51 protein-coding genes, 1 tRNA gene and 5 pseudogenes (2 of these 57 cut by a window edge) are annotated in these 55,897 nt (G+C 68.9%); 27 read left to right on the forward strand and 30 right to left on the reverse strand.

Translation table 11 applies throughout. The features are described from left to right. Positions 1–246, forward strand: partial view of an NUDIX hydrolase gene (locus EDF69_RS03775; protein ID WP_132883968.1) — the final stretch only. Its footprint begins 291 nt before the window's first position; 246 of the gene's 537 nt are visible here — the last part of the coding sequence; its start codon lies beyond the left edge, outside the window; the stop codon is at positions 244–246. 20 nt (positions 247–266) lie between these two features. Here EDF69_RS03775 and EDF69_RS03780 read toward each other — a convergent pair whose 3' ends face one another. From EDF69_RS03780 to EDF69_RS03790, 3 genes are all read right to left on the reverse strand, one after another. Continuing rightward, entirely contained in the window at positions 267–548 is a 282-nt protein-coding gene (locus EDF69_RS03780; RefSeq protein WP_132884012.1) for an NADH dehydrogenase ubiquinone Fe-S protein 4, read from the reverse strand. A gap of 41 nt (positions 549–589) precedes the next feature. Then, positions 590–3,055 carry an ATP-dependent helicase HrpB gene (hrpB, locus tag EDF69_RS03785; protein ID WP_132883969.1) on the reverse strand — a complete coding sequence of 822 codons (2,466 nt, stop codon included), beginning with the start codon at positions 3,053–3,055 and terminating at the stop codon, positions 590–592. Positions 3,056–3,295: 240 nt separating this feature from the next. Then, complete coding sequence (locus tag EDF69_RS03790) at positions 3,296–4,927, reverse strand: FAD-dependent monooxygenase (RefSeq protein WP_132883970.1); 1,632 nt, start codon at positions 4,925–4,927, stop codon at positions 3,296–3,298. 123 nt (positions 4,928–5,050) lie between these two features. Between EDF69_RS03790 and EDF69_RS03795 the strand changes: the two genes are divergently transcribed. Both EDF69_RS03795 and EDF69_RS03800 read left to right on the forward strand, forming a co-directional pair. Continuing rightward, entirely contained in the window at positions 5,051–6,142 is a 1,092-nt protein-coding gene (locus EDF69_RS03795; RefSeq protein ID WP_132883971.1) for an anhydro-N-acetylmuramic acid kinase, read from the forward strand. 212 nt (positions 6,143–6,354) lie between these two features. Further along, a complete protein-coding gene (locus EDF69_RS03800; protein ID WP_132883972.1) occupies positions 6,355–7,611 on the forward strand; it encodes a hypothetical protein in 1,257 nt (418 codons plus the stop codon). A gap of 101 nt (positions 7,612–7,712) precedes the next feature. Here EDF69_RS03800 and EDF69_RS03805 read toward each other — a convergent pair whose 3' ends face one another. After that, complete coding sequence (locus EDF69_RS03805; RefSeq protein ID WP_132883973.1) at positions 7,713–8,303, reverse strand: TetR family transcriptional regulator; 591 nt, start codon at positions 8,301–8,303, stop codon at positions 7,713–7,715. Between the two features lie 76 nt (positions 8,304–8,379). On the opposite strand from EDF69_RS03805, the gene bdcA reads away from it, so the two are divergent. The 3 genes from bdcA to EDF69_RS03820 all read left to right on the forward strand — a co-directional run bounded on the left by bdcA (position 8,380) and on the right by EDF69_RS03820 (position 13,066). Further along, entirely contained in the window at positions 8,380–9,093 is a 714-nt protein-coding gene (bdcA, locus tag EDF69_RS03810; protein WP_132883974.1) for an SDR family oxidoreductase, read from the forward strand. A gap of 147 nt (positions 9,094–9,240) precedes the next feature. Then, positions 9,241–10,233, forward strand: coding sequence for an MBL fold metallo-hydrolase (locus EDF69_RS03815; protein ID WP_132883975.1), 993 nt, complete (start codon positions 9,241–9,243; stop codon positions 10,231–10,233). 73 nt (positions 10,234–10,306) lie between these two features. Then, entirely contained in the window at positions 10,307–13,066 is a 2,760-nt protein-coding gene (locus tag EDF69_RS03820; RefSeq protein WP_132883976.1) for a TonB-dependent receptor, read from the forward strand. A gap of 67 nt (positions 13,067–13,133) precedes the next feature. Here EDF69_RS03820 and EDF69_RS03825 read toward each other — a convergent pair whose 3' ends face one another. The 4 genes from EDF69_RS03825 to EDF69_RS03840 form a co-directional block, all read right to left on the reverse strand. After that, the gene (locus tag EDF69_RS03825; RefSeq protein ID WP_132883977.1) at positions 13,134–15,119 is read right to left on the reverse strand and encodes a TonB-dependent receptor domain-containing protein; all 1,986 of its coding nucleotides are present in this window, start codon (positions 15,117–15,119) and stop codon (positions 13,134–13,136) included. Positions 15,120–15,203: 84 nt separating this feature from the next. Next, on the reverse strand, positions 15,204–16,115 hold the full coding sequence (locus EDF69_RS03830) for a LysR family transcriptional regulator (RefSeq protein WP_339537976.1): 912 nt from the start codon (positions 16,113–16,115) through the stop codon (positions 15,204–15,206). A gap of 8 nt (positions 16,116–16,123) precedes the next feature. Next, the gene (gene map, locus EDF69_RS03835; RefSeq protein ID WP_132883978.1) at positions 16,124–16,939 is read right to left on the reverse strand and encodes a type I methionyl aminopeptidase; all 816 of its coding nucleotides are present in this window, start codon (positions 16,937–16,939) and stop codon (positions 16,124–16,126) included. Position 16,940: 1 nt separating this feature from the next. After that, the gene (locus tag EDF69_RS03840) at positions 16,941–17,150 is read right to left on the reverse strand and encodes a ParD-like family protein (protein WP_132883979.1); all 210 of its coding nucleotides are present in this window, start codon (positions 17,148–17,150) and stop codon (positions 16,941–16,943) included. 116 nt (positions 17,151–17,266) lie between these two features. On the opposite strand from EDF69_RS03840, the gene EDF69_RS03845 reads away from it, so the two are divergent. Then, a complete protein-coding gene (locus tag EDF69_RS03845; RefSeq protein WP_132883980.1) occupies positions 17,267–17,806 on the forward strand; it encodes an NADPH-dependent FMN reductase in 540 nt (179 codons plus the stop codon). Between the two features lie 80 nt (positions 17,807–17,886). Next, positions 17,887–19,113: a Gfo/Idh/MocA family protein gene (locus tag EDF69_RS03850; protein ID WP_132883981.1), complete on the forward strand. Its 1,227-nt coding sequence runs from the start codon at positions 17,887–17,889 to the stop codon at positions 19,111–19,113. Positions 19,114–19,165: 52 nt separating this feature from the next. On the opposite strand, the gene EDF69_RS03855 is transcribed toward EDF69_RS03850, so the two are convergent. Both EDF69_RS03855 and EDF69_RS03860 read right to left on the reverse strand, forming a co-directional pair. Further along, positions 19,166–19,606, reverse strand: coding sequence for a hypothetical protein (locus tag EDF69_RS03855; RefSeq protein WP_132883982.1), 441 nt, complete (start codon positions 19,604–19,606; stop codon positions 19,166–19,168). A 97-nt stretch (positions 19,607–19,703) separates the two neighbouring features. After that, a complete protein-coding gene (locus tag EDF69_RS03860) occupies positions 19,704–19,877 on the reverse strand; it encodes a DUF465 domain-containing protein (protein ID WP_125961282.1) in 174 nt (57 codons plus the stop codon). 405 nt (positions 19,878–20,282) lie between these two features. On the opposite strand from EDF69_RS03860, the gene EDF69_RS03865 reads away from it, so the two are divergent. From EDF69_RS03865 to EDF69_RS03875, 3 genes are all read left to right on the forward strand, one after another. Continuing rightward, positions 20,283–20,567 carry a hypothetical protein gene (locus EDF69_RS03865; protein ID WP_132883983.1) on the forward strand — a complete coding sequence of 95 codons (285 nt, stop codon included), beginning with the start codon at positions 20,283–20,285 and terminating at the stop codon, positions 20,565–20,567. A 73-nt stretch (positions 20,568–20,640) separates the two neighbouring features. Beyond that, complete coding sequence (locus EDF69_RS03870; RefSeq protein ID WP_132883984.1) at positions 20,641–20,988, forward strand: hypothetical protein; 348 nt, start codon at positions 20,641–20,643, stop codon at positions 20,986–20,988. A gap of 153 nt (positions 20,989–21,141) precedes the next feature. Continuing rightward, complete coding sequence (locus tag EDF69_RS03875; protein WP_132883985.1) at positions 21,142–21,804, forward strand: hypothetical protein; 663 nt, start codon at positions 21,142–21,144, stop codon at positions 21,802–21,804. A gap of 28 nt (positions 21,805–21,832) precedes the next feature. On the opposite strand, the gene EDF69_RS03880 is transcribed toward EDF69_RS03875, so the two are convergent. The 5 genes from EDF69_RS03880 to argH are packed head-to-tail and all read right to left on the reverse strand — an operon-like array spanning position 21,833 to position 26,451. Further along, positions 21,833–22,792, reverse strand: coding sequence for a CorA family divalent cation transporter (locus EDF69_RS03880; RefSeq protein WP_132883986.1), 960 nt, complete (start codon positions 22,790–22,792; stop codon positions 21,833–21,835). Next, positions 22,789–23,553, reverse strand: a complete 765-nt coding sequence (locus tag EDF69_RS03885) for a precorrin-2 dehydrogenase/sirohydrochlorin ferrochelatase family protein (protein WP_132883987.1) — start codon at positions 23,551–23,553, stop codon at positions 22,789–22,791. The genes EDF69_RS03880 and EDF69_RS03885 overlap by 4 nt, the downstream gene beginning before the upstream one ends. A gap of 1 nt (position 23,554) precedes the next feature. Then, positions 23,555–24,817, reverse strand: coding sequence for a diaminopimelate decarboxylase (gene lysA, locus EDF69_RS03890; RefSeq protein WP_132883988.1), 1,263 nt, complete (start codon positions 24,815–24,817; stop codon positions 23,555–23,557). A gap of 12 nt (positions 24,818–24,829) precedes the next feature. Beyond that, positions 24,830–25,075: a hypothetical protein gene (locus tag EDF69_RS03895; RefSeq protein ID WP_132883989.1), complete on the reverse strand. Its 246-nt coding sequence runs from the start codon at positions 25,073–25,075 to the stop codon at positions 24,830–24,832. Beyond that, positions 25,072–26,451: an argininosuccinate lyase gene (argH, locus tag EDF69_RS03900; protein ID WP_132883990.1), complete on the reverse strand. Its 1,380-nt coding sequence runs from the start codon at positions 26,449–26,451 to the stop codon at positions 25,072–25,074. The genes EDF69_RS03895 and argH overlap by 4 nt, the downstream gene beginning before the upstream one ends. 148 nt (positions 26,452–26,599) lie before the next feature. On the opposite strand from argH, the gene EDF69_RS03905 reads away from it, so the two are divergent. Further along, positions 26,600–27,049, forward strand: coding sequence for a TlpA family protein disulfide reductase (locus EDF69_RS03905; protein ID WP_339537985.1), 450 nt, complete (start codon positions 26,600–26,602; stop codon positions 27,047–27,049). 274 nt (positions 27,050–27,323) lie between these two features. Beyond that, the gene (locus EDF69_RS03910) at positions 27,324–28,310 is read left to right on the forward strand and encodes an alpha/beta hydrolase (protein ID WP_239555278.1); all 987 of its coding nucleotides are present in this window, start codon (positions 27,324–27,326) and stop codon (positions 28,308–28,310) included. 76 nt (positions 28,311–28,386) lie between these two features. Here EDF69_RS03910 and gltB read toward each other — a convergent pair whose 3' ends face one another. From gltB to EDF69_RS03935, 5 genes are all read right to left on the reverse strand, one after another. Continuing rightward, positions 28,387–32,922 (reverse strand): glutamate synthase large subunit, encoded by a 4,536-nt coding sequence (gene gltB / locus EDF69_RS03915; protein WP_132883993.1) that lies wholly within the window; start codon positions 32,920–32,922, stop codon positions 28,387–28,389. Beyond that, positions 32,922–33,548 (reverse strand): DUF2059 domain-containing protein, encoded by a 627-nt coding sequence (locus tag EDF69_RS03920; protein ID WP_204991307.1) that lies wholly within the window; start codon positions 33,546–33,548, stop codon positions 32,922–32,924. Before EDF69_RS03920 ends, gltB begins: the two co-directional genes overlap by 1 nt. Continuing rightward, positions 33,548–35,029, reverse strand: coding sequence for an NAD(P)-dependent oxidoreductase (locus EDF69_RS03925; protein WP_132883995.1), 1,482 nt, complete (start codon positions 35,027–35,029; stop codon positions 33,548–33,550). The genes EDF69_RS03920 and EDF69_RS03925 overlap by 1 nt, the downstream gene beginning before the upstream one ends. Before the next feature lie 154 nt (positions 35,030–35,183). Continuing rightward, positions 35,184–35,984 carry an undecaprenyl-diphosphate phosphatase gene (locus tag EDF69_RS03930; RefSeq protein WP_132883996.1) on the reverse strand — a complete coding sequence of 267 codons (801 nt, stop codon included), beginning with the start codon at positions 35,982–35,984 and terminating at the stop codon, positions 35,184–35,186. 21 nt (positions 35,985–36,005) lie between these two features. Further along, positions 36,006–36,935 carry a complex I NDUFA9 subunit family protein gene (locus EDF69_RS03935; RefSeq protein WP_132883997.1) on the reverse strand — a complete coding sequence of 310 codons (930 nt, stop codon included), beginning with the start codon at positions 36,933–36,935 and terminating at the stop codon, positions 36,006–36,008. Between the two features lie 173 nt (positions 36,936–37,108). On the opposite strand from EDF69_RS03935, the gene EDF69_RS03940 reads away from it, so the two are divergent. Together EDF69_RS03940 and EDF69_RS03945 are read left to right on the forward strand one after the other, a co-directional pair. Continuing rightward, a tRNA-Leu gene (locus EDF69_RS03940) sits at positions 37,109–37,195 on the forward strand. 166 nt (positions 37,196–37,361) lie between these two features. Then, positions 37,362–38,591: a tyrosine-type recombinase/integrase gene (locus tag EDF69_RS03945; RefSeq protein WP_132883998.1), complete on the forward strand. Its 1,230-nt coding sequence runs from the start codon at positions 37,362–37,364 to the stop codon at positions 38,589–38,591. 9 nt (positions 38,592–38,600) lie between these two features. Here the strand turns inward: EDF69_RS03945 and EDF69_RS03950 are convergent, their stop codons facing one another. The 4 genes from EDF69_RS03950 to EDF69_RS03965 form a co-directional block, all read right to left on the reverse strand. After that, the gene (locus EDF69_RS03950; protein ID WP_132883999.1) at positions 38,601–39,749 is read right to left on the reverse strand and encodes a hypothetical protein; all 1,149 of its coding nucleotides are present in this window, start codon (positions 39,747–39,749) and stop codon (positions 38,601–38,603) included. A 121-nt stretch (positions 39,750–39,870) separates the two neighbouring features. Next, positions 39,871–40,719, reverse strand: a complete 849-nt coding sequence (locus tag EDF69_RS03955) for a trypsin-like peptidase domain-containing protein (RefSeq protein WP_165890047.1) — start codon at positions 40,717–40,719, stop codon at positions 39,871–39,873. Next, complete coding sequence (locus EDF69_RS03960) at positions 40,716–41,366, reverse strand: HdeD family acid-resistance protein (RefSeq protein ID WP_132884000.1); 651 nt, start codon at positions 41,364–41,366, stop codon at positions 40,716–40,718. The genes EDF69_RS03955 and EDF69_RS03960 overlap by 4 nt, the downstream gene beginning before the upstream one ends. Before the next feature lie 14 nt (positions 41,367–41,380). Further along, entirely contained in the window at positions 41,381–42,019 is a 639-nt protein-coding gene (locus tag EDF69_RS03965) for a Bax inhibitor-1/YccA family protein (RefSeq protein WP_132884015.1), read from the reverse strand. A 465-nt stretch (positions 42,020–42,484) separates the two neighbouring features. Here EDF69_RS03965 and EDF69_RS03970 point away from each other — a divergent pair, with 465 nt between their 5' ends. From EDF69_RS03970 to EDF69_RS03985, 4 genes are all read left to right on the forward strand, one after another. Beyond that, the gene (locus EDF69_RS03970; protein WP_132884001.1) at positions 42,485–42,958 is read left to right on the forward strand and encodes an Hsp20 family protein; all 474 of its coding nucleotides are present in this window, start codon (positions 42,485–42,487) and stop codon (positions 42,956–42,958) included. A gap of 96 nt (positions 42,959–43,054) precedes the next feature. Then, positions 43,055–43,576, forward strand: coding sequence for an Hsp20/alpha crystallin family protein (locus tag EDF69_RS03975; RefSeq protein WP_132884002.1), 522 nt, complete (start codon positions 43,055–43,057; stop codon positions 43,574–43,576). Positions 43,577–43,709: 133 nt separating this feature from the next. Then, complete coding sequence (locus tag EDF69_RS03980; RefSeq protein WP_339537996.1) at positions 43,710–44,105, forward strand: NADH dehydrogenase ubiquinone Fe-S protein 4; 396 nt, start codon at positions 43,710–43,712, stop codon at positions 44,103–44,105. Positions 44,106–44,183: 78 nt separating this feature from the next. Further along, entirely contained in the window at positions 44,184–44,837 is a 654-nt protein-coding gene (locus EDF69_RS03985; RefSeq protein ID WP_239555282.1) for a MarC family protein, read from the forward strand. A 30-nt stretch (positions 44,838–44,867) separates the two neighbouring features. Here the strand turns inward: EDF69_RS03985 and EDF69_RS03990 are convergent, their stop codons facing one another. The 4 genes from EDF69_RS03990 to EDF69_RS04005 all read right to left on the reverse strand — a co-directional run bounded on the left by EDF69_RS03990 (position 44,868) and on the right by EDF69_RS04005 (position 47,503). Beyond that, on the reverse strand, positions 44,868–45,227 hold the full coding sequence (locus EDF69_RS03990; RefSeq protein WP_132884004.1) for a hypothetical protein: 360 nt from the start codon (positions 45,225–45,227) through the stop codon (positions 44,868–44,870). Positions 45,228–45,306: 79 nt separating this feature from the next. Then, entirely contained in the window at positions 45,307–45,543 is a 237-nt protein-coding gene (locus EDF69_RS03995; RefSeq protein ID WP_096341738.1) for a hypothetical protein, read from the reverse strand. Positions 45,544–45,772: 229 nt separating this feature from the next. Continuing rightward, on the reverse strand, positions 45,773–45,964 hold the full coding sequence (locus EDF69_RS04000; RefSeq protein WP_165890048.1) for a hypothetical protein: 192 nt from the start codon (positions 45,962–45,964) through the stop codon (positions 45,773–45,775). A 378-nt stretch (positions 45,965–46,342) separates the two neighbouring features. After that, entirely contained in the window at positions 46,343–47,503 is a 1,161-nt protein-coding gene (locus EDF69_RS04005; RefSeq protein ID WP_125945570.1) for an IS110 family transposase, read from the reverse strand. A gap of 183 nt (positions 47,504–47,686) precedes the next feature. Between EDF69_RS04005 and EDF69_RS04010 the strand changes: the two genes are divergently transcribed. From EDF69_RS04010 to EDF69_RS04025, 5 genes and pseudogenes are all read left to right on the forward strand, one after another. After that, positions 47,687–48,262, forward strand: a complete 576-nt coding sequence (locus EDF69_RS04010; RefSeq protein WP_096341739.1) for an RNA polymerase sigma factor — start codon at positions 47,687–47,689, stop codon at positions 48,260–48,262. A 14-nt stretch (positions 48,263–48,276) separates the two neighbouring features. Continuing rightward, positions 48,277–49,245, forward strand: coding sequence for a FecR family protein (locus EDF69_RS04015; protein WP_165890049.1), 969 nt, complete (start codon positions 48,277–48,279; stop codon positions 49,243–49,245). 231 nt (positions 49,246–49,476) lie between these two features. Beyond that, positions 49,477–49,623: pseudogene (locus tag EDF69_RS19860) on the forward strand (STN domain-containing protein); the annotation flags it as partial. A gap of 363 nt (positions 49,624–49,986) precedes the next feature. Continuing rightward, positions 49,987–50,223: pseudogene (locus EDF69_RS19530) on the forward strand (IS110 family transposase); the annotation flags it as partial. A 204-nt stretch (positions 50,224–50,427) separates the two neighbouring features. After that, positions 50,428–50,754: pseudogene (locus EDF69_RS04025) on the forward strand (DDE-type integrase/transposase/recombinase); the annotation flags it as partial. 213 nt (positions 50,755–50,967) lie between these two features. On the opposite strand, the pseudogene EDF69_RS04030 reads toward EDF69_RS04025, so the two are convergent. Further along, positions 50,968–52,261, reverse strand: a pseudogene (locus EDF69_RS04030) (IS110 family transposase). A gap of 153 nt (positions 52,262–52,414) precedes the next feature. Here EDF69_RS04030 and EDF69_RS04035 point away from each other — a divergent pair. The 3 genes and pseudogenes from EDF69_RS04035 to istB all read left to right on the forward strand — a co-directional run. After that, positions 52,415–52,753: pseudogene (locus EDF69_RS04035) on the forward strand (integrase core domain-containing protein); the annotation flags it as partial. A gap of 301 nt (positions 52,754–53,054) precedes the next feature. Next, a complete protein-coding gene (istA, locus tag EDF69_RS04040) occupies positions 53,055–54,542 on the forward strand; it encodes an IS21 family transposase (protein ID WP_132884630.1) in 1,488 nt (495 codons plus the stop codon). 14 nt (positions 54,543–54,556) lie between these two features. Further along, entirely contained in the window at positions 54,557–55,390 is an 834-nt protein-coding gene (gene istB / locus EDF69_RS04045; RefSeq protein ID WP_204991410.1) for an IS21-like element helper ATPase IstB, read from the forward strand. Between the two features lie 88 nt (positions 55,391–55,478). Here istB and EDF69_RS04050 read toward each other — a convergent pair whose 3' ends face one another. Continuing rightward, positions 55,479–55,897, reverse strand: the 3' end of a protein-coding gene (locus tag EDF69_RS04050) for an IS110 family transposase (RefSeq protein WP_204991309.1). It continues 1,183 nt past the right edge of the window; 419 of the gene's 1,602 nt are visible here — the last part of the coding sequence; its start codon lies beyond the right edge, outside the window; the stop codon is at positions 55,479–55,481.

The following is a 55,897-nucleotide window of genomic DNA, read 5'->3' on the forward strand; positions in this document are numbered from 1 at the left end:
AAGATCGAGCCGGTGGGCAGCTTCCACTCCTCGCCGGGCATGGTCTCCGAGGGCTTCACGCTGATGCGCGCGACCGAGCTGGTGAAGACCGGCGAGGGCGGCGGCGTCGATGGCGAGGACATCACCGTCCACCGGGTGCCGCTCGCCGAGGTCGAGGCCTTCATCGCCGCCAAGCGCGCCGAGGGCTTCGCGATGGACGTGAAGCTGCTGCTGCTGCTGGGCGCCGGAATCCTGGCGGGGCGGTAAGCGCCGCCCCGACCCCAGGCTTAGCGGAAGTTGTCGGCGTAGGCCTGGAGCTTGAGCTTGCGCTCGGGCGCGGGCACGACGTGGTAGGTCAGGCCCTGCTTCTCCGCATAGGCCTGGGCTGCTTCCACGGTCGGGAAGGTCAGGCGGACCTGGTCGCGGGTGTCGCCCGAGCCGGCCCAGCCGGTCAGCGGATCCGGCTGCTTGGGCTCGGTGGACTCGAACTCCAGGACCCACATGTCGGTGCGGGCGCGGCCGGACTGGGTGGAATTCTTGGGGCGCTGGTAGATACGGGCGGACGGCACAAGCTTCTCCACGCGGGAAATGGGGTTTGTTGGCAAACGCTCTAACGCCCCTCGCGCGCCCGCGCATCCGCATTTTTGGTGCGCAACGTCGCGGAGGCAGAGGCCGGATCGTCGGGCCAGGGATGGCGGGGGTAGCGGCCGCGCATCTCTTTCGCGACCGCTGCCCAGCTGCCGGCCCAGAAGCCGGGCAGGTCGCGGGTCGTCTGGATCGGGCGGCCGGCGGGTGAGGTGAGGCTCAAGACCAGCGGCACCGCGCCGCCCGCGACGGTCGGATGACGGGCGAGGCCGAACAGCGCCTGGGGGCGCAGCTCGACGCGCGGACCGCCTTCGGCGCCATAGTCGATCGCGTGGGTGGAGCCGGCGGGGCTTTCGAAGCGGGCGGGGGCGAGGCGGCGGACCGCCTGCATCGCATCCCAGCCGGCGAGCGACTCCAGCGCTTGCGTCAGCGCGGCGGGGGCGATCGCGTCGAGGCGGCGCTTCCCCGAGAGCAGCGGCGGCAGCCATTCGTCGAGGCGGTCGAGCAGCACGGCGTCGGACAGCGGATCGTCGATGCCGCCCATCTCCGCCGCGAACCGCGCGCGGGCGCGCAGGGCGGCGGCGTCGTCGCCCCAGGGGAGGAGGGCGAGGCCGTGGGCGCGCACGCCCTCAAGGAGCGCGGCCTCGATCTCGGTTGCGGAGGCGGCGCTGTCGGGGCCGGAGCTCAGCCGCAGGGAGCCCAGCGCACGTGCGCGCACGGCGCTGATCGCGCCGGTGGCGGGATCGAAGGCGACATCGCGGCGCACGGCGATGCGCTCCCCGAACAGCGACTCGATCGTGGCGAGGTCGAGCGCGGCGGCCGAGAGGATGCGCGCACCCGAGGCGGCGCCCTGCGTCTCCGCCACCGCGAGCCATTCGGCGCTGGCGAGCGGCGAAGTCGGGTCGAGGCGAAAGCCGCGGCCGCCGACGCTCGCCCAATGCTCGCCGGTGGCGTCGCGACGGCGCGCGACGCGGTCGGGGAAGGCGAGCGCCACGCAGGTGGCGAGCGCCTGCGGGTCACGTTCAGCAGGCGGGGCGGCGGGAACGAGCTTTGCCCAGCGCTGGGCCATGCGGCGGCCGGCTTCGGCGCGCTGACCGCGCTCGCTGCGCCAGCGGCGGTGGCGCAGTTCGAGGTCGGCGTCCTGGCCGCCCAACCCGCGCTCGCCGAGCAGCACCGCGACTTCGGCGGCGACCTGGGCGAGGCCGCGCTCGCCGGCGCGCACCAGCATGTGGCCGAGGCGCGGGGGGAGCGGGAGGGAAGCGATGACGGCGCCGTGCGGCGTCGGGCGGCCGTCGGCGTCGATCGCCTCCAGCGTGGCGAGGCGCGCCTTGGCCTCGGCGATGGCGGCGGCGGGCGGCGGATCGAGCCAGCGCAGCGTCGTGGGATCGGTGACGCCCCAGCGCGCGCAGTCGAGCACCAGTGCGGAGAGGTCCGCCTCCAGGATCTCGGGCGGGTCGAAGCGCGGCAGGCCGGCGGTGGCGGCGGCCTCCCACAGGCGATAGGCGACGCCCGGCCGCTGGCGCGCGGCGCGGCCGGCGCGCTGGGTGACGGCGGCTTGGCTGGCGCGCTCGGTCACCAGCCGGGTCATGCCGGCGGCGCGATCGTAGCGCGGGCGGCGGGCGAGGCCGGAGTCGACCACGGTGCTGATGCCGTCGAGGGTGAGCGAGGTCTCGGCAATGGCGGTGGCGAGGACGAGCTTGCGGCGGCCTTCCGGATCGGGAGCGATGGCGGCACGCTGCTGGCCGGGCTCCAGGCTGCCGTGCAGGCGGTGGAGGACGATGTCGGGGCCGAGGCCCTCCAGCCGTTCGGCGGTGCGCTCGATCTCGCCGACGCCGGGGAGGAAGGCGAGGACGCCGCCGTCGGTGTCGACGAGCGCGGTGCGGATCGCGCGGGCCATGCTGTCCTCGATCCGCTGCTCGGCGGCGCGGCCGAGGTGGCGCAATTCGAGGGGGTGGCTGCGGCCTTCGCTTTCCACCACCGGTGCGTCGTCGAGCAGGCGGGCGAAGCGGGCGCCGTCGAGGGTCGCCGACATGGCGACGATGCGCAGGTCCGGGCGGAGGCCGGCCTGGGCGTCGAGCGCGAGGGCGAGGCCAAAGTCGCTGTCGAGGCTGCGTTCGTGGACTTCGTCGAACAGCACCGCCGAGATGCCGGCGAGTTCGGGATCGGCCTGGATGCGGGCGACGAAGATGCCCTCGGTCACCACCGTCACCCGCGTGTGGGCGGAGCGGCGGCTGTCCATGCGGGTGGCGTAGCCATAGGTGCGGCCGACGGGTTCGCCGGCAAGTGCTGCCATGCGTTCGGCCGCGGCGCGGGCGGCGATGCGGCGGGGCGAGAGGAGCAGGACCTCGCCCGTGCACCAGGGCTGGTCGAGGAGCGCGGGGGCGACGGCGGTGGTCTTGCCGGCGCCGGGCGGGGCGACGAGCACGGCGCTGCTGCGCGCGGCCAGGTGGCCGAGCAGGGCGGGCAGGACGGCGTGGATCGGCAGGGTCATCGCGGCGGAAGGTTAGTCGAAAGTTAGTCCAAGATGCGGGGCCGCACCGGCTGCCCGCAGGGGCAGCGTGGCGGCTCCATGCCACGGTTCGGCGGGGTAGGACAGCGGGGGAGCGGGGGAGAGGTGTACCCCGGCGGAGGCCGGGGTCCATGTGGGGTGGTTTGCTGGAGCCGCGGGCGTTCCCCGACTGGGCCGCGGCCTTCGTCGGGGTACGTAGAAAGAGCGGTGGGCGCCGGTGCCTCAGCGGGGGAGGGCGCCTAGTCTGCGGAGGACGGCGGTGCAGGCGGGGAGGTCGAGGGTTTCGGCGCGCCAGGCGAGGACGCCGTCGGGGCGGACCAGGAGCAGGGCCTGGGCGTGCTCGTCGGCGAGGCCGTAGCGGTCGAACAGGTCGGCGCGCTCCAGGCGCTCGACGGCGCCATGGGCGCCGGCCGTCATGCGGGCGAGCAGGTGGGTCGCCACGCGATCGCCGGAAAGGCGCGCGAGCGCGTCGGCGAGGGTGCCCGCCTCGACGGCCGAGAGGCGGAGACGCGAGAGGGCGAGGACGTGGAAGCGATAGCCCGCGAGCAGATCGAACAGGTCGCGGTGGCGGGTGAGCTGGGCATTGGGCGCACGCTCGCCCGGGCGCGGCGCGGGGCCGCGGGGTAGCTCCGCGACGGCGGGGTTGGGCGGATAGGCGATGTCGATCTGGGCGAAGCGGCGGAAGGCCCGGTCCTGGACGACGTCGAGCGCGGAAGCCGGGCCCACCAGCATCGGCGCGAGCGCGTCGCGCAGCCAGGCGCGCCAGCCGACCTGGCCGGCGGCGGCGTTGAAGATGCGGTCGGTGAAGCGCAGCACCTCCTGCGCGACGGGCAGGCGCTCGCTGCCATAGCTGTCGAGCAGCGCCTCCGACGCGCCGCCGCGCAGCACGGAGACGAGCTTCCAGGCGAGGTTGGCGGCATCCTGCAGGCCGGTGTTCATGCCCTGGCCGCCGGCGGGCGAATGGATGTGGGCGGCGTCGCCCGCGACGAACACCGGGCCGACGCGGTAGCGATCGACCACGCGGTGGTGGCTGCGGAAGCGCGTCAGCCATTCGGGGCGGGAGAGGGTGACGGGAAGGCAGGCCGCCTCCGCAAAGGCGGACTGGAGCTCGGCGAGGGTGAGTTCCGGCGTGGCGTGCTCGTCGGGGCGGGCGTGCAGGTCGGTCGCCATCACCCGCGACAGGCCGCTGCCGTCGAGCGGGAAATAGAGGCCGATGCGATCGGCATGGACGAAGACGCGGAAGCGGTCGTGGTCGAGCGGCCAGTCGACCGCGACGTCGCCGAGCAGGAAGTTCTGCGGATAGGGCGCGCCTTCGAACCGCAGGTCGAGCGCGTGGCGGACGATGCTGTGCGCGCCGTCCGCGCCGATCACGTAGCGGGCGTGAAGGGTGGTGACGGTGCCGGATGCCTCCTGCGCCTCCACACGGACGCCGTCGGGATCGGCGGCGAGGCCGGTCACCTCCACCTCCCGTTCCACGGTGAGCCAGGCGTCGTCGAGCGCGTCGAGCAGCACCGCCTCCGTCTCCGCCTGGGGCAGCATCAGGATGAAGCGGTACGGCGTGTCCGGCGAACTGGCATGGTCGAAATCGAGTCCGCCGACCCATTCGCCCGAGACGTGGAAGCCGATGCCGCTGTCGATCACGCCGCGCTGGAGCAGCGTGTCGGCGAGGCCGATGCTGGCGAACAGCTCCAGCGTGCGCGCGGAGACGGCGAAGGCGCGGGATTCGCGGGTCGGCTGGGCGGCGCGATCGACGATGCGGACGTCGATCCCCTGTCGTCGGAGCAGCAGCGCCGCCATGAGGCCGGTCGGCCCTGCGCCCACCACCAGCACTTCGCACCGATCGCCGTCCGACATGGTCCTGTCTCCACGCTGGCATCGCTTTGCGCGCTGTGCTTTGGATCGGGGCAACAGCGCCGTGGCCCCAAGCTATCGCGGGTCGGGCGGCGCGGCGAGCGGCGATTTGGGTGGAGAGCGGCAATGCGCGTGCTGGGATATATGAGCGGCACTTCGCTGGACGGCGTCGACGCCGCGATCCTGGAGACGGACGGCGAGGGCGTGACCGGCTTCGGCCCCGCGCTGATGCTGCCGTTCGGTGCCGAGGAGCGCCGGGTGCTGGTGCAGGCGACCGAGGATGCGATCGCGAGCGACGGCCACGGCCCGCGCCCGGCGAGCTTTGCCGAGGCGGAGCGGGTGATCCACGACGTGCATGTCCGCGCCGCGCGCGAGCTGCTGGCGCAGCCGGACGCGGGCACGATCGAGCTGGTGGGCTTCCACGGGCAGACGGTGCTCCACCGGCCCGAGCGAAAGCTGTCGATCCAGCTGGGCGATCCCGATGCGCTGGCGGTGGCGCTGGGCGTGCCGGTGGTCGCGGACCTGCGCCAGGCGGACCTGGCGGCGGGCGGGCAGGGCGCACCGCTGGCGCCGATCTATCACGCGGCGCTGGCGGAGTGGGCCGGGTGCGCGCGGCCGGTCGCGTTCCTCAACATCGGCGGGGTGGCCAATGTGACCGCGATCGCGCGCGACGGGAGTGTGGCGGCGTTCGACGTGGGGCCGGGCAACGGCCTGATCGACCAGCTGGTGCAGGCGCGTGGGATCGGCCGCTATGACGAGGGCGGGCGGCTGGCGGCGGCCGGGACGGTCGACCGCGGCGTGGTCGAGCGGCTGATGGCGAGCCCGTATTTCACCCGCACCGGCGCCAAGTCGCTCGACCGCTACGACTTTCCGCTAGATGCCGTGGCGGGGCTGTCGGACGCGGATGCGGCGGCGACGCTGACGGCGTTCACGGTCGCCGCGGTGGTGGCGTGCCGGGCGCAGCTGGGCGAGGCGGCGGCGGACTGGCACTGGATCGTGTGCGGCGGCGGCCGGCACAATCCGGTGATGATGGCGATGCTGGCGGAGGCGCTGGGGCGGGTGGATTCGTCCGATACGCTGGGCATGCGCGGCGACTTCATCGAGGCGGAGGCGTTCGCGTACCTGGCGGCGCGATCGGTGCGGGGGCTGGCGATCTCCTTCCCCGGCACGACCGGCGCGCCCGAGGCGATGACGGGCGGGGTGACGTACCGGGGCTAGGGCTGAGCCGTGACAGGAGCGCCAGCACTGCGTGACGCCGTGCTCCCGCTCTCGAGCCGGACGACGCGCGATCGCAAGTCGACCACCTTCACTTTCCCGCCGGGACATATCGGGGCATGTCGGGACACGACACCGCTTCGGTTTCGGCAGGATCTTCCCGCGACGGGAAAGGTGTCCGAGCCGAAACGGACAGGGGAATGGGGGGTAGGATCATGTTTTCGCGTATCGCCGTACTGCTGCTTTTGGCCTGGACTACTGCCGGGCGAGCCGAGACGCCGCCCGCGTCGGTTCCTTTTTCCGAGCGGCTGACCCAAGCGCACACGGCGCTGCACGTCGATGGCGAAGGATTGCATGGGCCGGGCTCCACCGTCCTGGCGGATGCCGTTCAGCGAGCGCAGTATGTGATGATCGGCGAATATCATCTTTCGCGCGAGATCCCCCTGTTCGCGACGGGCGTCTGCCGGATCATGGCACCATCGGGATTGCGCGCCTTTGTCGTCGAGACCGGCCCCGAAGTCGCCGCGATGGTCGACAGCCAGCTTCGCCGCCCGGATCGGGAGGAACGCATTGCGGCGTTCGTCCGAGCACATCCGCATGCGATCGCGTTTCAGGACAGCCGCGACGAAAGCCAGATGGCGGCGCGATGCGCGCAGATGGCCGGGCCCGACTTCGAGCTCTGGGGACTCGACCAGGAGTTTCTCGGATCCGGCGGCTTTCTTCTCGAGCGGATGCTGGACGCCAAACCCGGTCCTCGCTCCCGCGCCGCCATCGAGCGACTGGTGGCATTCGATCGCACCGCCACCGCCAAAGCGCTGCAATCGGGATCCATCGTCGACCTGTTCCTCATCCAGGTCAGCGATCAACAGCTTTCCGAAGCCCGTGCCGCGATCGAACGGGACGGCGGTGTGCGCGTGAAGCGGCTGTTTCGCGCACTGACCGAGACGCGCGCGATCTATCTCGGCCAGGACGTGGACGGCTTCTCTTCCAACGGGCGGCGTGCGCGCCTGATGAAGCAGACGCTTGTCGATCATCTCAATGCATCGCCCGGCACCGGCAAGCTGCTCTTCAAATTCGGCGACGTTCATGCCGCCAAGGGCTTCAACACGCTCGGCCAGCGCGACCTCGGCAACTTCGTCGCCGAACGCGCGGACGGGGAAGGCACGTCGTCGCTGCATATCGCGGTCTATGGCGCGAAGGGGATCCTGCCGTCCTATGACGAGGTCGGCCGACCGCTCAAAATCGCACCGTTCGACCTGACCGATGATCCCCATTATGCCTGGCTGAAGGCAGCCGTTCCGACAGGAGCCCAGGCCGGTACCAATGGTGAATGGACGGTGATCGATCTGCGGACCCTGCGCGCCAACCCGCCCGCGGACATGCCCGATGCCTGGCGAGAAGCCGCACGCCAGTTCGACCTGCTGGTGCTCGCACCCACATTGTCGCCGACCACGACCTTGGGGTTGCAGTAGGCGTCGTAGCCGCGGGAGCCGTACTCGGCTTTCGCTGCAGACAGTTCCGCAAGGGCTGAGCTCCGGGGAGAGGCCGCGTTATCCGCGACCTGCGCCCACCCTCAGTCGCCGAGCGCCTGCGCGATGGCGAGGCCGGCGAGGCGGGCGGTGGCGAGCAGGCGATCGAGGTCGTGGCCGTGTCGCGCGGCCGCCGAGAGGCCGGCCATGGTGGTGCAGACGAAATCGGTCAGGCGGTCGGCGTCCTCGGGATGGCGATCGGCGATGTAGCGGCGGATCACGGCTTCGGCTGCGACGAGGAAGGCGGCGGCGGCTTCCCGCGCCTCCGCGTCGTTGCAGCGCGTGCCCTCCAGAACCAGGCAGCCGGTGGTGCACGGCGCGGCCGCATAGCGGCGCGCGGCCTCTTCGAGCAGCGCGGCCAGCGCCTCGGCGACCGGGCGGTCGGGGAGGAGAATCGCGTCGAGCGGGATCGCGCCGGTGCCGGCATAGCGATCGAGCACGCGCGCATAGAGCCCGAACTTGCTGCCGAAGGCTGCATAGAAGCTGGGCGGCTTGATGCCGAGCGCCTCCGTCACGTCGGCGACGCTGACCGCGTCATAGCCGCGCGTGTGGAACAGCGTCTGGGCGACCGCCACCGCCTGTTCCGGATCGAAGCTGCGCGGACGGCCGCGGGCGCGTGGTTTATTTGTAGTCACGATTACAGAATACCTTGACGGTGCGAAGTTGCTGTTTATGTAGCGATCCCTACAGTAATTTGCCAGGGAGTGCCAGATGACCGCGTTTCAAGGAAAGTCCGTTCTCGTGCTGGGCGGGAGCCGGGGCATCGGGGCGGCCATCGTGCGGCGGTTTGCCGCGGACGGCGCGACGGTGACCTTTACCTATGCCGGTTCGGCCGAGGCGGCGCAGGCGCTGGCGGCGGAGACGGGCAGCACCGCGGTGGTGACGGACAGCGCCGACCGCGATGCGGTGATCGCGCGGGTGCGGGAGAGCGGGCCCCTCGACGTGCTGGTGGTGAATGCGGGGATCGCCGTGTTCGGCGACGCGCTGGAGCAGGACCCGGACGTGATCGACCGGCTGTTCCGCATCAACGTCCATGCGCCCTATCACGCCTCGGTCGAGGCGGCGCGGCAGATGCCGGAGGGCGGGCGGATCATCGTGATCGGTTCGGTCAACGGCGACCGGATGCCGGTGGCGGGCATGGCATCCTATGCGCTCAGCAAGTCGGCGCTGCAGGGGCTGGCGCGTGGCCTTGCCCGCGACTTCGGGCCGCGCGGCATCACCATCAACGTGGTGCAGCCGGGACCGATCGACACCGACGCCAATCCCGAGGACGGCCCCATGAAGGACCTGATGCACAGCTTCCTGGCGATCAAGCGCCACGGGCGGCCGGAGGAAGTGGCGGGCATGGTGGCCTGGCTGGCAGGGCCGGAAGCCGGGTTCGTGACGGGCGCGATGCACACGATCGACGGCGCGTTCGGCGCCTGAGCGGGACGCGCGCGGCCACGCCGCCACCAAAAGCGCGCCCGCGCGTTTTCCCGCCGCAGATTGCGACAGGGGGACGGGCATGAGCGAGGTTGGCGGCGCGGAGCACGGCGGGCAGGTGGCTGCCGCCGCAGGGCGGCAGGGCTGATCGTGGCGCGCAACCGCTATTACCAGGGGCCACCGAGCGACCATTTCGACGGCGTGCGCTTCTTCAATCCGGGGCAGCCTGCGACCGATCGCGGGCTGCCCGACATGCTGCGGTGGAAGTTCGGGCCGCGCCCGGCGACCTGGCCCAAGGCGGTGCCGGTCGCACAGGCGGTGCCGGAGCCGCGGGTGGCGGGGCTCTCGATCACGGCGGTCGGCCATGCGACGCTGCTGATCCAGGCGGCGGGCCTGAACCTGCTCACCGATCCGGTCTGGTCGGAGCGGGCGAGCCCCTTCACCTTTGCGGGGCCGAAGCGGGTGACGGCGCCGGGAATCGCGTTCGACGCGCTGCCGCGGATCGACGCGGTGCTGCTGTCCCACAACCATTACGACCATCTCGACATGGCGACGCTGAAGCGGCTGCATGCCCGCGACGCGCCGCTGATGGTGATGCCGCTGGGCAACGACGTGATCGTGAAGAAGGGCGTTCCCGGCGCGCGGACGGTGGCGGGCGACTGGGGCGACCGTATCGCGCTGCCCGGCGGTGCGGCGACGACGCTGGTGCCGGCCAACCACTGGTCGGCGCGGGGCACCGGCGACCGGCGCATGGCGCTGTGGGCGGGGCATTGGATCGAGACGCCGGTGGGCCGGGTCTATTTCGCCGGGGACAGCGGCTGGTGCGGGGGCGGCATCTTCCGCGACATTGCCGCCAGGCACGGTGCGCCCGACGTCGCGCTGCTGCCGATCGGCGCCTATGCGCCGCGCTGGTTCATGGCGCCGCAGCATGCCGACCCGGACGAGGCGGTGGCGATGTTCGAGGTGCTGGGCGCGGCCCACGCGCTGGGCATCCACTGGGGCACGTTCCAGCTGACCGACGAGGCGCGCGAGGAGCCGGTGGCGCGGCTGGCGGCGGCATTGGCCGCCCGCGGAATCGCGCCGCAGCGATTCATCGCAGCGACACCCGGCGACACATATTCCTTCGCACCTGCGATGGCGTGAAACTTCTGCGACATTTGCTCGCTAGGCCATCGCCGGAGTGAACGCGCGGGCGTTGCGCGGGTGGGAGATTCAGATGCGTCCTTTGTCGACGGCAGCATGGTTGCTGCTGGGTGTGGCCAGTCCTGCGCTCGCAGCCGCGCAAACGGACCCGGTGCCGGCCCAGACGCCGCCGCAGGGGGAGCCGGGCGACTCCGGCCCGTCCGAGGCGGTGGAGGAAGAGACCGAAGGCGCGGAGATCGTGGTGACCGGGCGTACCCCGCCGGGGACGGTGCCGGGTGACATCCCGCCCGAGATCCAGCTCTCCCCCGCGGACATCCGCTCCTATGGCGTGAGCTCGGTCGCCGAGCTGCTCGAAGAGCTGGCGCCGCAGACCGGCAGCGGCCGGGGGCGCGACGGCAACGGCGCGCCGGTGGTGCTGGTGAACGGCAGGCGCACGGCCGGCTTCCAGGAAATCCGCGACTTGCCGACCGAGGCGATCCTGCGCGTCGACATCCTGCCGGAGGAAGCGGCGCTGAAGTTCGGCTTCCGCGCGGACCAGCGCGTGGTGAACTTCGTGCTCCGCCCGCGCTTTCGCAGCATCACCGGCGAGCTGACCGACCGCATCCCGACCGAAGGCGGCAGCAACCAGTTCCAGGCGGAGGCCGGGCTTACCCGGATCAACGACGCCGGCCGGCTGAACGTCAACCTGGAGGCGGAGGGCGTCTCGAACCTGCTGGAGAGCGAGCGCGACATCACGCCGAGCACCAGCGCAAGGCGGCCGTTCGACCTGACCGGCAACATCACCGGCCTGCGCGGCGGCGAGATCGACCCGGCGCTGAGCGCCCTGGCCGGAACCACCGTGACGCAGGCAGGCGTGCCGGCCGGGATCGCCAACCCAGGGCTGGCCGATTACGCGGGCACCGCAGGTGTCCTCAACGTGACCGACACGACGCCCTTCCGCACGCTCCAGCCGTCGAGCAACCGGGTGGCGGCGAACGCGGTCTACAGCACCAGCATCTTCGGCAATGTGGCCGCGACGGGCACGGTGCGGCTGGAGCGCAGCGAAAGCCATGCGCTGTCCGGCCTGCCCGGCGTGGAGCTGCTGCTTCCGGCCGAGGGCCCCTTCTCGCCCTTTGCGAACGCCACCACCCTCTATCGCTATGCCGACGTCGATCCGCTGGAGCGCACCAACCGGAGCTGGACGGGCAATGCCACTGCCGCGTTCAACGGCGACATCGGCCGGTGGCGCTGGTCGCTCAACACCAGCTACCAGCGCGACGAGTCGCGCACCTTCACCGAGCGCGGGCTGGACACCGTCGGGCTCCAGGAAGCGATCACCGCAGGCGATCCGGACGCGAGCCCGTTCGGGCCGCTGGACCTCTATGCGCGCGTGGTCGACCGCGCGAAGTCGATCAACCAGGTCGCGGCGATCGACGCGCTGGCGTCCGGCACGCTGTTCGAGATGCCGGCCGGCCCGGCGTCGGCGAGCCTTCGCGTGCTGGGCAACACCACCGACCTCAAGAGCGATTCGCTGCGGGCGGGCGTTGCCCAGTCCGCCGACATCGGCCGCGACACGGGCACCGCGCGCGGCAACCTGGACCTGCCGATCGCAAGCCGTTCGCGCGACGTGCTGGCGTTCCTGGGCAACCTCTCCCTGAACGGCAACGCCGAGGTGGAGCAGCTGTCCGACTTCGGCACCCAGACGACGCTGGGCTATGGCCTCAACTGGCAGCCGGCCGAGCCGGTGCGGCTGCTGGTGTCGGTGACGCACGAGGAAGGCGCGCCGACGCCGCAGCAGCTGGGCAATCCGGTGCTGGTGACGCCCAACGTGCGCATCTTCGACTATGTCCGCGGCGAGACGGTGGACGTGACGCAGGTGGAGGGCGGCAACCCGAACCTGGAGGGCGACAGCCGGCGCGTGTTCAAGGCCGGGCTGAACCTGCGCCCGATCCGCGACACCGACCTGACGCTGACCGCCGACTATGTGTCGAGCCGGATCAAGAACCCGATCTCGAGCTTCCCGGCGGCGACCGCGGAGATCGAGGACGCGTTCCCCGACCGGTTCCTGCGCGCGGAGGACGGCACGCTGCTGCGCGTCGACACGCGGCCGGTGAACTTCGCCCGTTCGAAGCGCAGCCAGCTGCGCTGGGGCTTCAACTTCTCCAAGCCGATCGTCACCGAGCGGCAGCGGCAGGAAGAGGCGGCGCGCGCGGCCCGGCGGGCGGAACGCGAGGCGGCGGAAGCGGCCGGCACCGCGCCGCCGCGCGAAGCGCGGGGCGAGCGTGGCCCGGGCGGGGGACGCGGGCCGGGGGCCGGCGGGCCGGGCGGCGGCGGCTGGGGCGGCGGCCCGCGCGGCGGCGGCGGGGCCGGCGGGCGGCTGCAGTTCGCGGCCTATCACACCTGGCAGTTCGAAAACTCGATCCTGATCCGCGAGGGGCTGCCCGAGCTGGACCTGCTCAACGGCTCTGCATCGGGAAGCCGCGGCGGCCAGCCGCGCCACCAGATCCAGCTGCAGGGCGGCTATGTCGTCAACGGGCTGGGCGCGCGCGTGAGCGCCAACTGGCAGAGCGCGACCGAGGTCAACGGCGGCACGACCGGCAACGACCAGCTGCGCTTCGGCTCGCTCGCGACCGCCGACCTGCGGCTGTTCGCGAACCTGGGCCAGCAGCCCGCGCTGGTGCGCGACCATCCGTGGCTGCGCGGTACGCGCGTGACGCTGTCGGTCGACAACATCTTCAACCAGCGCCAGGAAGTGACCAGCGCACAAGGGACGGTGCCGCTGAGCTACCAGGGCGGGTTCCTCGATCCGCTCGGTCGGACGGTGCGGATCAGCGTGCGCAAGCTGTTCTTCTGACAACCGCAGGCGCGGCGGCCGGGGGAAGCCGGCCAGCCGCGCCCGTGGCACTTCCCTGCCGGCGCTATCAGAAGCGCGCGGCAAGGCCCAGCCAGAGCCGGGCCGGATCGATCACATAGGCATAATCGGCATAGTCCAGCCGCTTGTCGAACAGGTTCTGGATGCCGCCGTGGAGGGTCACGGCCTCCGTCAGCCGGTAGCTGCCGCCGATGTCGACGGTGGTGTAGGAGGCAGCGACGACGTTCTCGCCGCTGATCTGCGCCTCCGTCACGGCTTCCTCGCCGCGGTAGATGGCACGGACATAGCCGCTGAAGCCGCCCGCCGGCTTCCAGTTGAGCGAGGCGCTGGCCTGCTGCTTGGGCGTGTCGTTGAGCGCGGCACCGGCGTTGGCGCCGCTCAGCTGCTCGGAATCGGTGAGCGTGCCCGAGGCGTTGAGGCGCAGCGTCGGGGTGAGGCGCACGTCCACGGTCGCCTCGATGCCCTGGACCCGCGCGCGGTCCACGTTGACATAGGTGGTCGGCGGCCGGCCGATCGTGCTCAGCGGTTCGTCGATGCACCAGGCGGCCGCTTCCTCGCAGGTGACGCGGGTGATCTTGTCCTTGAAGCGGGTGTCGTAGGCGGACAGGCTCGCCTGGAACCCGTCGCCGTCGTAGAGCAGCGACGCCTCGAAGGTGCGCGAGGTCTCCGCCTCCAGATCGGGGTTGCCGTAGATCGTGCCGCCGCGGCTCGTCTGTCCCCAATCCTCGAGCGTCTGGCGCAGGTTGGGCGCGCGGAAGCCCTGCGAATAGCCGCCCTTGAGCGTGAAGTCGGGCGTCATGTTCCACACCGCATAGACGCGCGGCGTCCAGTGGGTGCCATATTGCTCGTCGTCGTCCATGCGCAGGCCGCCGGTGAGCTTGAACCCGTCCACCACCGCGAGCTCGTTCTCGGCGAACAGCGCCCAGTTGGTGCGGCTGGCGCCCGTGCGGGTGGACCCGTTGAGGCGGTTGCCGGTGAGGTCGGTCAGATCCTCGTTGCGGTAGAAAGCGCCGATGCTGAGCATGTTGGAGGGCAGCGGGACCGTCCAGATCGACTGGCCGACCGTGTTCTTGATCCGCTTCTCACCCTCGACGTGCTCGGCATCCTCATACTGGAGGTAGCTTTCGGACGCGGCGAAGCCCCATTTGCCGCTGTGGCTGAGCGACGCGACCCAGCGCTTCTGGGTCATGGTGTCCTGGGTGCCCTCGGGCACGGTGTCGCTCGCCTCGACGGTCTTGCCGGCGGTGGAGATGGTCTTCTGCCGATAATAGCCGCCCTCGACCAGGAAGCGGTGGTCGGCGCCGGCATCGAAGCCGAGCTTGCCCGCGATCGAATCGTCGTGGCGCTCCGGCGTGCCGCCGGTCACGTCGTCCTCGCTGCGCCGATTGCGCGAACCCTGGAGCTGGATGCCGACCGCGTCGCCGGCGAGCGGCCCGGACAGGTAGAAGTTGCCGTCATAGACGTTGCCGAAGTCGTCGCCGAGCTGGAGCGTACCGTTGACGCGCGCGCTGCCGCGCCAGCGGTCCGATATGGCGCGGGTGATGACGTTGACGACCCCGCCCATCGCATCCGAGCCGTAGAGCGAGGACATCGGCCCGCGCACCACCTCGATGCGCTCGATCGCCTCGAGCGGGGGCAGCAGGCCGCCTTCGCTGATGCTGCCGCCGTTGGTGCGCGATTCGCGCGAGGACAGGCGTTTGCCGTCGACCAGGATCAACGTGTACTGCGGCGCCATGCCGCGGATGGAGATGTCGCGGCTGTTGCCCTCGCCCGGGGTGACGGTGACGCCGGGGATTTCCAGCAGCGCGTCCGTCACCTCGCGATAGGGAAGCCGCTCCAGATCCTCTCGCGTGATGACGCTGATGGAGGCGGGCGCGTCCTTGACCTGCTGTTCCCGCGCCGTGGCGGTGACGACGATCTCGTCGGTGTTGAGGCTCTGCTGCCCGGCGGGCACCTCTTCGGCGTGGAGCGGCGCGGCGACCGCTGCGACGAGCGTCAGGGTCGCCGTTCCGGCGAGCCACCCAAAGCGAGACATGCATTCCCCCTGCTATTGCGAATAAGTCGCAGGCTCATTGTCGGAGTAGGCGCCGTTCGCCAAGGGGTCCGCAGCGTATATCGGCTATTCGCTGGACGAATGGCAGGCGGTGCCCAGCCGGTCGGCGAGCCAGGCGACCGCCGGATCCTGTGCGCTGCGCTCGTGCCAGAGGAGGGTGTAGTGGAGGGTGCCGACTTCGGCCGGGGCGTGCCGCAGCGCGAGGCCGTGGACGCGGGCAAAGGTGCGCGCTGCCCGGAGCGGCAGCATCATGAGGAGGTCGCTGCCGGCGATCACCCCGGCCGCGGCGTGGAAATAGGGGATGCGGGCGCTGACCTTGCGCGCCCGCGCGACCTCGCCCAGCACATGGTCCAGCCGTTCCACCTCGGCATCGCTGACGGTGATGCCGAGGTGGGCGCAGCCGAGCAGCTGGTCCAGGGTCAGCGCGGCATCGCCGGTCGCGAGCGGATGCTCCGGCCGCATCAGGCAGGCGAAGCTGTCGGTGAACAGCGCCCGCCCGTGCAGCTGCGCGGGGTTATAGTCGAGGCCGGAGACGGCGAGGTCGATGTCGCCCGCGGCCAGCGCCGCCGCGGGCTCGAACGGCAGCGGCACGATGTCGATCGCGGCTTCGGGCGCGGCCTTCAGGATCGCCGGCAGCGCCGGAGTGATCGCCGTCATCACGCCGAAGTCGGTGGCGGCGATGCGGAAGCGCCGTCGCAGCGAGGCCGGCTGGAATTCCGGCGACTCGATCAGGACGGCGGCCGACTCCAGCCAGTTGCTGACCGGCTCCAGCAGCGCGTCGCCCCGCGCGGTGCGGCACATGCGGTTGCCGACGCGGACCAGCAGCGGATCGCCGATCGCGCTGCGCAACTGGGCAAGCGAGCGGCTGACCGTCGGCTGGCTGAGGCCGAGCTTGCGGGCAGTGGCGGTGACGCTGCACGTCCGCAGCAGCACGGCCAGCATGGCCAGGAGGTTGAGGTCGAGCGAGGGGAAGTGCACAACCCCCGTTATTGCGAACGCCTGTCGATAGCAACAGGGGCGTCTCCTCGCCGGCTGCCGGTGCCGGCCGTCTCGTCGGTGCGCAGCGTCAGCACCTCGACGCCGGTGCGCGTCACCGCGACCGTGTGCTCGAACTGGGCGGAGAGGCGGCCGTCCTCGGTGACGACGGTCCAGCCGTCGTCGGCGGTGGCGACGCGGCGGCTGCCCTGGTTGAGCATCGGCTCGACGGTGAAGGTCATGCCTTCGCGCAGCTTGGGGCCGGTGCCGGGGCGGCCGTGGTTGAGGACGGAGGGTTCCTCGTGCATCTCGCGCCCGATGCCGTGGCCGCAATATTCGCGCACGACCGAATAGCCGTTCTTCTTGGCATGGCGCTCGATCGCGGCGCCGACATCGCCCAGGTGCCCGCCGGGGCGGACCTGGCGGATGCCCTCCCACATCGCCTCCTGCGCGACGCGCACCAGCCGGCGCGCGGCCGGATTGACGGTGCCGACCATGTAGGTCTTGCTGGAATCGGCGATGAAGCCGTTCTTCTCCAGCGTAATGTCGAGGTTGATGATGTCGCCGTCGCGGATGATGTCCTGCGCGCTCGGCACGCCGTGGCAGACCACCTCGTTGATCGAGCAGTTGAGGACGTACTGGAACCCGTACTGGCCCTTGCTGGCGGGGCGGGCGGCGAGGTCGTCGGTGATGAAGCGCTCCACCAGGTCGTTGACCTGGAGGGTCGACATGCCGGCGAGGTCCTGGGCGTCGAGCATCTCGAACACCGAGGCGAGCAGCCTGCCCGAGATGCGCATCAGCGCGAGTTCTTCCGGGGTCTTCACCATCTCAGGCGGCCGCGGCGTGGGTGGGCGGCAGGTCGACGGCGGCGGCAAGCTCGGCCTTCACGATGTCGCTGAAGGAGAGGGTGGGATTGGCTTCGGCGAGCATGCCGATCTTCATCCAGAACTCGGCCTGGGCGTTGATCGAGCGACACATCACGGTGCTGGCGCGGCGCACCTCTGCATGGAGGTGGTCGTCGATCTTCACGATGCCCATTGGAGGTCCTTGTGCAGGCGGGATATGCGAAGCGTATATGGATCGTATATCGGCCGGTCAACTAGAGGGCAGCCGCGCGCTGGCATGCGCTGCGGCTTTGCGGTAGCGCCGGGACCATGAAGCAGCCGCACATCGTCGCCATCGGCGGAACGCTCCGCGCCAGCTCCGGCACCGCCCGCGCGCTGGAGATCGCGCTCGCCCAGGCCGAGAGCCACGGCGCGCGCACCACCTTGCTGACCGGGGCCGCGATCGACTTTCCCAACTACGAGCCCGAAAGCGCGCTGGAGAATCCGGTGATCGCGGCGTTCCTGGCGACGCTGCGCGATGCGGACGGGATCGTGATCGGATCGCCGGGATATCACGGCACGCTGTCGGGGCTGGTCAAGAACGCGCTCGACCATGTCGAGCTGATGCGCAGCGACGATCGCGTCTATTTCGACGGGCTGCCGGTGGGGATCATCGCGACGGCGGCGGGCTGGCAGGCGGCGGTGGCGACGCTGGGCACGCTGCGCACGGTGGCGCACGCGCTGCGCGGCTGGCCGACGCCGATGGGGGTTGCGATCAACACGCTGGCGAGTCCTAATGCGATCCACGAGGCCGAGCCGCAGATCGCGACCATGGTGGGGCAGATCATGGGCTTCGTCGGGCGCGGCTGAGGCAGCGCTTCACGTACATCGACACGACATTCGCAAGGCAGGACGTACCGACACAGCAGTTCCCGGCAAGGAGACAGGCGATGGTGGAGAGCGTGGTGACGCGAAGAGGGTTGCTCCAGGCCGGGGGAGGCGTGGCTGCCGCCTCGCTGGTCGCCGCCGCAGGTCCGGCGACCACGCTTGTCCAGGGGAGCGGCGGCGCACGGCTGGCGGGACAGCCGCTGCCGGGCGGGGCGAAGCTGCCCGCGACTCCTCCGGCGCGCAAGGCCGCCGACAGCGTCGGCTTCGCGATCGTGGGGCTGGGCGGCTATGCGCTCAACCAGATGATGCCGCGCTTTCCGCAAGCGAAGCGGGCGCATGTCGCGGCGATCGTTTCGGGCAATCCGGAGAAGCTGCGCCAGGTGGGCGACGCCTATGGCGTGCCCGCCGACGCGCGCTATTCCTATGACGACTTCGCCAGGGTCGCGGCCGACAAGCGGATCGAGGCGGTCTATGTCGTGCTGCCGACCGGCCTGCATGCCGAATGGGTGATCCGCGCCTTTGCCGCGGGCAAGCATGTGCTGTGCGAAAAGCCGATGGCGCTTTCGAGCGCGGAGTGCGAGCGGATGATCGCGGCGGGTAAGCGCGCCAACCGCAAGCTGATGATCGCCTATCGATCGCATTTCGAGCCGTACAACGTCGAGGCGATGCGGCTGATGCGGCAAAAGGCGGTGGGCACCATCCGGCTGCTGCGCACCGAACAATCCTATCGCATGGGACCGACGAGCCCGGCCGAGAACTGGCGGGCGAGCCGGGCGCTGGCGGGCGGCGGGCCGCTGGAGGACTACGGCATCTATGGCCTGCAGTCGGCGCTCTACCTGACCGGCGAGATGCCGGAGAGCATCAGCGCCACGACCTTCCGCCCCTCAGGCGACCCGCGCTTCGCGGAGATCCTGGCGCATGTGTCGTCGCAATGGCGCTTCCCGTCGGGGGCGGTCGCGCAGCTGGTGACGTCCTATGACTCGGCCGGCATCAACTTCGCCGAGGTGCGCGGCACCGAGGGCGTGCTGAAGATGGACCCGGCGACCAGCTATTCGGGCCAGAAGATGTGGACCGAGGGGCGCGGGGGACGCGAGTTCTCCCCTGGCGACCCGGAGGTGCAGTTTGCGGGGCAGCTCGACCATTTCACCGATGCCATCCGCACCGGCTCGCCGATCCGGACGCCGGGGGAAATGGGGCTGCGCGATCTTCGCCTGATGGAGGCGATCTACGCATCGGCCGAGCGCGGCCAGACGGTGAAGCTGGCGCCCGACGGACGCATGCGGGGCTGATCGGCCGTCCGGGCCGCCGGGTGCTGCCGGCGGCCCGGGGTCCGCGCCCGGATCAACTGGTGGACCGTGCCGGGGGCAGCCGGTCCAGCTCGGCATCGAGGACGGGCCGGTCCTCGCCCGCTGCGAGCGCGAGGTGGCGGCTGGTGTCGCCGACCCGTGCGGCGACGTCGCGCGCAATCGCGTCGCGATTGGTGCTGCACCAGCCTGGGCGGCTGCCGCTCGCCACGTCGTTGCGGACGAAGCTGCGCGAGAAGGAGGCGTCCTGCCCGCGCGTGGCGGCGCGATCGACCGAGAGGTGCGCGGTCCAGGCGCAGCGTAGTGTCGAAGGACGCCCGCCCGGGGCGACCGTGCCCAGCTGGCGGTGCTCGACCTGGACCGTGCCGCGATAGTCGGCCTGCACCGGGCCGGAGGGGTGCTGGACGGTGACCTGATGCGCGCCCGCCGGGGTGGCGGTGGCGGCGGCGAGGAGCATCGCTCCGATTGCTAGAGACATGATGAGACTTCCGGATCGTCTGAATGGGGCCGGGGGCGGGCGCTGGCTGCTGCCATCGCCCGCGGGCCGCCGGCGGGGGTGGATGCGGCGGGCCCGATCAGGCGGGCTGCGGCCGGCGGCTCATGGCGTGCAGCCGATCCTTCACACGCAGGCGCAGCCGCTTCAGCCGCAGCAGGTTCAGCGTGTCGGGGGTGCGCCGCTTCGTTTCGGCGCGGATCTGCTCGTCGAGCCGCTGGTGCAGCTGGGTGAGTCTGTAGACGAAGGTGTTCAAAGCCTCTCTCCAATCCGAGATTGAAAGATCGGATGATCGGCGATGAAAGGGGGCAGGAAGCCAGGCCAACATCGAGATCACCCGATGCGGTCCGACATCACGTTCCTCTGAAAAGGAGGAGCGCCAGAGGGGCCCGGCCCGCACTCTCAAGCTAGGGTGCGGTGCGCCTCCGTCAAGGCACTTGCGTGTAACAAAGTGGGTCTGGTTGACAAAGCCGGCCGGCGGGATCACCCTTCGTCCATGTCCGCACAGGCGACATATCAGCGCTTCCGCGACCACGCCGGCCAACTCGCCGCGCGCGCGTAGCCGGGTTCGGCGGCGTGCCGCCCGGGCCCGGGACTTATTCGATCCGATCTTCGGGCCGCGCCCTGCGCGCCCGGTTCTCGAGTAAGCGGAACCCCTGTCATGACCGAAGCAGTTTCGATGACCCCGGCGCGCCGTCCGGTGCCGGATGCGTCGCAGATCCACGCCGAGCCCGCGCCGCGCGAGCTGGTGATGCGGCCGGAGCATTTCTTTTCCAACACCTTCCACCTGGAGATGGAGGGCACCGACGCCGGCCGCGAGGAGGCGCTCGCCTCGTTCCGCGCCGCCCCGACGCGCGACGAACCGGGCGCGCTGAGCCTGGTGCTGATGATCCTGCTGATCGGGGTGCCGGCGCTCGTGGCGCTGGCGCTGTTCTCGGCAGCATAGCCCCGCGCCTCCCGCCGGTCGGGCGGGAGGCGGCCGGTGGCCGCCAGGCGTTGACCTCGTGCGAGGAGCGCCCGTGCCGACCGGGCTGAAGGCGCTGCTGCTGGTGGTCGCAAGCGCGCTCTGCTGGCTCGGTGCGTGCCGGCTGGCAGGGGTGCGCGAGCCATGGGACGCTGAAGCCTATTGGCGGCTGTGGGTGCCCGCGTCGCTTGCGCTGTCGGCGGTCGCCGGATGGTTCTGGCGGAAGCCGGGGTGGCCGGCCGGCGTGCTGATCACCTTTGGCCAGCTGCCGGTGCTGTGGATCGGAAACGGGGAGAGCGGCGGGCTCTGGGTCGCCGGGATGCTGATCCTGGGGGTGCTGGCGCTGCCGGCGGCGGCGGTTTCGGCGCTAGCGGCTCGGCTTAGGCGCGGAACGCCGCGCTAGGGCGATCCTGCTTGCGTCGAGCGGGGTTTGCGATCAGCTTTGCGGAGAAGGCGTTCCTGCGCCGAGGCACGGAACGTCGCGCTTTGAGGGAGGCGGCCGAATGCACGTCAGCATCGCAAAGGCAGGTGAGTCCGCGAACCGGGGAGGGGTGCAGTGATCGCGCCCGTGATCGCCGCGCTGCTGCTGGGGCAGACCCAGGTTCCGCAGGAAAGCGCGCCGTCGCTCGCCTCGGCATCCCCGAACCTCGCCGGCGAGACCGCACGCCCGGCGCGTGCGCGGACGGCGGCGGACCCGGCCTCGCTGGCGGAGATGCAGGCGTTCGGGCGCTGTGCGGCGCGACGCGCGCCCGCCAAGGCGGCGGCGCTGCTGCAGATGGACTATACGACGCCGCAATATCAGCAGGCGCTCCGGAAGCTCGCCTTGTCCAACGCCAGCTGCTCGCCCGGAAAACAGGGCCGGTTCGCCGGGGTGCTGTTCGCGGGCGCGGTCGCGGAGGAGTTGCTGTCGCATGCCGGCAACCTGCCGGAGGCGCTTGCCTATGACCCGGCCAAGACGGCGGTGAAAACGCTGGGCGAGACCGACCGGACGGCCAACTGCGTCGCGCGCACCGCCTCCCGCGAGGTCGCGGCGCTGTTCGCGACGCCGGTTGCGAGCGAGGCGGAACGCGCGGCGATCCGCACCCTCACGCCGGTGGTGGAGACGTGCATGGCGAAAGGGCAGACGGCGCGCTTCAACTATCCGGGTCTGCGGGCGATCCTGGCCACCGCCTCCTATCGCATCGTCGAGGCGGGCCGGGCCTCGGCAGCCGCAGGCTAGCCCGAGAGGGCGGACGGCGGCGTCGCTCCTAGCTTGCGCGGTTCAGCCAGTGGCGGTGGACGAACCAGCCGGTGATGCCGGCAGCGAGCAGAACGCAGACGCCGATCACGCCGGCAAAGGCCCAGGGTTCGTGGGCGAAGGGGATCCCCTCGACGTTCATGCCGAGCAGGCCCGTCAGGAAGGTCAGCGGCAGGAACACCATCGCGACGATCGCGATCTGGAGCGAGCGCTGGTCGATCTGTTCGGCGCGCAGATCGGTGAGCGTCTCGTGGATCAGCGCGGCGCGCTCGCGGATCGCCTCCAGCTCCTCCGCCATGCGCGCGGCCTGGTCGGCGGCGGCGGCGATGTGGAGGCGGTCGTCGGCACCGAGCCAGTCGCCGGGCAGCGCCGAGAGCTTTTCGAGCGCGGCGCGCTGCGGGCTGAGGAAGCGGCGATAGCCGATCGCCTGGATGCGGGCGCGGCTGACGATGCGGCGCAGCTCGAACACACGGTCGGCGCTCAGTTCCCCCTCGCAGTCGTCGAGCGTGTCGCCGAGGTCGGCGACGAGCGGGTCGAGCTCGCCCGTGATCTCCTCGGCAAAGGCGACGATCAGGTCGCCCGGATCGGCGACCTGGGCCTGTTCGACCTCTTCGCGGACCGCGGGCATCGCGGTTAGGCGGTGGCGGGTGACCGAAAACACGCGGCCCGCGGCGGCATAGAGGCGCACCGAGGCGAGCGGATCGGAGGTGGCGAGATCGTCGGGCGAAAGGCCGCGCAGGTTGACGAAGGCGCCGTTCTCGATCGCGGTGCAGCGCGGGCGCGTCTCGACCGCGACCAGCGGGTCGACGACCCAGGCGGGGAGGCCGGCGACGCCCTCCAGCCAGGGGCGCAGCGCCGGCTCCTCGCCATGGAGGTGGATCCACACCAGCGCGCCGTCCGCGGTGACGGCATCCTCCAGGGAGATGGTGCGGGCCGTGCCGTCCTTCACCTGCATCGCAAAGCCGTTCAACGCAGCATCTCCAGCAGGATCGTGAGGCCCGGGGCGTCGGGCGGGGGGGTGTCGCCGGCGATGCGATCGGCATCGGCGCGGGCGCGGTCGAGGATGGCGGCAGGCACGTCAGGGGCGTGGACCAGCCGGTCGGCGCGGGCGAGCAGGCGGGCTTCGCGCAGGGTGAGGTCGTCGGGGTCGGGCGAGCGCAGGGTGATGCGGACGTGTTCGGACGGCGGGGCCTCGGCGGTGTCGAGCCAGCGGGCGACGGCGTCATCATCCTGTGCCGTCAGCGGGTCGAGCGCACCGCCTGCGGAGAGCGCCGTGCCGAGCGCGCGGCGGCGGGCATCGCCGTCGGGAAAGCGCTGGCGCAGGGCGGTGCGGGCGGCGTGGAGCTGTTCGGCGAGGCGGCCGAGACCGGCGGGGAGCAGCGTCTCGAGCCGTTGGCGGACGGCGGCGGCGAGGCCGGCCGAGATGCCGCCGGTGGCGACCGCGACCAGCAGCGGATCGCGGTCGACGATCGCGGGCAAGGTGAAGTCGCAGAACTCCGGCCGGTCGACCGCGTTGACCAGGATGCCGCGGGCGCGAAGCGCGGCGATGGCGGCGTGGGCTTGCGTCTCGTCGGCGAGGGCGACGACGGCGAGGCGGGCGTCGGGGTGATCCCCGACCACCTCCGCCCCGGCGCGTTCGAGCAGGCGGCGCTTGGCATCGGCGGCGGGGCCGGTGCCCTTCAGGATCACCGGCCTGCCGGCAAGCCGCAGCAGCACCGGCAGCCCGATCATGTCAGGCGAGCCAGTCCGGCAGCACGTCGGCCTCGACCATCGACCGGATCGACGGGCGCTCGCGGACCACGGCGAAGCGATCGCCCGAGACCAGCACCTCGGGGGTGAGGGCGCGCGAGTTGTAGGTGCTCGACATGGACGCGGCATAGGCGCCGGCGGTGCGGAAGGCGACGAGGTCGCCGGCCGCGACATGGTCCATGGTGCGGCCGGTGGCGAAGGTGTCGCCAGTCTCGCACACGGGGCCGACGACGTTGACGGTCTCGCGCTGGCCGGTGGGCGCCACCGCCTCGATCGCGTGATAGGCGTCGTAGAGGCTGGGGCGCAGCAGGTCGTTCATGGCCGCGTCGACGATCACGAACGGCGCGTTGGCGCCCTGCTTCACGCGGATCACGCGCGACACCAGCACGCCCGCGTTGGCGACGATGAGCCGGCCGGGCTCGAAGATCAGGCGCGCGTCCCAGCCGGCGGTGGCGCGGCGGACCATTGCGCCATAGGCGGCGGGGGAGGGCGGCGCGGGCTTGGCGGGATCGTAGGGGACGCCGAGGCCGCCGCCGAGATCGGCGGTCGTGATGGTGTGGCCGGCCGCGCGCAGCTCGGCGATGAGCGCGCCGACGCGGCCGAAGGCTGCCTCCAGCGGGCCGAGGTCGGTGAGCTGGCTGCCGATGTGGACGGCGACGCCGCGCACCTCCAGGCCCGGCAGCGCCGCGACATGGGCGAAGGCGTCGAGCGCGCGATCATAGGGGATGCCGAACTTGTTGTCGGCGCCGCCGGTCGAGATTTTCGAATGCGTGCCGGCGAGCACGTCCGGATTGACGCGGATCGCGACCGGCGCGGTGACGCCGCGTGCGGTCGCGACGGCGGAGAGCATGTCGAGTTCCGGTTCGGACTCGACGTTGAACTGGCCGATGCCGGCGTCGAGCGCCTGCGCCATTTCCTCTGCGGTCTTGCCGACGCCGGAGAAGACGATGTCCTGCGGCCGCACGCCGGCATGGAGCGCGCGTGCGAGCTCGCCGCCGGAGACGACGTCGGCGCCAAGCCCGGCGCGGGCGAGGGTCGCGAGCACCGCGCCATTGGGATTGGCCTTGACCGCGAAGGCGATCAGCGGGTTGTCGATGCCGGCAAGCGCTTCGCGGAACACGGCGACATGGCGGGCGAGGGTCGCGGTCGAATAGACGTAGACGGGCGTGCCGACCGCATCGGCGATCGCCGCCAGCGGCACGTCCTCGGCATGAAGCGCGCCGTCGCGCAGCTGGAAATTGTCCATGGGTTCAGGGGCTCAGTTGCGGGGCGGGATATCGAACGGATCGTCCTGGCGTTCCGTCGATTCGCGCAGCAGCTCGTCGCTGCGGGTGGGGCGCTGCTGCGTCGTGGGCGTCAGCAGGTCGCCGGGCGTGGGGGTCGCGGTCGCGCCATAGGGCGGCGGCGGCAGCGCCTCGCCCTCGGCCGGCCGCAGGTCGCGGCGCGCGCCGCAGCCGGCGAGCGTGAGGGCGACGGCGGCGAGCAGCAGCGGGCGACGGGTCATGCGGCTTCCTCTGCACGGGCGGCGCGGGCGGCGGCGACGGCGGCGCGCACGCGATCCGGCGCGGTGCCGCCGAAGCTGGTGCGGCTGCGCACCGAGGCATCCACGGTCAGCACGGTGTAGACGCTGTCGGTGATACGCGGGTCGATCGCCTGAAGATCGGCGAGCGGCAGCGCGTCGAGCGCGACGCCGCGTTCCTCGGCGAGCTTCACGGTGCGACCGGTGACGTGGTGTGCCTCGCGGAACGGCAGCCCCGCCTCGCGCACCAGCCAGTCGGCGAGGTCGGTGGCGGTCGGGAAGCCCGCCTCCAGCGCCGCGCGCATGCGCTGCGGGCGGAAGGTCGCGCTTTCGACCATGCCGGTCATCGCCGCGATCGACAGGGCCAGCAGGTCGGTCGCCTCGAACACGGGCGGCTTGTCGTCCTGCATGTCCTTCGAATAGGCGAGCGGCAGGCCCTTCATCGTCACCATCAGCGCGGTCATGTGCCCAAGGATGCGTCCCGAATGGCCGCGCACCAGCTCGGCCGCATCCGGGTTGCGCTTTTGCGGCATGATCGAGGAGCCGGTCGACCAAGCGTCCGACAGGGAGACGAAGCCGAACGGCTGCGACGCCCAGAGGACGAATTCCTCGGCCATGCGCGACAGGTGCAGCGCGGCTTGAACCGCGGCGGTGAGATATTCGATCGCAAAGTCGCGGTCGGACACCGAGTCGAGCGAGTTGTCGGTGGGCCCATCGAAGCCGAGCGCGCGGGCGGTCGCCTCGCGATCGATCGGAAAGCCGGTGCCGGCCAGTGCCGCGGCGCCGAGCGGGCAGCGGTTGAGGCGGGCGCGGGCATCGGCGAAGCGGCCGCGGTCGCGGGCCACCATCGCGTTGTAGGCCATCAAGTGGTGGCCGAGCGTCACCGGCTGGGCGACCTGGAGATGGGTAAAGCCGGGCATCACCGTTTCGGCATGCTCGTCGGCGCGCGCGATCAGCGCGTCCTGGAGCTGGCCCAGCGCGGCATCGACCGAGTCGATCGCGTCGCGCACCCACAGGCGGAAGTCGGTCGCGACCTGATCGTTGCGCGAGCGCGCGGTGTGCAGGCGGCCGGCGGCCGGGCCGATCGCCTCGGCCAGCCGCGCCTCGGTCTGCATGTGGATGTCCTCGAGCGCGAGGTCCTCGGCGACGCCCTCGCGCGCATAATGCTCGGCGACGCCGTCGAGGCCGGTGCGGATCGCGGCGGCGTCCTCCGCCGTCAGGATGCCCTGCGCGGCCAGCATCGCGGCATGGGCCTGCGATCCGGCAATGTCCTGCTGCCACATTCGCTTGTCGAACGGGATGGAGGCATTTATCTCCCGCATCACAGCCGAGGGACCCTCGGCGAAGCGCCCGCCCCACATCGAATTGGAGCCTGCCTTGCGCTCGGTAATCGCGCTTCTCCTTGCCACAACGCTGCTGCTAACCGGGGCTTGCGATAGGCGACCCCAGCCTACCGGGCAAGACGAAGCGGGCACGGTTCCCGAGGTCGCTGCGACCGGCGGCGGCGAGGTGCCGGCAAAGGCGGGTGCGGCCGATCGCAGCCACAAGGGCGAGGCGGCGCCCGACGTGCAGTTCGAGCGGCCGGACGGCACCCCGACGAGCCTTGCGGCGTTCCGAGGCAAGCCGGTGCTGGTGAACTTGTGGGCGACCTGGTGCGCGCCGTGCATCCAGGAGATGCCGACGCTCGATACGCTCGCGGGCGAGGGGAAGCTCAAGGTCGTGGCGGTGAGCCAGGACCTGGAGGGCGGCAAGGCGGCGGCGCCGTTCCTGGCCAAGCACGGCTGGAAGAACCTGGCCGCCTATGCCGATCCCAAGCTGGGGCTGTCGACGGGGCTGAACGCGAACCTGCCGACGACGATCCTGTACGATGCCGCGGGCAAGGAGCTGTGGCGGGTGCAGGGCGCGATGGAGTGGACCGGCGCCGAGGCGCGGACGTTGCTGGGCGAAGCGGGGGCCTGAGCGGGCGCCGCGCGGCGGCGGTTTCTTGTCGTGTCCCCTCCGCGGGCGGGGATTCAGGGCGACGCAGCGTAACCGCCGGCAGCGTGCGGAACCCTGGGCTCCTGCCTGCGCAGGAGCACGGTGGTGCGGGAGGGCCGTGGGGCTTGGTCCCCATGAATCTTGCGGGCCGGGAAGCTGCTGGTTGCGCGGTGGCATCGCGCCGCTACCCTTTGCTCCTGCTGGCGCCGAGGCGCGTCCTCGAAGCAGGAGATACGGTTTGTCGCGGATCCGGTTCTTGCCCCTTCTCCTTGCGCTCGGCTTCGCTGGCGCGGCCTGCGGTCAGAGCGGCGGGACCGACAAACCGCCTGCGGAGGTCGTCCTCCCGAAGAACGAGCGGGCGGGCGTATGGCAGCCTCCTGCCGGCGGGGTTCAGATGCCGCTCTGGCCCGCGAGCACGCCTCTGGCCAAGCCGGACTCGGGCGATCGGCCCGAGGGGACCGGCAACGGAACGGGGCTTGTAGGAGGGCGTAAATGGCATTGGGCGAGCTATGTCACCCGGCCGACCATGACCCTCTATCGCCCGAAAGGTCGCAACAACGGGACCGCCATGCTGGTCCTGCCCGGGGGCGGATTCCACGTCGTCGCGACCGATCTGGAAGGTACCGAGATCTGCGACTGGGTGGTGCAGCAGGGAATGACCTGTGCCGTGCTGAAATACCGGGTGCCGCAAGCGTGGCCGAGGGAGAACGGGAAGCAGCAGCGGCCCAAGGTGCTGTTGGGCCTGGAGGACGCGCAGCGCGCGATGGGACTGCTGCGGCAGCGCGCATCGTCCTACGGGATCGATCCGCACAGGATCGGCGTGATCGGCTTTTCCGCGGGTGCCTATCTGGCGGCGAACATGAGCAACACCGAAGCGCGCACCTATCCGCTTGCGGACGCCGCGGACCAGCAATCGCCCCGGCCCGATTTCGCGATCATCGCCTATACGGCACGGATGCTGGACGACAGCAAGGGCAGGAACAGTCTCGAGCTCAAGCCTTGGGTGACCATCAGTCCCAAGGCACCGCCGACGCTGATCCTCCATGCGATGAACGATCCCATGGACCCGATCCGGCAGCCTTTGGCCTATGCCCTGGCGCTCAATGATGCAGGCGTGCCGGTGGACATGCGGATCTATGCCAAGGGAGGCCATGCCTTCGGCATGCGACCGACGGCCGATCCGATCTCCCGGGAATGGCCCGGACAGGTCAGGCAGTGGCTGCACAACCTCGGCATGCTGTGACGTCCGAGGCGGTATGCGTCGCGTGCCGCCCGGATGGGTAGTCCCCGATCCGGCCTAGGCCGGACCGGGGATCGGATCACTCCGCCGCCACCATTTCCTCCGATGCCTCGGCCGGGCTGTCGGAGAGCGGCTGCGCAAGCCGCGTGAGCATTTCCTTGGGCACCACCTGCCAGAACCGCGTGCGGCTGCGCTCCCAGTCTTCGAGGATCTCGCCGGACCAGCGGCTGTCGGTGGCGCGGTGGTGCTGTTCGACCAGGTCGCGCAGCACGCCTTCCCAATGCGCCGAGTCGAGGCGCTGCCAGACGATGCTTTCCGGGTTGGCGTGGCGGGGGAAGCGGTCCTCGGCGTCGTAGACGAAGGCCATGCCGCCGGTCATGCCCGCGCCGAAGTTCGTGCCGGTGTCGCCCAGCACCACCGCGACGCCGCCGGTCATGTATTCGCAGCCGTTCGCGCCGCAGCCCTCGACCACGACGGTCGCGCCCGAGTTGCGGACCGCGAAGCGCTCGCCCGCCTGGCCGGCGGCGAACAGCCGGCCCGAGGTCGCGCCATAGAGCACAGTGTTGCCGACGATGGTGTTGTGCTGGCTGACGAGCCTGGAGCTCACCATCGGGCGCACGACGATGACGCCGCCCGACAGCCCCTTTCCGACATAGTCGTTGGCGTCGCCGAACACTTCCAGCGTAATGCCCTTGCACAGGAAGGCGCCGAGCGACTGGCCGGCGGTGCCGCGCAGGCGGATGGTGACGTGGCCGTCGGCGAGCTTGGACATGCCGAAGGTGCGGGTGATCTCGCTGGAGAGGCGCGTGCCGACCGCGCGGTGCGTGTTGCGCACCGAATAGGTCAGCTGCATCTTTTCGCCGCGCGAGAAGACGGCGGCCGCGTCCTTGATCATCTGCGCGTCGAGGCTGTCGGGCACCTCGTTGCGGAAGGTGTTGAGCGAGAAGCGACGCTCGGCATCGGTCGCGTCGACCTTGGCGAGCACGGGGTTCAGGTCGAGGTCGTCGAGATGCTCGGCACCGCGGCTGACCTGGCGGAGCAGCTCGGTGCGGCCGATCACTTCGTCCAGGCTGGAGACGCCGAGGCGGGCCAGGATCTCGCGCACTTCCTCGGCGATGAAGGTCATCAGGTTGATGACCTTCTCGGGCGAGCCGGTGAACTTGGCGCGCAGCTTTTCGTCCTGCACGCACACGCCGACCGGGCAGGTGTTCGAATGGCACTGGCGCACCATGATGCAGCCCATCGCCACCAGGCTCAGCGTGCCGATGCCGAACTCCTCGGCCCCCAGGATCGCGGCGATGACGATGTCGCGCCCGGTCTTGAGCCCGCCGTCGGTGCGCAGCGTGACGCGGCCGCGCAAGCCGTTGAGGGTGAGCGTCTGGTTGACCTCCGACAGGCCCATTTCCCAGGGCGTGCCGGCGTATTTGATCGAGGTCTGGGGCGAAGCGCCGGTGCCGCCGACATGGCCGGAGACCAGGATGACGTCGGCATGCGCCTTGGCGACCCCGGCCGCGACCGTGCCGATGCCGGCCGAGGAGACCAGCTTCACGCAGACGCGGGCGCGCGGGTTGATCTGCTTGCAGTCGTAGATGAGCTGCGCGAGATCCTCGATCGAGTAGATGTCGTGGTGCGGCGGCGGCGAGATCAGCGTGACGCCGGGCGTCGCGTGGCGCAGCTTGGCGATGAACTCGGTCACCTTGAAGCCCGGCAGCTGGCCACCCTCGCCGGGCTTGGCGCCCTGGGCCACCTTGATCTCGATCTCGTCGCAGGCGTTGAGATATTCCGCGGTGACGCCGAAGCGGCCCGACGCGATCTGCTTGATCGTCGAGTTGGCGTTGTCGCCGTTCTCGTAGGGCTGGTAGCGCGCCTTGTCCTCGCCGCCCTCGCCCGACACCGCCTTGGCACCGATGCGGTTCATCGCGATCGCCAGCGTCTCGTGCGCCTCGGGCGAGAGCGCGCCCAGCGACATGCCGGGGGTGACGAAGCGCTTGCGGATCTCGGTGATCGCCTCGACCTTCTCGATCGCGATCCCCTCGTCGGGATAGTTGAACTCGAGCAGGTCGCGCAGATAGACCGGCGGCAGATCGCGTACCCCGCGCGAGAACTGCATGTAGGTCGAGAAGCTGTCGCGGGCGACGGCCGACTGCAACAGGTGCATGAGCTGCGCCGAATAGGCGTGGGTTTCGCCGCCGTCGCGCTGGCGGTAGAAGCCGCCGATCGGGAGCGTGGCGACGCCGCGGTCGAACGCCGCCTGATGCTTGAGCATCGCGCTATAGTGGAGCGAGTGATAGCCCTCGCCCGAGATCTTCGCCGGCATGCCGGGGAAGAGGTCGTTGACCAGCGCCCGGCTGAGGCCGACCGCTTCGAAGTTGTAGCCGCCGCGATAGCTGGAGATGACGGCGATGCCCATCTTCGACAGGATCTTGAGCAGGCCCTCGTTGACCGCATGGCGATGCTGGCCGAGGCACTGGTCGAGGGTCATGTCGCCGAACAGGCCACGGGCGTGGCGATCGGCGATCGCGGCCTCGGACAGATAGGCGTTCACCGTGGTCGCGCCGACGCCGACCAGTACCGCATAATAATGCGTGTCGAGGCATTCGGCGGTGCGGACGTTGACCGACGCATAGGCGCGCAGGCCGCGACGCACGAGGTGGGTGTGGACGGCGGCGGCCGCGAGGACGCCCGGGATCGCCACCCGGTCCGGCCCGACGTTCTCGTCGGTCAGGAACAGCTCGCTGCGGCCTTCGCGCACGGCCTGTTCGGCCTCCTGACGGATGCGCTGGATGGCGGCGCGCAGAACCTCGTGGTCGTCGCCGGCCTCGAACGTGCAGTCGATCTCGGCCGACTGGGCACCGAAATAGCGCTTGAGCCGCAGCCAGTCCTCGCTGGTGAGGACGGGGCTGTCGAGCACCAGCACCGCATTGGGGCGGCCGCGCGTGTCGAGGATGTTGGAGAAATTGCCGAAGCGGGTGCGCAGCGACATGACATGCCGTTCGCGCAAGGGGTCGATCGGCGGGTTGGTCACCTGGCTGAAGTTCTGGCGGAAGAACTGGCTGACGAGGCGGGGTTTGTCCGAGATGACGGCGAGCGGCGTGTCGTCGCCCATCGAGCCGATCGCTTCCTTGCCCCCCTCGACCATCGGCGAGAGAATCAGCTCCATGTCCTCCAGCGTCTGGCCGGCGGCGACCTGACGGCGCGCGAGCTCGGCGCGGTCGTAGCGCGGCAGCTGCTCGCCGGCTACGGGTGCGAGATCGTCGATGGTCAGGAAGTTCTGGATCATGGACGCGTAGTCGGCCTCGGCCGCGAGCTGGTCCTTGATCGTGCGATCGTCGAAGACGCGGCCTTCGTGCAGGTCGACGGCGATCATCTGGCCGGGACCCAGGCGACCCTTGGCGAGCACCGTCGCCTCCGGCACCACGACCATGCCGGCTTCGGAGCCGACGATCAGCAAGCCGTCGTTCGTCTGGGTGTAGCGCAAGGGGCGCAGCGCATTGCGGTCCATGCCGGCGACCGCCCAGCGGCCGTCGGTCATCGCCAGTGCCGCCGGGCCGTCCCACGGCTCCATCACCGAAGCGAGATATTCGTACATCGCCAGGTGGCCGGCGGGCAGGTCTTCGTTCTCCTGCCAGGCTTCCGGCACCAGCATCAGCTTCGCGGTGGGCGCGTCGCGGCCGGAGCGGCAGATCGCTTCGAACACGGCGTCGAGCGCGGCGGTGTCGGAGGCGCCGGCGGGGATCACCGGCTTGATGTCCTCAGAACGCTCGCCGAACGCCAGGCTCGCCATCTTGATCTCGTGGCTGAGCATCCAGTTCTTGTTGCCGCGGATCGTGTTCACCTCGCCATTGTGGGCGAGGCAGCGGAACGGCTGGGCCAGCCACCATTGCGGGAAGGTGTTGGTGGAATAGCGCTGGTGGAAGATCGCGACGCGGCTCTCGAACCGGTCGTCCTTCAGGTCCGGGTAGAAGTCCGAGAGGGACTCCGCGAGGAACAGCCCCTTGTAGATGATCGACCGGCACGACAGCGAGCAGATGTAGAAGCCGCTGATCTGCGCTGCGATCACGCGCTTCTCGATCCGGCGGCGGACGAGATAGAGGTTCTTTTCGAACTCGGCCGCGTCCACGTCGTCGGGCAGCGGCCCGGCGATCATGATCTGCTCGATTTCCGGACGGGTGGCCTGCGCCTTCAGGCCGATCACCGACACGTCGACCGGCACCTGGCGCCATCCGTAGATGGTGTAGCCGGCGTCGATGATCTCGCTCTCGACGATGGTGCGGCAGGTCTCCTGGGCGCCGAGGTCCGTGCGCGGCAGGAAGATCATGCCGACCGCGAGCCGGTTCGGGCGCATGCGGTGGCCGGCGAGCGACACCGCATCCTCGAAGAAGCGGGTGGGGAGATCGACGTGCAACCCCGCGCCGTCCCCGGTCTTGCCGTCGGCATCGACCGCGCCGCGGTGCCACACCGCGCGCAGGGCATCGATCGCCGACTGGACGACGCGGCGCGAGCTGGTGCCATCGGTGGCGGCGACCAGGCCGACGCCGCACGCGTCGCTCTCGAATTCGGGGCGGTACATGCCTTCGCGAGCGAGGCGGAGGCGTTCGGATTCGAGGGTGGGCATCAGTCGGCGCTTTCGGGCTTGGGCGGCGGGGGCAGGTGGGCGGTGGCGGCTTCCACCTTTTTCATGATCTGCGGCATCGCCCGCATCAGCAGCGGGGTCGTCTTGGACATTTCGCGCAGCATGTCGGGATCGGCGAACAGCGACAGGAAATTGTCGGCAAAGGCCTTGCCCGAGGGGGTGGCGAAGAAGGCGTTCATGTCGGCGAGCTGGGCCACGGTGAAGCGGCGCGCGAAGGCGGATGCGAGGCCAGCGCGGACCTGCGGCTCCACTTGCGTCATGATCGGCGCCAGTTCGTCGCCCATGACCTTCGTCATGATCCGCATGCGCTCGTCGAAGGCAGGGTCCTTGGCGCGGGCGGCGTCCAGGATGCTGCCGGGCGCGCTGCCGCCGGCATCCTCCGCGGAGATTCCGCCCATGCTGGTCAGCATCGCCTCCATCATGCGCGGATATTGCTCGCGCATCATCCGCGCATAGACGCCCTGCGGCACGAGCAGCGCCACGGTGCGCTCGGCGGCGGCGCGGCGCGCGGGATCGACTGCGGTCGACCCGGTCGCGGGCGGCGCTGCGGTCTGCGCGCTCGCGACCGGGGCCGCGAGCACCGCCGCTGCCAGGCAGAGCGCACGCATCATGCCGCGACCATCGTCGCCTGGCGCTCCGGCACGGGGGCGGCGCCGGCCTTTGCGGCCTTGGCCTTTTCCCGCAGGTAGCGGTGCATGTGTTCGGAGACGTCGCGCCCGTCGCGGATCGCCCAGACGACCAGGCTCGCGCCACGGACGATGTCGCCGGCGGCGAACACGCCGTCCAGGCTGGTCATCATCGACTTGCCGTCGACGCGCAGCGTGCCCCAGCGGGTGACGCCCAGATCGGGCGTGCCGAACAGGGTGGGCAGGTCCTCCGCATCGAAGCCGAGCGCCTTGATGACGAGATCGGCCTCCAGCACGAACTCGCTGCCGGGATCGACTTCCGGCGCGCGGCGGCCGGTAGCGTCGGGGGCGCCGAGGCGCATGGCGCTTGCGCGGACGGCCGTGACCTTGCCCTCGCCCTCGAACGCGGCGGGGGCGGAGAGCCAGACGAACTCGGCGCCTTCCTCCTCGGCATTGGCGACTTCGCGCTGCGAGCCGGGCATGTTGGCGCGGTCGCGACGGTAGAGGCACTTCACCGAGGTCGCGCCCTGACGAATGGCGGTGCGGACGCAGTCCATCGCGGTATCGCCGCCGCCGATCACGACGACCTTCTTGCCCTCCGCATTGAGCGCGCCGCCGTCGAAGGCGGGCACCGCGTCGCCGAAGCTCTTGCGGTTGGAGGCGGTGAGATAGTCGAGCGCATCGACCACGCCGTCGGTGGCGACGCCCGGCGCCTTGATGGCGCGCGGCTTGTAGACGCCGGTTGCGACCAGCAGCGCGTCGTGGCGCTGGCGCAGTTGCTCCATGGTGGCGTCGCGCCCGACCTCGAAGCCCTCGTGGAAGACGATGCCGGCGTCCTTCAGCCGCTGCACGCGGCGGGTGACGACGTGCTTCTCGAGCTTGAAGCCGGGGATGCCATAGGTCAGCAGGCCGCCGGCGCGATCGTGCCGGTCGTAGACATGCACCTCATAGCCCGCGGTGCGCAGCCAGTCGGCGGCCGACAGTCCCGCCGGGCCCGCGCCGATGATGCCGACGGACTGGCCGCGCTCCGGGCCGACGGCGACGGGCTCGACCCAACCCTCGTCCCACGCCTTGTCGGTGATGAACTTCTCCACCGAACCGATGGTGACGGCGCCGTGGCCGGAGAATTCGATGACGCAATTGCCCTCGCACAGCCGGTCCTGCGGGCAGATACGGCCGCAGATCTCGGGCATGGTCGAGGTGGCGTTGGAGAGCTCGTACGCCTCGCGCAGCCGGCCTTCCGCCGTCAGGCGCAGCCAGTCGGGGATGTGGTTGTGAAGCGGGCAGTGGACCGAGCAATAGGGCACGCCGCATTGCGAGCAGCGGCCGGCCTGCGCCTCGGCCGTGGGCGTCGCATAGCGGTCTGCGATCTCGCGGAAGTCTTCCGCGCGCAACTCCGGCTCCCGCTTGGCCGGATAGGCCTGGGGGCGCGCAACGAACTTGAGCATCTGGTCAGCAGCCATGACTTCCTCCGGCGTGTGCGAAAAGCACAGCCGGAGGCCCAAGTCACGCAATATTCTGTCGTTAGGTCAGCATTGCTGACCTTGTTCTTCGCAGAAGCTGCCGGAGTTGCGAAGCACTCGCATCTTCAGCGAAGAAGATGTGGCCGATCCGGACCTACAGCTGCGACAGCCAGACGATGGCGACGCCGCCGGCGACGATTCGATACCAGGCGAAGGGGGTGAATCCGTGGCGGGTGACGATGCCCAGGAACCAGCGGATCACCAGCAGCGCGACGACGAAGGAGACGACAAAGCCGATCGCGATCGCGAGCCAGCCGTCGCTGCCGATGTCGGCCGCGTTCTTGTAGAGATCATAGGCGGAGGCCGCGAGCATGGTGGGCACGGCGAGGAAGAAGCTGAACTCCGCCGCGGTCTTGCGATCGACGCCCAGGCCCAGCGCGCCCATGATGGTGGCGCCCGAGCGGCTGACGCCCGGGATCATCGCCAGGCACTGGATGAGGCCGATGCCGAGCGCGACCTTCCAGCTGATCTGTTCGACGTCCGTGGTGCGGGGCGTCTTCACCAGCCGTTCGATCACCAGGATGGCGATGCCGCCGACGACCAGCGCGACCGCGACCGTCATCGGGCTCTCCAGCATCGCCTTGACCATCTTGTAGACGATCAGGCCGATGACGGCGGAGGGCAGGAAGGCGAGGGCGACGTTGCGGGTGAAGGCGATGGCACGGGGGTCGCGCCGGCCGAGCCCCACGAACACGTCCCAGAAGCGCCGCCAGTAGAGGACGATCACCGACAGGATCGCGCCCAGCTGGATCACGATCTCGAACGTGCCCGATGCCTCGCCCTTGAAGCCCAGCAGGGCCCCGGCCAGGATCAGGTGGCCGGTCGAGGAGACGGGCAGGAACTCGGTGACCCCCTCGACGATGCCGAGGAGGATGATGGTCAGGAGATCGGTCATTGAGTGTCCCGTCCGTGGCCCTCAGGCCGTGTGCGCGTGGCGCGAGAAACGGCCGTAGCGGCGGAACTGGACCAGCCACTGCGGCGCGACCGATTCGAACGGGGTCGGGGTGACGCCGAGCTCCGCGAGCCCTTCCGCGCCCGGCGACACCAGATTGTCGTGGCCGAGCATGCGCAGCTGGTCGCGGGTGATCGGCGTGCCCGGAAGCGCCGCGACCAGCCCGGCGGTGCCGGTGCCGAGCTCGACGGTGCGGATCTTGCGATCGAGCAGCGATGCGATCTGCCGGATCAGCTCCGCCATCGACAGCACGTCCGGGCCGCCGAGTTCGAAGGTGCGGCCGCCGAAGCGCTCCGGATCCTCGAGCGCTGCGACCGCGGCGGCGGCGACATCGACCACATAGACCGGCTGAAAGCGCGTCTTGGGCGCGATCACCGGCACCACCGGCAGCTTCTCGACCATGCGGGCGAAGCGGTTGGCGAACTGGTCCTCGCGGCCGAAGATCAGCGACGGGCGCAGGATGGTGGCGTTGGGGAAATGCTGGCGCACCGCGGCCTCGCCCTCGGCCTTGGAGCGGGCATAGGGGGTCTCGCCCTGCGCATCGGCACCGATCGCCGAGAAGTGGACCAGCGCCTCGACCCCGGCGGCGCGAGCCGCCTCCGCGACGGCGGCGGCGCCCTTGACCTGGACGGCGTCGGCGTCGCTGCCGAGCGTGCCGGCGAGGTTCACCACCGCGTCGGCGCCCATCATCGCCCGGGCGATGGTGTCGGGGCGGCGGACGTCGGCCGCGATGAACTGGGTCTGGCCCAGCGCGCTCTGGGTGCGCAGGAAATAGGCCTGGCGCGGATCGCGTTGCGCGATGCGCACCCGCGCGCCGCGGCGCAGCAGGGCCTGTGCGACATAGCGGCCGACGAACCCGCCGCCGCCGATCAGCGTGATCACCTTGTTCTTCATCGTGCTTGCCTTGGTCCGCCCAGGTTTTTTCGCAAGCCCAGCCCATGCCGCGCCCAGCCCCGAAGGGCAAGGGAGCGCGGACCTTGGCAAAAAAACGCAGCGCCCGGGAAAAACTCGTAACGGGGCTGTTGACACCCCCGGCAGGGACCCGTAGAGGCGCCGGCCTACCCCGTGCCCAGATGGCGGAATTGGTAGACGCACCAGCTTCAGGTGCTGGCGATCGCAAGGTCGTGGAGGTTCGAGTCCTCTTCTGGGCACCATTTGTTCTTCCGAGGGCATCCGAGAACGTCCAAAAAACGGCAGATTTCTGCCGTTTTTTGTGTTATGACCGTCCGGTCAAATCCGGGCTGTTCCGGCACCAATCGGGAACAAAGTTGGTATTCTTGATGGTATCGGTGGCCCCTGATGGACAGGGACGATACCATCATGGGAAAGCTTTTCGCCACGACCGTCGCCAACGCCAAACCGAGGGACCGCGACTACAAGCTGTCCGACGGCGAAGGCCTCTACCTTCTCGTCAAGGCGAACGGCCGCAAGCTGTGGCGACTCAATTATCGCCATCTCGACAAGCAGCGGACGCTTTCCTTCGGCGCATGGCCCGAGGTCAGTCTCGTCGATGCGCGCGGACAGCGCGACGACGCGCGGCGGATGATTGCCGCCGGCCGGGACCCGTCGCATGAAGCCAAGCTCGCCGCCGCCCGGGAGAAGCTGTCCGAGGAGAACAGCTTCAAGCTGGTCGCCGAGGAATGGATCGCCAAGAACGAACGCGAGGGGATGGCGGAGGTCACGCTGAGCAAGGTCCGCTGGCTGCTCGCCAAGGCCTACCCCAAGCTCGGCAACCGCCCGGTCGCGAAGATCACCGCACTGGAAGTGCTCGCCGTGCTCCGTTCGATCGAGGCCACCGGCCGCTACGAAAGTGCGCGCCGGATGCGCGGCGTGCTGAGCCGGATCTTCCGCTACGCGATTGCCACGACGCGCGCCGAGCACGACCCGGCGCGCGACCTTCGCGGCGCGCTTACCGTTCCCAAGGTGAAGCATCTCGCGGCGATCACCACCGAAAGGGGCGCGGGCGAGCTGATGCGGGCGATCGAAGGCTATAGCGGCCACGCGATCACGCTCTATGCGCTGAGGCTCTCCGCCCACCTGTTCGTCAGGCCCGGCGAGTTGCGGCAGGCCGAATGGAGCGAGTTCGACTTCGAGCGCGCGGTCTGGGCGATCCCGGCGGAAAAGATGAAGATGCGCCGGCCGCACCGGGTTCCGCTCTCGACCCAGGTGGTCGGTCTGTTCGAGGAGCTGTACGAACTTACCGGCACCTGGCGCTACTGCTTCCCGTCCTTCCGCTCGCCGCGCCGTCCGATGTCGGAGAACACGGTGAACGCGGCGCTTCGCGTGCTCGGCTTCAAGCAGGACGAAATGACGGCGCACGGCTTCCGCGCGATGGCGGCGACGCTCCTGAACGAATCGGGCCTGTTCAACCCCGACGCGATCGAACGCCAGCTCGCGCACATGGAAAACAATGGCGTGCGCCGGGCCTATACCCGCGGCGAATATTGGGATGAGCGGGTGCGGATGATGCAGCACTGGTCCGATCACCTCGACCATCTCCGGGACGGCGCAAAGGTCCTGAAGCCGAACTTCGGCGCGCGGCGCACCTAGCTCGACCCTTCACTCTCCGGGGTAGGTCCACAAGGTCACCTCGGCGATCGATTCCAGGATCGAGCCGGGATCGCTGCCGAGCCGGTCATGTTCGTCGACCTTCCGCTCCGCCCAGGCGAGCCAGTCTGTGGTTTCGATACCGGCGACCGGCGGCGAACCGGGCGGCAGCCGCTCCCGCAAGGCCGCCAGGAACGCTCGGGCGAGTTCGGCCTCGCGCCAGGCGGACGCCAGTTCGAGCAGGCGCCGGAAACGTGCGGCGTCGAGCCTGCGGGTATTCTCGCGCTCGCGCCGTTCGCGAGCGGCGATCTCGCTCCGGCGGCGTTCTTCCTCCCGTTCCCTGCGAAGCTGTTCGAGCGCCGGGAACGCCGCCATGATCCCGGCGACGATATCGTCGAGCTGCTGTTCGAGGGTTGCGCGCTTTGAATCTTCCCATTCGGTGCGCGTTCCCCGCGGAAGCCAGGTCTTGATCTCGAAGACGAGCGCGTCGGTTTCGTAGAGTTCATAAACCCACTGCGCGTCCGCTCCGCGCCAGCGCAGTTCGTCCGCCGTAGGCTGGCGCTGTCCACGCTTGAGCCGATATCGCAGCTGAAACGTAAGTTGCTCGCCGGCGCGCACCATCAGCAATTCGCGGCGATCGCCTTTTTTGACCTGCACGCCCTGCTTCTCGACCGCCTTGAAGATCGCGTCGGCAAGACGGAGCCGCCGGCGGTCGGCCGGAGTCAGCGGCATCGGCATGACAAGACGCTTCAGACGGGTGTCGTAAACCTTGTCCTTCTTGCGGACTTGCTGTTCGCGAGTGGCAATCCATTCGGCGACCAGCGGGTGTGGACGAACAAGCCGCTCGGCAACCTGCAGCTTCGGCGCAACCGCCGCTGATCTTGGTGGCGCGGTTTCCTTTTTACTGGCGGTTGGTGGCTTTGAAGGAATGGAGACCGTTTCAGACACCCCCGCCGGCGGGGCCAGGAGCGGATGCACCCGCACGGCTTTGCCGAGTTCCAATCGGGTCCAATGGCCCTGATCCGGGCGCCGAACATGATGCGCATCGCAGATCTGGGCGAGGCGCGCGCCCGCAATGCCGAATTGCGCGGCGACCCTTTTGAGCGGCGCAGCCCATACGAGTTCATAGAGTTCGGCGCGTGTGAGGGAAACCTGCGGCAATAGAATCGCACCGATGTCTTGGGGCTACGACGTAGTTGACGACCGAGGAACGAGAGACCCTGGCGAAAAGTAGGAAAGCGGTGGATCGGAAATGCGCAACGTCCGGCCGGGAACCTGAGGTCTACCGATCCAATGTGACATGCGAAATGCGCTCGACCACCTGGCGCGCCACCCGCGACGGCACCGCCAAACCGATGCCGACGTTGCCACCACCGGGAGCAATGATCGCGCTGTTCACGCCGATCGCCTCGCCCCGCATGTTGATGAGGGGGCCGCCCGAATTACCCGGGTTGATCGGCGCGTCGGTCTGGACGTAGCGCGGACCGCCTTCGGACGGCGCGCGCAAGGCGCTGACGATCCCGGCCGTGACGGTCTGGCCCACCTCGAACGGATTGCCGATGGCGACAACATAGTCCCCGACCTGCGTCCGGTCGGAATCGCCGAGCGGAATCTGCTTCAGGCCGCGTGCCGGAATGCGCAGCACGGCGATATCGGTGGCGGGATCGCTGCCGAGGAACTCGGCTTCGACCTGACGATCACCCAGGCCGACGGCTATGGCGCGGGCGTTCTCGACGACATGGTGGTTCGTGACCACCAGTCCGCGTGCCGCATCGACCACGAACCCAGAGCCTGCCGAGATCCGCGGCGCCAGAGCCTCGTCCGGCACACCGAGGAAGAAGCGATAGTAGGGATCGCGCAGGAGGGGGTTCTGCGCATAGGGCGAGGCCTGCAGCACCGCCACGTTGACCACGGCGGGCGCGACCCGCGCAACGAGCGGAGCGACCGTCAGTCGGTTGAGCGGAACCGCATCGGTCGGGACGGGTGCACTGCCCGCCACCGTGGCCGTTTCGGGCCCGGCCTCGAGCCAGGCTACCGCGGCCCCGCCCGCCAGACCGGAGGCCAGCCCGGTCGCGACCAGCAGGGCGAGCCAGCTGAGCGGCAGGCGCAAACCCGGTGCGCGCGGGCTCACAGGGTGTGGGCTCCTTCCTCCGGCTTCCTCTCCTCCTGGCGGCGCAACCGCAGGCCCAGGCCGATGAGCACGACGCCGGCGATGATCGCATAGCTGGCGATTACCCAGGCGACCGACAGGATCGTGGCAAAGGGTGTGACCGCGAGCGCCACCGGCACCGCCAACCCCAATACGATGGAGAGCGCACCCGACAGGCCGAGCAGCCACTCGCCTTCGATCTCCTTGCGCAGGCGGACCGCTGCGGCGATCTCCAGCACGCCGGCCAGAATGGCCCAGGCGCTCAGCATGCCAAGCGTCACCAAGGCATAGCTGACCGTCGCGGCGAAGGGCATCAGCACGAACAGCACCGCAACCGCGATGCCGACGATGCCGCGCAGGATGAGCGCCCACCAGCGCTCCTCGTTGCGCGTTGGGCCCCTCACGCCGGCGATCGTGGAAAGCAGGCCGTCGGCGCCGGCATAGGCGGCGAACACCATGGTGAAGGCGAACAGCGCGCTTACCGGAAACAGAACGGCCACCGCACCGAGGACAAGCGCGAGGACGCCGCGGACGACGAACCATTCCCAGTTGCGGCTGAGCAGCGAAGCGCCGGCGCGGGCTTCGCCGCCCGCACCGGCATGGGTAACATTGTGCGCGATCGTCGACATGCCGCGGCTCTCCGTTACTCTTCGCGCTGCCCGAACAGGCCCAGCAGCAGCTGGAACAGGTTGATGAGGTTGAGGTAGAGCGACAGCGCTCCCATCACCGCCAGCTTGTCAGCGCGTTCAGTCCCCGCATAAGCTAGGTACTCGCTCTTCAAGCGTTGCGTGTCCCAGGCGGTGAGGCCGGTGAACACCAGCACGCCGGCGATCGAGAAGACGAGCTGGAGCGTCGAGGAGCCGATGACGAGGTTGACGAGGCTGGCGATGACGACGCCGACGAGGCCGACCATCAGGAAGGTCGACCAGCGCGACAGGTCGACATGGGTGGTATAGCCCCACAGGCTCATGGCTGCGAAGACCGCTGCCGCGCTCGCAAAGGCCAGTGCGATGCTGGTGCCGGTGAAGACGAGGAAGAGGCTCGCCATCGATAGGCCCATCACCGCCGCGAAGGCGTAGAAGGCTGTCCGGGCCTGTTCGATCGTCATCCGTTCCACCCGGAACGAGAAGAACAGCACGAAGGCCAGCGGCGCGAAGATCGCCACCCATTTGAGCGGCGTGCCGAAGATCGGCTGATAGAGCGCGGGCGTGCTCGCGATCAGCAGCGCGACGAGCGCCGTGATGCCAAGGCCCAGCGCCATGTTGCGATAGACGCCGAGCATGTGCCGGCGCAGGCCCTCGTCGTAGACGGCTGCGCCCGCCGCGCGCGCAGACGAAGGGGGCGGATAAGTAACGGGATTAAATGGTCTTTTCATGCCTCACTCCATTGTTTCCAAGTCGATGAGGCACTCGGGGGCTTCGGCGTGAAACCTGCGATCCTGCACCGAGCGCGCTCGATGCGGTCCGACATCACGGGGGCTGGAACAGCCGCCGTCAGAGGGGCCCGGTCCGCAGGCCTAATCTTGTTTTCGTCATGGCGATTTCAAGGGGGCTTTCGAAGAGCATTCGGTCCTCGAAAGGTGGATCGGTCGGCGAGCCGCCAATGTGAATTTTTTCTCTTGAAACCGGTTTTCGGCTTACTAGCTCTTTGTCGCCGGACGCTGGGAACCGGGTCCGGTTGGACACTGAGAGCGCCGGCTCTCTCCGGCGCGTCTCATGCCCAAATTGCTCAAATGGAGGATTTGGAGATGAGAACCAACTTCGACTTCGCGCCCTACAGGCGCTCCACGGTCGGCTTCGATCGCCTCTTCAACCTGCTCGAGGCAGGCGCGCGCGAGGACGACGGCTATCCCCCCTTCGACATCCTCAAGGACGGCGAGGACAGCTACCGCATCACGCTGGCGGTCGCCGGCTTCCGCCCCGAGGACATCGAGGTGGTGGCGCAGCAGAACCTGCTCACCGTCACCGGCAAGCGCGCCGATGATGAGGGCAAGGGCGAGTATCTACATCGTGGCATCGCCGCCCGCGCCTTCGAGCGGCGCTTCCAGCTCGCCGACTTCATCGAAGCGGGCGACGCCACCTTCGAGAACGGCCTCCTCAGCATCGCGCTCAAGCGCGTGGTGCCCGAGGCGATGAAGCCGCGCCGGATCGAAATCGGTGGCGGCGCGGCCGCCCAGAATCGGATCGGCTCGGCGAAGGACAAGGTCAGCGAGGCCGCTTGATCCTGCGCCGCGCCGGCCTGCCGGCGCCGCCCTCAAAACCCCCCGCTAGCGGCGTCCGGCAGGTTCTGCCCCTCTTCAGAGAGAAAGGAGATTGTCATGGCTTTTCGTGATCTCATTCCCTGGAGCCGGCAGGAAAACCGGCTCCCCGTTCCGGTCAGCGCCGAGCGCGACCGCGACGACAACACCCATCCGCTGCTCTCGCTTCACCGCGAGGTGAACCGGCTGTTCGACGATGTCTTCCGCGGCTTCGGCGTGCCGTCGCTCGGCGGCTTCGACCGCGGGCATTCCTGGCCGAACCTGGAGCTCGCCGAGACCGACAAGGAAATCCGGGTCACAGCCGAACTTCCCGGCCTCGACGAGAAGGACGTCGAGATCACCGTCGAGGAAGGCGTGCTGACGCTGCGCGGCGAGAAGAAGTCCGAGGTCGAGGACAAGGACCGCGGCTATACCGAGCGCAGCTATGGACGCTTCGAGCGGCGCATCGGCCTGCCGAAGGGCGTCGATCGTGACAAGGCGGACGCCAGCTTCAAGAACGGCGTACTGACTGTCACCCTGCCGAAAACGGAGGCGGCGAACGAAAATATCCGCCGCATCCCGGTCAATGGCAAGGCGGCATGACGGGCAGGCCCGGGACCTCGGTCCCGGGCCGAGCCTCCAACCGGTTGGGAGTCGGCGCGAGGCCAGGGCGCTCGCCGCCAACGACAATCGCCGGGCGGGCCCGAGCCATGCGAGCGCGTTGCCGCCCGATGCCGTGGCGATCGTCGAGCCCGTGCCGGTGGCGGTCAATCAGGCGGGCCGGGCGGGTGCGGGTGCCTGGCGGCTGCGTTTCGCAGAACGCTGGCGTCCGCGCGTCGATCCGCTGACCGGATGGACCGGCGGTGGCGATCCGCTCGCACAGATCGAGCTTCGCTTTCCCGACCGTGAAGCGGCCGAGCGCTATTGCCGGCGCGAAGGCGTGCCGTTCGAGCTGCGAGGCTCGCCGGCTTTGCGCAGTCCGGCGCAGCCTTGCTTGACCGGCGAAGCGCCGCCGCGACTGTGCTGCTGGCCCACGGGTCCGCATGCGCGATGCTGCAGCCAATATCCGATCGTAATGGCTCCGCAGCTCGATCACGCCATGCAGCAACCGGCAGTGGCTTCGGCAGGATAGATTTCGAACCGACACATCGACTTGGAAGGACGATCGTCGGGAGCGGCGCGAATGCCGCTCCCGCCACGATGCTCTTCTATGCGGCAATGGGACGTGGTCATGCACGCGCCATCTGGCATGCTCTCCAGCTTCATTACCCTGCTCGTGACGATCGGCCCCATTGAGACGGCCGTGGTTTTCGCGGGTCTCACCTCCGGCATTCACCGCAGCGATCGGATCAGCCTTGCCGCGCGCTCGGTCCTGATAGCCGTCTCGGTCCTGCTGCTGTTCGCGCTTGCCGGCGGCATCGTCCTCTCGCTGCTGCACATCTCGTTGCCCGCGTTCCGCGTAGCGGGCGGCGCGCTTCTGTTCCTTCAGGCCCTGACGCTCACCTTCTCGAGTCCGGGGCTGTCGTCGATCAGCGAGGGTGAGCGCCGCGAGGCCGAACAGCCCGGCGATATCGCAGTGTTCCCCTTGGCATTTCCCTTGATCGCCGGGCCCGGCAGCCTGTCGGCAGCGGTGCTCGTCATGGGGCGCACGCAAAGCTTGGTGGAAGCCGGCGGCGTGCTGGGCATGATCGTCGTTTGTGCGCTGCTGACCTGGCTGGCGATGCTCGCGGCCGACCGCCTCGTGCGACTGCTCGGCAGCACCGGCGCCGACGTGGTGGGGCGCATTTCGGGTGTGCTGCTCGCCGGCCTGGCCATCCAGTTCATCTTCGACGGCCTCGCGGCCGCGCCGTTTCTCGTGCGTTGATCGGCCTGCGCGGCGCGCGACGCACGGCGACTATTGCTGCTGATCCAGCGCATTCAGCACCCGGGTGATGACGCGCGCATTGGTCGCCGTCCTGGGAAGCTCGCGGCGGGCGAAACGGCGCAATTGCGCGACATCGCGTTGGGGCAGGCTGAGTTCGATCGGCGTCTCTCCCACCTTTTCGGGCGCAATTCCCTGCGCCTTCTTCCCGCATTCGAGGAAATAGCCGAGCAGCCGCTTCCGATCGGCGAACGTCCAGCCCAGATCCGCAAGTTCTGCAGGCGAGAGCGAAAGCAGCGCCAGGGCGAACTCCATGATGTCGTCGAAGGCGAGCACGATGCGGATTCTCCGCCCACCGCGCGACCGCCAGCGCTGCGCCAGGCTGCGTTTCACGGCAGTGGCGCGATGCCGTCGACCGCGCGGGCCTCCATCGGGCCGTAGCCCTCCAGCTGAGCGATAAGGCCTCGCAGGGTCATTGCAGTTGCCGCATCGGATCCGGACCCTTGTCCAGTTCATGCATCGCCGTGAGAATCTCGTCGATCGAGACGGCACGTTTTGCGCCGGGCGGCTTGCGCAAGCCGGGCTGATCTCTCACCGCCGACCGGTCGGATGCCCAGGATGCGAGGATGGCGCGTTTCACCTCCGGCTCCAGACTGGGATGACGCGCAACATCGAAAGGGTGGAGAAAACGGGAAAACGGCTGCGACATATCCTGGCTCCTTTCTCTATCGTCGCTCCTTTCTCGTTTGCGGACAGAGTTCCGCTTGTCGGAATTTTGGTGCGACGGGGCGGCGCGTCAAGACGGGGGCCGGACCCCAACCCCGCGGCAAGAGGCAGATTTCGCATTCATTCGTGTCCTGTGCCGAATCTTCGTTCCACGCTCGGGATAATCTCGCGCCCTTGGCGTGCAGCCTGTTGTCTTCCAACCCCCAAGACCGTCACTCCACGCTTTTGCATTCGGCGGTTAGCCGCCGGTATCCGGTTCTGAGTTCCTGACGGTGCGCGAACGGCTTGCGTATCGTCTTCAGAATATTAGTCTGATCGCGCGCCACGAGGGTGGCGCCGAGGCGTGAGAACCTCGCTTGAGAGTAGAGACCCGCAATCCCTTCGGCCGGGTGGCCGACGCGCATGTCCAGGCCGCTTGCGGCTAAAGGCGCCGGCGCATGTCTCAAGCATGTTCTCAACACTCTCTAGCTGAGGTCCCCTCGTCTGGGGGCAACGCTGGCGACAACTACTTCATCATGGTTCGCCTGTTCTGGCAACGTCCTTGTGGTCGGTGTCGATCAACCCGGGGTGCAACAGTCTCTCCGGGGTCATGCGACGGCTGTGGTGAGGCAGCCTTGTCACGGTCGCATGCCGCAAGGGGGTGGATTCGTATCGAAGGGTGGCGCTTCAACAACCGTAGCTCGGGGTCATCGCTGCCCCAAAGTTGAAAGCGAAGTCGCCGGTCCCTCCGCCTCCCGGGAGGATCGTACCGTCCATCGGACGGATGGGGTGAATAGGTGGGGTCAGACGTGCGCGGCCTGCATCATCTGGCGATGCGGCTCGACCGTCTCTGTCTTGAACTGGAAGTGGGTGCCGTCGCGCCACATGCCGAACAGGATGATGGCCAGCTTGCGCGCGACCGCGATCCGCGCCTTGTTGAAGCCGATCTTCTTGGCAAGCCGCAGACCCCAGTCCTTCAAGGATGAGAACGTCTTGGTCGCCGACAGCATCACGGTGGCGGCGGTGACGAGGTGGGTGCGCGTCAGCCGGTTGCCCATCTTGCTGATCCGCCCATGCACCAAGCTCTCGCCCGACTGGTAGACGCGCGGGGTCAGCCCGAGATAGGCGGCGACGTCGTCGGCGCGGCGGAAGCGGCTCGGCTCCTCGATCGCGGTGAAGAACGACAGGGCGGTGATGGCGCCGATGCCGGGCACCGCCATGAAGCGCCGGCAGATCGGGTTGGCGGCGGCCAGCGCCTCCAGCTCGGCCTCGATCCGGTCGGCATCGGCTTGGAGCCGCTCGCACAGGTCGAGCACCGGCACGATGCGCGGGCGCATGTTGATGCCGTCGCGGTCCTGGATCTGCAGCAGCTGCTCGACGACGCGGGTGCGGTAGGTGGCGGCCGACTTGGCACCGGCCTCGACCTGGCCTCCATAGACGCGCAGCAGCCCGCGGATCATGTTCTCGTTGGCGACGCGCTGCTGCACCAGGCGATGACGCATGATGAGCTGGGCGCGCACCTCGTAGCAAGCCGCAGTCTTGACGTAGACCTCGGTCAGATAGTCGCGCCCGGTGCGGGTGATCTCGGCGATGCCGCGCGCGTCGTTGGTGTCGGTCTTGTTGCGCTTCAAGGACAGCACGCGGTGCACCTGAAGCGCATCCATTACCGCCACCTGATAGCCGAGCCGGCGCAGGCCGCCCGACAGGTGCACCGACATGGCGCCCGTCTCCATGCCGACCGCCGCCACGTTGGAGGTGAAGTTCTTCGCCAGATAGCGTCCGATCTCGGTCGGGTGCGTCTTCATGGCGCACTGGTGGACGACCTTCCCGTCGCCATCGAGCACGCACACCGCGGTCGACTTCATACCCACATCGAGGCCGACCCAGACACGGCCCCGCGCCGGGTCCGCCTCCGCCGCCGCCCGCACCGCCAGGATCTCGGGGTTGCTGATCTTCTTGGTCATCGTGGCTCTCCTCTCACGACGCCATCGTGCACCCCCCGGACAGAGAAGACCTCAGCTAAACCACAACCGGCTTTCGCCCCGAGCGCTCACGATTGTGGGTCAGACGGGCATGGTCGACAGGTTCAGCGCTAGCGCGCAGGTTTGCAAGGAAGCGGTCGCGTCCGGCCAGGAACGGCGGCGCGGATGATCGGCAGCTTCCTCAAGCCCGCCACCGTTCCCCGGCTGTGCGAGGATGATCCGCTGCCGCCGGAGGACCGCGTCGTCCGCGCCTCTCTGGCTTTGGACGATCTCTATCGTGTCCATGGACCGCGGCTGCTGCGCTATTTCTCCCGTCGTGCCGACCGGCAGGATGCCGGCGACCTCGTGCACGAGAGTTTCGTCCGTTTCGCGAACTCCGATGCCTGCCGTGAGCAGACCATCGAATGCCCCGAGGCCTATCTCAACCAGATCGCCACGAACCTGCTGCGCGACCGCGCCAAGTCTGCTGTGCAGCGATCGCTCGCAAGCCATGTCGCGGCGGACGACGTTCCCCTGGCCGGCCCCGATCTGGTCGCGGCCCTCGAAGCGCGGGACAAGCTCAACCGGCTGCAGACCGCGTTGATGCGCCTGAAGCCGAAGACCCGCGAGATATTCCTCGCCCACCGCCTCGACGGATTGAGCTACAAGCAGATCGCGGAGCGATCCGGCTTGAGCGTAAAGGGCGTCGAGTGGCACATGACGAAGGCAATTGATCATCTCGATCGAGTCCTGAGACGCTGATGGAGCAGCGAAGGATGGACCCCGGTGCGCCTGAGGCGGCGCGTGAGCAGGCGATTGCCTGGCTCGCCCGCCTGCGTGCGGGGCCGTCAGACCGGGACATCGCGGACTTCGAGACGTGGTACGCTGCTGATCCGCTGCACGCCGATACCTATGATGCGTTGCTCGGCAGCTGGGACGACACCGCGCTCGCATCGCGAACGCCCCTCGCACAGCAGCCGCGGCTCGCCGTAAGCCCGTCTCGGTGGAAGGCGGCGGCCGCAGTGGCTGCCGTTTTGCTACTGCTCGTTGCAGGCAGCCTCGTTCTCACCGGCACCGTCCGGCGCGACGTCGCACCCCAATCCATGCTGGCGAGCAGGGTCGGCGAGATCCGCACCTTCACCCTCGAAGACGGTTCGCGCGTCACGCTCGATACGAACAGTGTGGTGCGGGTGCGCTTCGATGGAGAACAGCGCCGCCTTCAGCTCGAACGGGGCCGTGCGCGTTTCGAAGTCGCGCATGATACGCGGCGGCCTTTCGTGGTGGCTGCCGGGTCGGGCGAAGTGGTGGCGCACGGAACCGTGTTCGACGTCGACCTGCGGCAATCGAAGACCCTGGTGGTGTTGCTGCAGGGCTCGGTCGAGGTTCTCCGGCCCGCCGGTGCCGGTATGCCGACGACGTCGACAATGCTGAGACCGGGCCAGCAGCTCGCTCTCAGCGGAGGCCGGGCCACCGCCGCGCCGATCGCGATCAAGGTCCCGGAAACGCGCTGGCCCTCGGGCATGCTGTCCTTCGAGGACGCGCCGCTCGCGGATGTGGTGGCCTCGGCGAACCGGTACAGCCAGACCCAGATCGTGCTTCGTGATCCTGCGGGCGGTGAGCGCCGCTTCACCGGCACCTTCAAGGCCGGGGAACCGGCACAGCTCGCCGAAATGATCGGTTCGATGTTCGATCTGAGCGTCGAGCGCGACCAGCGCGACAATCTCGTTCTCGCGCCGGGCAAATAATTTCCCAGGGAAACCGTACTCAGTCGCGTCGAAGTCCCCCAAGCAGCGCCACGCAGGCGCGTGCAAAGGGGGAAGACACGAATGTCGATTGTTCCGAAGGTCGCGCTTGCTCTATCCATTTCCGTCGCGGCCCTGTCTGCGCCCCTGGCTCCCGCAGCCGCCGCCCAGGAGCAACGCCAGAGCTACGATCTACCCGCCCAGCCGCTTGCCCAGTCGCTCCGCGAGGTCTCGATGCGGTCGGGGCGCAGCATTGCCGCTCCCGCAGACCTGCTTCGCGGCAGGATCGCACCGGCCGTTCGCGGCAGCTATACCCCGCCCGAAGTCATCGAAACGCTCCTTGCGGGTTCGGGGCTCATCGCACGGCGGGTGGGTGATGGCCTGCTGATTGAGCGCATCCAGTCGAGCGACGGCGGCTCGGGAGGTCAGGGAGCGCCTTCGGACGAGATCATCGTCACCGGCACCCGCATCCGCGGCGCCACCCCGGTCGGCTCGAACCTGGTGACGCTCGACCGCAAGGACATCGACCGCAGCGGCTATGCGACAACCCAGCAGATCCTTGCCGCCTTGCCCCAGAACTTTGCCGGCGGCGCGAACGAGGGCACGGTCGGCTTCTCGGTGCGCAACAACAGCAGCACCAATTTCGGCTTCGGCTCCGGCATCAACCTGCGCGGGCTCGGCACGACCTCGACGCTGACGCTGGTCGACGGCAACCGCCCGCCGCTCGGCGGCGGCGCGGGCAACGGCCGCATCTCCAAGTGCGGAGATCGTCTCACCCGCAAGCTGCTGTTCGAAGCGGCCAATGTCATGCTGTCGCGGACCTCGCAGGCGTCGGCGCTGAAGGACTGGGCTGCCGCCATCGGCCGGAGATCGGGCTTCTGGAAGGCGCGCGTTGCGCTGGCCCGCAAGCTGGCGGTGATCCTGCACCGGATGTGGATCGACGGGCGAGGCTTTGACCCAAAGGTGACTGCCATGGCCTGATATCTGCTTTCCGAGCTGCCGCCCCGCCAGGGTGCGGCCACGGCCATCTCGTGACCCGCTTCGTGACCATCTGGAACACGGGAACCACATCGAGAGGCCGGCGATCTGGCGCCATGCTGAGGCTGGACCCGTCCTGACCTCGAAGACGACAACGATGCGCAAAAGAAGATCGACTACGAGCACCTTGGCAAACGGCTTGACCGATTAGACGATAAACGGGTGGAACGGATCTGGCGACGCGAGGGGCTGAAGGTGCCGCAGCGCCAGCCCAAACGAGGCCGGTTATGGCTGAACGATGGCTCGTGCATCCGGTTACGGCCGGAGTATCCGGGGCATGTCTGGGCTTACGACTTCGTCGAGGAACGCACCCATGACGGACGCAAGTTCCGCATTCTGACCATCATCGATGAGGCGAGCAGGGAGTGCCTGGCACTCGTCGTCGCGCGCCAGCTCAAACACGAAGACGTACTGGCAGCGCTGGCCGAGCTGTTCATCGAGCGGGGTCCGCCCGCGCATATCAGGTCGGACAACGTCCTGGGTCACGAAGGAAAGCGAGATTTGGTCAACAGATCTCTATGCGCCGACATTGAGCGGCGAGGCATGCATTCTGAGCCAGATGGCTTCCACCGTCAACGGGATCGCTCCCTGCCATAGCAAACACAGGATCCAGCGGCGCCGAAGCGGCCGTGGTCCTCACCGTCCTTAGAACGAGATACGCACCCAGGTGGAAGGCCCGAACATTATCTACAGGGTCGCTTTCGCGCCCTCACGGCACTTGCAGAGAGGGGTCCTTCCACCTGGCATCCGACCGTTCAAGGAACGGTCGGTACTCTGTCCCCGTCTTGATGACGGCATGGGCAACGCGCGCCATCTTGGCGGTGAGCGCCGTCATCGCCTTGCGGCGACGATCGGCATCGTCCGCGTGCCCGGCAGTGTATCGTCCGAGCTTGTCGCGGAAACTGTTGTTGCGCTGACGTGCGGCGACCTGGGCAGCCATCCAAAAGGTCCGCCGCAATCGCGCATTACCGTATTTGGACAGCATCGTGCGGCCTCGGAATGTGCCGGACTGCCGGGTCGCAAGATCAAGACCGCAGAACTTCAGGAACTGGCGGTGATGGCTGAAGCGGCGTAGATCGCCTGCCTCGGCGAGAATGGTCAACGCATTGATGGGCCCAATGCCGGGGATCATGCGCAAGAGCTGATAATCGCGGTTTTCGGCCAGCATGGCATGCGCCGTTCGCTCGATCTCGTCGCGCTGTCGGATCAGGTTGCGTGCTTGGGCGATCACCATGCGGAACATAGCGATCGAGACGGAATCCTCGTCGACAGGTAGCGCCACGGAGGCGCAGGCGGTCTCGTAGATATCGTTGATCAGCCGGGCTTTGGACACCTTGCGGCCGACCAAGTCCCATGCTTCGCGGGAGAAAGTCTCCTGGCCGAGCACAGTCATGCTGGCTGGGGTCGGGAATCGTTCGAGCAGAGCAAGGAACCAGTCGGATCGGCTGTTGCCAGCGAAGCGTTCAATCTCCGGGAAATAGAGCGGCAGGTAGTGGGTCAGGATGCGATGCCATGTCTGCGTCTTAGCCTTGGAGATCGCCTCGTGCGTTTTCGACATCTCCTGCAGGTCGTTGATCCCGGCGGCGAGCGGATCGACGTATCGCTGGGTGGCGCCAATCCGCAGCATGTGCAGGATCACTTGCGCATCCTTGGAATCGTTCTTGTCCCAGCCATTGTGCAGAGCCTCGCGCGTTCGAGCCAAGGCAACGGACGAGATCAAGCGCAACTCGAAGCCGGCGGACAGCAGGCGATGCGCCAGCGTGCGATGGTAGTTACCAGTAGCCTCGAAGCCGACGATGATCGGACGCCCGATGTCGCTAAGATCCGTGGCCAAGCGATCATAATCTGCCTTTGTCGCCATCACCGTCATGCGACGTCGGCGTCCGCCTTCTGGACGTTCGATCAGGACCTCCTGGCGGTGTTTGGACATATCGATGGCTACCAGCACGGCGTCGGTGGGATTAGAGCTACGCTTGGTCATGGTCGGTCTGTCTCCAAAGGGTTGAGTCGACAACTTCACTTTAGAGACCTGCGGGCCGATCATGACCGCCTTGATGAAGCCTGCGGGCGCTACGCGCCCTTGCCTTCATCAAGGCGGTGCGCCCCTTCGAGGGGCCGCTTCCCAATGTGCTATGGCAGCGAGTTCATCGCCACCGCCGTCCAGACCTGGCTCAGGCAGATCGGCGTGAAGACGCTCTACATCGCCCCGGGCTCGCCCTGGGAGAACGGCTACAACGAGAGCTTCAACGGCTCACTGCGGGACGAGCTGCTGAACGGCGAGATCTTCTACAGCCTCGCTGAAGCCAAGGTGCTGATCGAGGCGTGGCGGCGTCACTACAACACTGTCCGACCGCACAGCAGCCTCGGCTATCGACCACCCGCCCCGGAAGCGGCGACACCGCCATTGCCGGTCTCCGGTTCCGCTTCGCTCCACCTTCGACCGGCAATGGCGGCGGAGACGACAATGCACTAACTACCAACCCGGACCACCCGGTGGGGGCTGCTCAGCCTGTCAATCCTTGACCGGCGGCGCATCATCAGGTGCCACGCGGCAGGCTTCAGTGGGCGCATAATCGCCATTCGGACTGCACCAACCAGTGCTAGTGCTTCCGGAACAGCCGTTTGAGACTGGCATAAAGGATAAAGGTGGATCGCCCGATCTTCGCTGTGAAGGGCGGTGACAAACCAGGCCACAGGACCGCCGGCGCAGTGCCGTCGGGGGCGGAGTAAAATCCGGCCAGTTGGTAAGCTGCTCCCTTTGCGGAGCGGCGGGGATGTTTGTCGTGGAGAGCTACGCAGCGGTCAGACGGTTTGTATTTGTCGAGGGGCATAGTCGCCGGGAAGCGGCGGAGGTGTTCGGGCTGAACCGGGATACGGTACGCAAGATGTGCCTGTATTCGGCGCCTCCTGGATACCGCCGGACGAAACCTCCGACCAAGCCGAAGCTCGGGACGCTGCTACCGGTTATCGACGCAATCCTGGCAGCCGACCGCGAGGCGCCGGGCAAGCAGCAGCACACGGCCAAGCGGATCTTTGAGCGGCTGCGCGACGAGCATGGCTATACGGGCGGCTACACGATGGTGAAGGACCATGTGCGGCTGTGCAGGGCCCGCGGGCGCGAGACCTTCGTGCCGCTGGCGCACCCGCCGGGGCATGCACAGGTCGACTTTGGCGAGGCGGTCGCGGTCGTCGGCGGGGAGCGGATGAAGATCCACTATTTCTGCATGTCGCTGCCGCAGTCGGATGCCTGCTTCTTCAAGGCGTATCCGCGCGAGACGACCGAGGCGTTTCTTGACGGGCACGTGTCGGCATTCGCGTTCTTCGGGGGCGTGCCGCTGTCCATCCTCTACGACAACACAACCATCGCCGTGGCAAAGATCTGCGGCGATGGAACGCGCGAGCGCACACGCGCCTTCACCGAGTTGGTCAGCCACTACCTGTTTCAGGACCGTTTTGCGCGTCCAGCGCGAGGCAACGACAAAGGCAAGGTCGAGGGGCTGGTGAAGTTTGCGCGCAACAACTTCATGGTGCCCGTGCCGGTCGCTGCCAATTTCGATGTCCTGAACGCCAGGTTCGAGGAGTCCTGCCGTACGCGCCAGGGCGAGCATGCCGGTCAGCACGCGCAGACCATTGCCGAGCGGCTGGCGGCAGACGTATCGGCATTGCGCACGCTGCCGTCCGTACCACTGGAGCCATGCGAGAAACGCGCGGCGCGCGTGTCGTCGACCGCGATGGTGCGCTACCGGACCAACGACTATTCGGTGCCGACCGCGTACGGCTACCGCGACGTGATGGTGAAGGGGTTCGTCGACGAGGTCGTCATCATATGCGCGGGCGAAGAGATTGCCCGGCACGCGCGTTGCTACGACGAAGGCGTATTCGTCTCCAACCCACTGCACTATCTCGCGCTCATCGAGACCAAGCCCGGTGCGCTCGACCAGGCGGCAGCCCTTCAGGACTGGAACCTGCCGGACATCTTCCAGCATCTGCGCCACCTGCTCGAGGCCCGGATGGGCAACAAGGGTAAACGCGAGTTCATCCAGGTGCTGCGGCTGCTCGAGGCGATGCCGCTTCCCATCGTCACGGATGCCGTGACCGAGGCAGTCCAGTTGGGCGCACCTGGTTTTGACGCGGTAAAACTCATCGCGCTGGCGCGTATCGAGCGCCGTCCGCCGCGCCTGGATTTAGCGGCGTATCCGCACGTGCCCAAGATGGACGTCAAAACGACGTGCGCGGCCGACTATGCGGTGCTGGCAGCATGACGGACAAGGACGCCATGCCGGTGGGCACGACCGCAGGTACGCCACAGGTGCTGCTCGCCCATCATCTCAAACAACTCAAACTGCCAACCGTTCTGCGCGAGTACGAAAAGGTCGCGCGCGAATGCGCGCAAGGCGGGGTCGACCACACGCGCTACCTGTTGCGGCTTATCGAGTTGGAGCTCATCGACCGCGAGCGCCGGACCATCGAGCGACGGATCCGCGCAGCCCGTTTCCCGGCTGTGAAGAGCTTCGACACCTTCGAGTTCACCGCCATCCCCAGCCTGAACAAGATGATGGTGGTCGAGCTCGCACGGTGCGAATATATCCTGCGCCGCGAGAACGTCATTGCGCTCGGCAACAGCGGGACAGGCAAGACGCATGTAGCCCTCGCGCTCGGCCTGGCGGCTTGCCAGAAGGGCTTCACAGTCGCCTTCACTACCGCGGCCTCGCTGGTGAACCAGTTGATGGAGGCGCGAGACGAGCGACGGCTGCTCAAGCTCCAACGCGAGATGGCGGCCGTGAAGCTGCTCGTCGTCGATGAACTCGGCTACGTCCCGTTGTCCCCGACCGGCGCCGAACTGCTCTTCGAGGTGCTGTCGCAGCGCTACGAGCGCGGCTCGACCATCATCACCTCCAACCTGCCGTTCGAGGACTGGACGCAGGTGCTCGCCTCCGAGCGGCTGACCGGCGCACTGCTCGACCGGCTCACCCACCATGCCACCATCCTGACCATGAACGGCGACAGCTATCGCCTCAAGCAGTCCACCGGACGCAAACGTCGCGGGGCGGAGCAAAACCAGGCCAGTGCCCTGTCCGACCCGGACACCGGTGAGATATTATCTTCCTGACCATCAGGCCGAGGACGGCAACGATATGAAAAGGGCCCCGATCGGGGCCCTTTTCATATCGTCAGCGCGCGCCTCAAGTGGCCTGCTTTTACTCCGCCCCGCTGGCCTGGTTTTGCTCCGCCGTTGACAGGCCGAATGTCGCATTGAGCGAGGCGGCGCCCGCCCAGTTCGTGACATGGGCGTCGAGCGTCGGCGGGCCAAGGTCGGGCCGGAAGTCGTAATGAACCGTTACGGGCTCGCCCGTGCCGAGCGGATCGACGTAGAAGGGATTGGTCGAGGTGACGACGACCCCGCCATAGTTGCTCGGAAAATAGCGGGCGGAGGACCGCCGGTCGGCAAAGAAGCCCTGCGCCCTGAATTTGAAGGTGGAGCCGAGATCCTGCTCGAGCGCGGCATAGGCCGAGTGGCGCTTCAGCGCCGGCAGCAGGTCGGTGTCGTGCCGTCCATCGGACAGGTTGGCGACGCCGGGAATGAGATCGCCTGCCGTCAGGCCCGTGCCGTTCTGGC

Source organism: Sphingomonas sp. JUb134 (assembly GCF_004341505.2).
Classification (GTDB): domain Bacteria; phylum Pseudomonadota; class Alphaproteobacteria; order Sphingomonadales; family Sphingomonadaceae; genus Sphingomonas.

What these genes read in the sequence shown, in the direction of transcription:
- hrpB (WP_132883969.1), bottom strand. Translation starts at nt 3,055, where the DNA reads ATGACCCTGCCGATCCACGCCGTCCTGCCCGCCCTGCTCGGCCACCTG.
- EDF69_RS03790 (WP_132883970.1), bottom strand. Translation starts at nt 4,927, where the DNA reads ATGTCGGACGGCGATCGGTGCGAAGTGCTGGTGGTGGGCGCAGGGCCG.
- EDF69_RS03795 (WP_132883971.1), top strand. Translation starts at nt 5,051, where the DNA reads ATGCGCGTGCTGGGATATATGAGCGGCACTTCGCTGGACGGCGTCGAC.
- EDF69_RS03800 (WP_132883972.1), top strand. Translation starts at nt 6,355, where the DNA reads ATGTTTTCGCGTATCGCCGTACTGCTGCTTTTGGCCTGGACTACTGCC.
- bdcA (WP_132883974.1), top strand. Translation starts at nt 8,380, where the DNA reads ATGACCGCGTTTCAAGGAAAGTCCGTTCTCGTGCTGGGCGGGAGCCGG.
- EDF69_RS03820 (WP_132883976.1), top strand. Translation starts at nt 10,307, where the DNA reads ATGCGTCCTTTGTCGACGGCAGCATGGTTGCTGCTGGGTGTGGCCAGT.
- EDF69_RS03825 (WP_132883977.1), bottom strand. Translation starts at nt 15,119, where the DNA reads ATGTCTCGCTTTGGGTGGCTCGCCGGAACGGCGACCCTGACGCTCGTC.
- map (WP_132883978.1), bottom strand. Translation starts at nt 16,939, where the DNA reads ATGGTGAAGACCCCGGAAGAACTCGCGCTGATGCGCATCTCGGGCAGG.
- EDF69_RS03840 (WP_132883979.1), bottom strand. Translation starts at nt 17,150, where the DNA reads ATGGGCATCGTGAAGATCGACGACCACCTCCATGCAGAGGTGCGCCGC.
- EDF69_RS03845 (WP_132883980.1), top strand. Translation starts at nt 17,267, where the DNA reads ATGAAGCAGCCGCACATCGTCGCCATCGGCGGAACGCTCCGCGCCAGC.
- EDF69_RS03850 (WP_132883981.1), top strand. Translation starts at nt 17,887, where the DNA reads ATGGTGGAGAGCGTGGTGACGCGAAGAGGGTTGCTCCAGGCCGGGGGA.
- EDF69_RS03855 (WP_132883982.1), bottom strand. Translation starts at nt 19,606, where the DNA reads ATGTCTCTAGCAATCGGAGCGATGCTCCTCGCCGCCGCCACCGCCACC.
- EDF69_RS03865 (WP_132883983.1), top strand. Translation starts at nt 20,283, where the DNA reads ATGACCGAAGCAGTTTCGATGACCCCGGCGCGCCGTCCGGTGCCGGAT.
- EDF69_RS03885 (WP_132883987.1), bottom strand. Translation starts at nt 23,553, where the DNA reads ATGATCGGGCTGCCGGTGCTGCTGCGGCTTGCCGGCAGGCCGGTGATC.
- lysA (WP_132883988.1), bottom strand. Translation starts at nt 24,817, where the DNA reads ATGGACAATTTCCAGCTGCGCGACGGCGCGCTTCATGCCGAGGACGTG.
- EDF69_RS03895 (WP_132883989.1), bottom strand. Translation starts at nt 25,075, where the DNA reads ATGACCCGTCGCCCGCTGCTGCTCGCCGCCGTCGCCCTCACGCTCGCC.
- argH (WP_132883990.1), bottom strand. Translation starts at nt 26,451, where the DNA reads ATGTGGGGCGGGCGCTTCGCCGAGGGTCCCTCGGCTGTGATGCGGGAG.
- gltB (WP_132883993.1), bottom strand. Translation starts at nt 32,922, where the DNA reads ATGCCCACCCTCGAATCCGAACGCCTCCGCCTCGCTCGCGAAGGCATG.
- EDF69_RS03920 (WP_204991307.1), bottom strand. Translation starts at nt 33,548, where the DNA reads ATGCGTGCGCTCTGCCTGGCAGCGGCGGTGCTCGCGGCCCCGGTCGCG.
- EDF69_RS03925 (WP_132883995.1), bottom strand. Translation starts at nt 35,029, where the DNA reads ATGGCTGCTGACCAGATGCTCAAGTTCGTTGCGCGCCCCCAGGCCTAT.
- EDF69_RS03930 (WP_132883996.1), bottom strand. Translation starts at nt 35,984, where the DNA reads ATGACCGATCTCCTGACCATCATCCTCCTCGGCATCGTCGAGGGGGTC.
- EDF69_RS03935 (WP_132883997.1), bottom strand. Translation starts at nt 36,935, where the DNA reads ATGAAGAACAAGGTGATCACGCTGATCGGCGGCGGCGGGTTCGTCGGC.
- EDF69_RS03945 (WP_132883998.1), top strand. Translation starts at nt 37,362, where the DNA reads ATGGGAAAGCTTTTCGCCACGACCGTCGCCAACGCCAAACCGAGGGAC.
- EDF69_RS03960 (WP_132884000.1), bottom strand. Translation starts at nt 41,366, where the DNA reads ATGTCGACGATCGCGCACAATGTTACCCATGCCGGTGCGGGCGGCGAA.
- EDF69_RS03965 (WP_132884015.1), bottom strand. Translation starts at nt 42,019, where the DNA reads ATGCTCGGCGTCTATCGCAACATGGCGCTGGGCCTTGGCATCACGGCG.
- EDF69_RS03970 (WP_132884001.1), top strand. Translation starts at nt 42,485, where the DNA reads ATGAGAACCAACTTCGACTTCGCGCCCTACAGGCGCTCCACGGTCGGC.
- EDF69_RS03975 (WP_132884002.1), top strand. Translation starts at nt 43,055, where the DNA reads ATGGCTTTTCGTGATCTCATTCCCTGGAGCCGGCAGGAAAACCGGCTC.
- EDF69_RS03985 (WP_239555282.1), top strand. Translation starts at nt 44,184, where the DNA reads ATGCGGCAATGGGACGTGGTCATGCACGCGCCATCTGGCATGCTCTCC.
- EDF69_RS03995 (WP_096341738.1), bottom strand. Translation starts at nt 45,543, where the DNA reads ATGTCGCAGCCGTTTTCCCGTTTTCTCCACCCTTTCGATGTTGCGCGT.
- EDF69_RS04000 (WP_165890048.1), bottom strand. Translation starts at nt 45,964, where the DNA reads ATGCGCGTCGGCCACCCGGCCGAAGGGATTGCGGGTCTCTACTCTCAA.
- EDF69_RS04005 (WP_125945570.1), bottom strand. Translation starts at nt 47,503, where the DNA reads ATGACCAAGAAGATCAGCAACCCCGAGATCCTGGCGGTGCGGGCGGCG.
- EDF69_RS04010 (WP_096341739.1), top strand. Translation starts at nt 47,687, where the DNA reads ATGATCGGCAGCTTCCTCAAGCCCGCCACCGTTCCCCGGCTGTGCGAG.
- EDF69_RS04015 (WP_165890049.1), top strand. Translation starts at nt 48,277, where the DNA reads ATGGACCCCGGTGCGCCTGAGGCGGCGCGTGAGCAGGCGATTGCCTGG.
- istA (WP_132884630.1), top strand. Translation starts at nt 53,055, where the DNA reads ATGTTTGTCGTGGAGAGCTACGCAGCGGTCAGACGGTTTGTATTTGTC.
- istB (WP_204991410.1), top strand. Translation starts at nt 54,557, where the DNA reads ATGCCGGTGGGCACGACCGCAGGTACGCCACAGGTGCTGCTCGCCCAT.